We start from the raw sequence: 57,671 nt of genomic DNA, 5'->3' as shown, positions 1-57,671 counted from the left end.
CGGATGTCGGGGAAAATCGACGTCCACATGGTGACCCACGATCAGGAGCGACGTCGCAACCCGCTCGACATCCGCGAGACCCGCTTCCACCGTCCCCTGAGCTGGGTGCTGGCGGTGGTGGTGCCGTGCGCGGCCGCGGCGGCGCTGTTCGGGCTGGACCGGTGGCTCGGGTTCGCCAGCGAGACCGCCGTGTTCTTCGTCGTGGTGCTCGCCATCTCGATGCTCGGCGGGGTCGGGCCGGCCGCGCTGACGGCCATCGCGTCGGGACTGCTGCTCAACTTCTTCTTCACCGATCCGCGCTACACGTTCACCATCGACAGCGTCGAGAACCTCTCCACGATCGTGGTGATGCTGCTGATCGCCATCGCGGTCGCCGCGCTGGTCGACTCGGCGACGGTGCGTCGCCGCGAGGCCACCCGTGCGGCGGGGGAGGCCGAACTGCTGGCCACCTTCGCGGGCGCGGTGCTCAGCGGGCAGAGCCTGGACTCGCTGCTCGAGCTGGTGCGGACCACCTTCGACCAACAGGCGGTGTCGGTGATCCGGATCGACGACGGCACCTCGGTGCCCGTGGTGGAGAACGCGGTGGGGATCGACCCGCCGACGACCCCCGGTGCGGCCGACACGGTCTGCTCCGTCCCGTCCGGGCCGTTCGTGCTCCTGCTGCGGGGTCCGTCCGTCGGCGGCCGGGACCGCCGGGTCCTCTCAGCGGTGGCCGCGCAGGCGGCGGGCGTCGTCGAACGCAGGCGGCTGGCCGAGGAGGCCTCGAACGCCAAGGCACTCGCCGAGACCGACCGGCTGCGCCGCGCGCTGCTGTCGGCGGTGAGTCACGACCTACGGACCCCGCTCGCCGCGGTCAAGGCGGCCGCCTCGAGCCTGCGCAGCACCGATGTGTCGTTCTCCACCGAGGACACCGCGGAACTGCTGGCCACGATCGAGGAGTCGACCGATCACCTCACGGCGCTGGTGGGCAACCTGCTGGACTCCTCGCGGCTGGCCGCCGGGGTGGTGCGGCCGCAGATGCGGACGGTCTACCTCGCCGAGGTCGTCGGTCGCGTGCTGGTCGGGATGTCGACCTACGACATCCGCCAGGTCAACCGCGTCGAGATCGGTGTCCGGGACGTCGCCGTGCACGCCGATTCCGTTCTGCTCGAACGCGTTCTGGCCAACCTCATCGACAACGGCCTACGCCACGGCGGCGACGGTCCGGTGCAGGTGACCGCCGAGATCACCGCCGCCGACCCCCGACGGGTCCTGATCGGTGTCGTCGACCACGGCGAGGGGATCCGACCGCACGACCGTGACCAGATCTTCGCGGCGTTCCACCGGCTCGGCGACCAGAACGCGAGTTCCGGTGTCGGTCTGGGACTGTCGGTGGCCCAGGGGTTCACCGAGGCCATGGGGGGAGCGCTGGACGCGCACGACACCCCCGGCGGCGGACTGACCCTCGTGGTCGACCTGCCCGCCGATCCCGATCCCATCGAAGGAGCCGACGGTGTCGCAACCACAGACCGATGAGCACGTGCGGGTCCTCGTCGTCGACGACGAACCGCAGATCCTGCGCGCACTGCGGATCAACCTCAAGGCCCGCGGTTTCGAGGTCACCACCGCCTCGACCGGGGCGGGTGCGTTGCGGGCGGCCGCGCAGACCAACCCCCAGGTCGTCGTCCTCGATCTCGGGTTGCCCGACATCGACGGGTTCGAGGTGCTCTCCGGTCTGCGCGGGTGGACCACCGTGCCGGTGATCGTGCTCTCGGCCCGGACCGACGCGGCCGACAAGGTGCAGGCCCTCGACGCCGGCGCCGACGACTACGTCACCAAACCCTTTGGCATGGAGGAACTCCTGGCGCGGCTGCGGGCGGCGGTCCGCCGGGCGAGCGCACCGACGCCGGGCCTCGAGGAACCGGTCGTCGACGCGGGGACGTTCGTCGTCGACCTGCGGGCGAAGCTCGTGCGGCGTGACGGCACCGACGTCCACCTCACCCCGACGGAGTGGGGCGTGTTGGAGATGCTGGTCCGCAACGAGGGCAAGCTCGTCGGCCAACGTGAGCTGCTGCACGAGGTGTGGGGACCGTCGTACGACTCGCAGACCCACTATCTGCGTGTCTATCTCGCCGGACTGCGCCGCAAGCTGGAGTCCGACCCCGCCCATCCGACGCACCTGCTCACCGAGGCGGGCATGGGGTACCGCTTCGTCCGCTGACCCGGAGGCCGGAATGCGGTCACCGGACGCGGTGTTCAATCGTCGTATGACGACGAGCGCAGACAGCACCGACAACACCGCTCCCGGTACGTCCGGTACGACACGACTGTGGGTCGAGCGCACCGGGACCCGCCGCTACACCGGCCGGAGCTCCCGCGGCGCCGAGGTGCTCGTGGGTTCGGAGGACGTCGAGGGGGTCTTCACCCCGGGGGAGCTGCTCAAGATCGCGCTCGGCGCGTGCACGGGCATGAGTTCGGACGCCCCGCTGTCGCGACGCCTCGGCGACGACTACGACGCGACCGTGCGGGTGAGCGGTGCGGCGGACCGCGACAACGAGGTGTACCCCCGTCTCGACGAGGTCCTCGAACTCGATCTCTCCGCTCTCGACGTGGACACCGCGAAGCGACTGCTCGTCGTCGTCGAACGCGCGGTCGACGCGGCCTGCACGGTGGGCCGCACCCTGAAGGCGGGCACCGAGGTCGGCCTCACGATCGAGGCGGGCCCAGCTTCGCCCCGGAGGGTCGCCGAGTGAGAATCGAGCGGAGCGAGGATCGGAGCGAGAGCGGGCCCTCCGGCGAAGACACAGTCCGGCTCACCGCTTGGGTACACGGACATGTGCAGGGCGTCGGGTTCCGCTGGTGGACGCGATCAAGGGCACTCGAACTCGGCCTCGTCGGTTACGCCGCGAATCAGTCCGACGGACGGGTCCTGGTCATCGCCGAGGGGACCGAGACGAACCTGCACCGCCTGCTCGAACTGCTGCGCGGCGACACCACACCGGGCTCGGTCGACCTCGTCGTCGAGGAGTTCGGCGCACCCGCGGGCGACCTGACGGGCTTCAGCGAGAGATGAGCGACTTCGTCGCGGAACGCTGAGCGACACCGCGGTGAACAGCGCCGGAACAGCCGAGCCGACACGAGTGGTGATGGCCGTCGCACCGGATGGGTAATCTCTACCGTCGTGCACCTCAAGAGCCTGACGCTGAAGGGATTCAAGTCCTTCGCGTCGGCCACCACCCTGAAGTTCGAACCGGGGATCACCTGTGTCGTCGGACCGAACGGCTCCGGCAAGTCCAACGTGGTGGACGCACTGAGCTGGGTGATGGGCGAGCAGGGCGCCAAGGCACTGCGCGGCGGGAAGATGGACGACGTCATCTTCGCCGGTACCTCCGGTCGGCCCCCGCTGGGTCGGGCCGAGGTCACGCTGACCATCGACAACGCCGACGGCGCACTGCCCATCGACTACTCCGAGGTGTCGGTCACCCGCCGGATGTTCCGCGACGGCGCCGGCGAATACGAGATCAACGGCAGCTCGTGCCGTCTGATGGACGTCCAGGAACTGCTCAGCGACTCCGGCATCGGCCGCGAGATGCACGTCATCGTCGGTCAGGGACGCCTCTCGGCCATCCTCGAGTCCCGCCCGGAGGACCGGCGCGCGTTCATCGAGGAGGCCGCGGGCGTCCTCAAGCACCGCAAGCGCAAGGAAAAAGCGGTCCGCAAGCTCGAGTCGATGCAGGCCAACCTCGCCCGACTCGGTGACCTCACCGACGAACTCCGCCGCCAGCTCAAGCCGCTCGGACGCCAGGCCGAGGTCGCCCGCCGCGCGCAGACCGTCCAGGCCGATCTCCGCGACGCCCGCCTGCGCCTCGCCGCCGACGACCTCGTCACCCTGCGGGGCGCCATGGCCGATCAGAGCGCCGTCGAGACCGCGATCCGCGAACAGTCCGACCTCGTGGCCGCCGAACTCGACACCGCGACCGCCGAGATGAACCGACACGAGGCCGACGTCGCCGCGATCGTGCCCGCCGCCCAGTCGGCCGCGGCGTCGTGGTTCCGGCTCTCGGCGCTGGCCGAGCGGGTCGACGCCACCCGCCGGGTCGCCGCCGAACGCACCCGCCATCTGTCCCAGCCGGTCGTCGCCGAGAGCGGCCGCGATCCCGACGAGATCGAGATGCAGGCCGAGGCGGCCGCCGAACAGGAGGCCATGCTCGACGAGGCCGTGGTCACCGCCGACGCGGCCCTCGAGGCCACCCGCGGCGCGCTGTCGGGAGCCGAATCCGCCGCTGCGACAGCGGAGAAGGCGCACATGGACGCCGTGCGCGCGGTGGCCGACCGGCGTGAGGGGCTCGTCCGCCTCGAGGGCCAGGTCACCAACCTGACGACACGCGCGGAGTCGACCGACGCCGAGGCTGCGCGTCTGTCGGCCGCGATCGCCGACGCCACCCTGCGGGCCGAGGAGGCCCAGGCGGAGTTCGACGCCGTCTCCGCGACCGTCGCCGACCTCGACGCCAGCGAACTCGGCCTCGACGAACACCACGAACGCAGCGTCATCGCGCTCAACCACGCCAACGAACGGGTGGCCGAACTACAGGCCGCCGAACGCACCGGCGAGCAGCGCGTCGCGTCGCTCACCGCCCGGATCGAGGCTCTCACGACAGGTCTGCACCGCAAGGACGGCGGCGCGTGGCTGCTGTCGAACGGGGTCGACGGACTGTTGGGTTCGTTGGTCGATCTGCTCCGCGTCGACACCGGCTTCGAGGCCGCCATCGCCGCCGCGCTGGGGCCGGCGGTCGACGCGGTCGCCGCCGCGGATGTGACCGCCGCTCGAACGGCGTTGTCGGCGTTGAAATCCGCCGACGGCGGTCGCGCCGCGCTGATGATCGGCGGACTCACCGCACCCGCCCCGAACGAACGGGGTGCACTGCCGCCCGGTGCGCGGTGGGCGTCGCAGGTTCTCTCCGCCCCCGACGACCTGCGCGGCGCGGTGTCGCTGCTGCTCGCCCAGACCGTCATCGCCGACGACGAGACGATCGCCGAGTCCGTCGCTCGCGATGCCCGCGAGCGGGGTCGTCGCCTCGACGTCGTCACCCTCGACGGCGACGTCCTGGGCCCGGGGTGGATCAGCGGCGGTTCCGATCGCAGACCGTCGACCCTCGAGGTCCAGGCCGACATCGACTCGGCGAAGGCCGATCTGGTCATCGAGCAGCACAAACGTGAACAGGTCAGCGCGGCGCTGTCGGGGGCGCTCGCCGAGCAGGAGAGCCGACGCCAGTCCGCCGACGACGCCCTTGCGGCCCTGCACGAGTCCGACGCCGCCGTCGGCGCGGTCTACGAACAGCTCGCCCGTCTGGGGCAGACCGCCCGTGCCGCCCACGACGAGGCGTCCCGCCTCACCGGGCAACGCGCCGGTGTCGAGTCAGGACGTGCGGCGACCCTCGCCGAGCTGCAGGAGATGGAGGACCGGTTGCGCGCGGCACGCGCCCGGCCCGACGAGTCCGACGACGGCGACGAGGGCGCCGACACCGAGCGCGTCGCCGCGGCGGCCGCGGTGTCGATGGCCCGCGCGGCCGAGACCGATGCACGTCTGACCCTGCGCACCGCGGAGGAGCGTCTCGCCTCGGTGCGCGGCCGCGCCGACTCGCTGCGTCGCGCCGCGGCGTCGGAACGGGAGTCCCGGGCCCGCGCCGAACGACAGAACCGGGCCCGCGCCCACGCCGCGGAGGTCGCCCACGCGGTGGTCGCCGCGGCCGACGAGATCTCCGAGCGGCTCGTCGACGCCGTCGCCCAGGCCCAGAGCGCCCGCGACGAACTGGAGACCGCTCGCACCGAACGATCCGCTCAGCTCGACGCCGTCCGTCGACGGGTCGCCGAGCTGACCACGACGATGGCCCGCCTGCGCGACGAACTCCACCGCGACGAGGTGGCGGGCGCGCAGGCCGCCCTCCGGGTCGAGCAGCTCGAGGAACAGATCTCGTCGACCTACGCGATCGGGCTCGAGGACCTCGTGACCGAGTACGGTCCGGACGTCGAGATGCCGCCCAGCGAACTGGAGATGGCCGAGTACCAGCAGGCGGTCGAGCGCGGGGAGATCGTCGTCGCCCCCACGCCGCTGCGCTACAACCGCACCACCCAGGAAGCCCGCGCCAAACGCGCGCAACGGGACCTGAACACACTCGGCAAGGTCAATCCGTTGGCCCTCGAGGAGTTCGCCGCCCTCGAGGAGCGCTACACCTTCCTGTCCACCCAGCTCGAGGACGTGCGCAGCGCCCGTCGGGATCTGCTCGAGGTCGTCGAGGACGTCGACGCGAAGATCCTGGAGGTGTTCAGCGAGGCCTACGCCGACGTCGAACGCGAGTTCGCCGAGGTCTTCACGACCCTGTTCCCCGGGGGTGAGGGGCGGCTGTTCCTGACCGATCCGGCCAACATGCTCACCACCGGCATCGAGGTGGAGGCCAGGCCGCCGGGCAAGAAGGTCAAACGACTCTCCCTGCTCTCCGGCGGCGAGAAGTCGCTGACCGCGGTGGCCATGCTGGTGGCGATCTTCCGCGCCCGACCGTCACCGTTCTATGTGATGGACGAGGTCGAGGCCGCGCTGGACGACACCAACCTGCGTCGCCTGATCCGGTTGTTCGAACAGCTGCGGGAACGGTCGCAGCTCATCGTCATCACCCACCAGAAGCCCACCATGGAGATCGCCGATGCGCTGTACGGCGTGAGCATGCAGGGCGACGGCATCACCACGGTCATCTCGCAGCGGCTGCGCGGCGTCGACGTCACCTCCTGACAGACTGTGGGGGTGAACACCGAAATCATCATCGGCATCGTCGTGGCCGTCGTCGTGGTCGCGCTTCTCGTCCTCGTCGTCGGCCTCGTCCGTGCCCGTCGTAGGCGGATCTCGCTGCGTGACACCGCAGGCGATCCCACACAGGCCGGCCCGCGCGAGGTCGACCGCTCCGGCGGCTACACCGCCGGGGGTGGGTTCAACTTCAGCCAGGGCGGCGCTGCGACGCCGACACCGACGGCCCCGGCTCCCGGCGAGAAGCCCGTGGCCCCCGACCGCGGCGAGTGGGCGGATCTGCCCGAGCGCACCGAGACCGACGGCCAACCCGGTGTCGGTGACGACGCCGCGATCCCGCGGGATTCCGCGCAGCGCGGCATGACCGACCTGTCGCTGCCCGACCCCGACCTCTACGACCCGCCCGCGACGCCGCAGGATCCCGACACCGCGGCCGACGAGGCCGGGACCACCGCGCCCGACGACCTCTCCGGACTCACCGAGGCACCGGCGCCGGTCCGGATCGACGAGATCGCGCCCGTCGACGGCCGCCTGCATCGACTACGCGGACGTCTCGCCCGCTCGCAGGGCGTGTTCGGCAAGGGCGTGCTCGGCCTGCTCGGTGGCGGCGACCTCGACGAGGACTCGTGGGAGGAGGTCGAGGACACCCTGCTCTCCGCCGACCTCGGCAGCGCCACCACGACCGCCGTCGTCGACCGCCTGCGTGCCGAACTGGCCACCGCCAGCGTTCGCAGCGCCGCGGAGGTCCGCGAACTGCTGCGTTCGGTGCTCGTGGCCGCCCTGCTGCCCGACCTCGACCGGTCGGTGCGCGCCCTGCCGCACGCCGACACCCCCGCGGTGTTGCTCGTGGTCGGTGTCAACGGCACCGGCAAGACCACCACGGTCGGCAAGCTCGCCCGTGTGTTGGTCGCCGATGGGCGCCGCGTCGTCCTCGGGGCGGCGGACACGTTCCGTGCCGCCGCGGCCGATCAGCTGCAGACATGGGGCGAACGCGTCGGTGCGACCGTCGTCCGCGGCCGTGAGGGTGCCGACCCGGCCTCGGTGGCGTTCGACGCCGTGGCCGCGGGTGTCGCCGACGGCGTCGACGTGGTCGTCATCGACACCGCGGGCCGCCTGCACACCAAAACCGGCCTGATGGACGAACTCGGCAAGGTCAAGCGCGTCATCGAGAAGAAGACGAAGGTCGACGAGGTGTTGCTGGTCCTCGACGCCACCACCGGTCAGAACGGCATGGCGCAGGCGAAGGTGTTCGCCGACGTCGTCGACATCACCGGCGTGGTGCTCACCAAGCTCGACGGCACGGCCAAGGGCGGCATCGTCTTCCACGTCCAGCACGAGCTCGGCGTACCGGTGAAGCTGGTCGGACTGGGGGAGGGCGCCGACGACCTCGCACCGTTCGAACCCGGCGCCTTCGTCGACGCACTGCTCGGCTGAACACCACTGTCCGATTCGTCCGACTGGTGGTGATTTGCCTTGCGTACGGGTTTTCTGACCTGGGGCGATACGTGGACGAAATATAGGATGCCGATCCGTTCACGCTCGCGAAACATGTAATCGCCATCGCTGAAACATCCGGATAGGAACCTTCTCGCAGATCGAAGCCGCGGCGCCTCGTCGCGGTGCACAGACGAGGAGGATTTAGGGTGGCTTACCCCGTAATGGGTGTCCCGGATACCGGTGACACCGCCTGGATGCTCGCGAGCGCTGCGCTCGTGTTGCTGATGACCCCGGGACTGGCGTTCTTCTACGGCGGCATGGTCCGCGCGAAGAACGTCCTCAACATGATCATGATGAGCGTCATCGCGATGGGCATCGTGACGGTGCTGTGGGCGCTGTACGGCTTCTCGTTCGCCTTCGGCGACGACAAGGGCGGCGTGATCGGTGATCCCGGTCAGTACCTCGGGCTCAAGGGCGTGATCGGCGCCAACGGTGCGGCTGCGGTTGCCGCCGATCCGGCCAGTGGGACCGCGGCATCCGACGCGGTGAACATCCCCCTCTTCGGCTCCCTCCCGCTGTCGGTCTTCGTGGTCTTCCAGCTGATGTTCGCGATCATCACCGTGGCCCTCGTGTCCGGTGCGGTCGCCGACCGCATGAAGTTCAGCGCCTGGGCGGCGTTCACCGTCCTGTGGTCGACCATCGTGTACTTCCCGGTGGCGCACTGGGTCTTCGCCTTCGACGGCTACACCGGTGAGCACGGCGGCTGGATCGCCAACAAGCTCAAAGCCATCGACTTCGCGGGCGGCACCGCCGTCCACATCAACGCCGGTGTCGCCGGTCTGGTCCTCGCGATCATCCTCGGCAAGCGTCGTGGCTGGCCCAAGACCGCGATGCGTCCGCACAACCTGCCGTTCGTGATGCTCGGCGCCGGTCTCCTCTGGTTCGGCTGGTACGGGTTCAACGCCGGATCGGCCACGTCGTCCAACGGCACCGCAGGCACCACCTTCCTCACCACCACGGTCGCCACCGCGGCCGCGATGCTCGCCTGGCTGGTCGTCGAGGTCATCCGCGACGGACACGCCACCTCGCTCGGCGGTGCCTCCGGTGTCGTCGCCGGACTGGTCGCCATCACCCCGTCGTGTTCCTCGGTGAACGTGCTCGGCGCCCTGATCATCGGCGTCGTCGCCGGCGCGATCTGCGCCCTGGCGGTCGGACTCAAGTTCAAGCTCGGTTTCGACGACTCGCTCGACGTCGTCGGCGTCCACCTCGTCGGTGGTCTGCTGGGCACGTTGATGGTCGGACTCGTTGCCACACACCAGGCTCCGGCAGCGGTCGACGGCCTGTTCTACGGTGGCGGATTCGATCAGCTGTGGCGCCAGGCGGTCGGTGCGTTCGCCGTGCTCGGCTACTCCGCGGTCGCTACTGCCATAATTGCCTTGATCATCAAGTACACCATCGGTCTCCGTATCGACCCCGAGGGTGAGGCCGAAGGTGCAGACGAGTCGCAACACGCCGAATCCGCTTACGACTTCGCTGCTCTGGGTGGAAGTTCCGGAAGTAGCGCATTGAGCCAGAGCACCGTTGCTGTTGGCAAGGAGGGATGAGCAAGTGAAGCTGATCACAGCAATCGTCAAGCCGTTCACGCTGGAGGACGTCAAGGCCGGTCTCGAGCAGGCCGGAGTCCTCGGTATGACGGTCAGCGAGGTCCAGGGCTACGGCCGTCAGAAGGGCCACACCGAGGTCTACCGCGGTGCGGAGTACTCCGTGGACTTCGTGCCCAAGGTCCGTGTCGAGGTCGTCGTCGACGACGGCGCCGTGGACAAGGTCGTCGACGTGATCGTCGAGGCCGCACGCACCGGCAAGATCGGTGACGGCAAGGTCTGGGTGTCGCCGGTGGACTCGGTCGTTCGCGTCCGTACCGGCGAGCGCGGCTCGGACGCGCTGTAGAGACGAAAGCACCTGTGCCTTTCGTCACCAGCGGGAACGATTCATCCGGTGAATCTCGCAGGGGAGGCCCCGCGTCCGACGACACGTCGAGCGCGGGGCCTCCGCCGTCCCGAACAACTCCCACGGCCGCAACCGATCTCGTCGCGGCACGCAAACAACTCCTGCGCCGCACCGACGGCGCCAAGCGCACCGACGCACCGGCCCTGCGTCAGGTCATGGTCGATCTGCACGACTTCTGGCTGACCACGAAGGGCGCCGAGCTCGGCGTGCGCCCCGACAGCGGCTTCGCGATCGTCGCGGTCGGCGGACTGGGCAGGCAGGAGTTGCTCCCGCATTCCGACCTCGACCTGATCCTGCTGCACGACGACATGGATCCCGCGGTCGTCTCCGAGGTCGCCGACGGTCTCTGGTACCCGCTGTGGGACGCGCACATCAAGCTCGACCACAGCGTCCGCACCGTCCCGCAGGCCCTGCAGGTCGCGGCCTCCGACATGAGTGCGGCCCTCGGCCTGCTCGAGGCGCGCCACATCGCGGGCGACGAGTCGCTCACCGAGCTGCTCATCACCGGTGTCCGCCGCCAGTGGCGGGCCGACATCCGCAACCGGTTCGTCGAGCTGGTCGACCAGGCGGGGGACCGGTGGCGCCGCAGCGGCGACATCGCGCACCGGGCCGAGCCCGACCTGAAGAACGGCCGCGGCGGACTCCGCGACGTGCAGATGCTCGGTGCGCTGGCCATCGCCCAGCTCACCGACGGCATGGCCAACCTGCGGCCGGACTCACCCGGCGCCGGTCTGCAGGTCGCGTACACCCGTCTGCTCGACATCCGCACCGAGCTGCACCGGATCGCCGGCCGACCGCGAGAGCAGTTGCGGGCGCAGGACGCCGACGAGATCGGCGCCGCGCTGCGCATCGGCGACCGTTTCGACCTCGCGCGGGTGATCAGCGACAGCGCGCGGACCATCAGCTACTCCGTCGACGTCGGCCTGCGGACCGCGGGCAACGCGCTGCCGCGGCGGGGGCTGGCCATGCTGCGTCGTCCGCCCGTGCGGCGTCCCCTCGACGAGGGGGTCGTCGAACACTCCGGTGAGGTCGTGTTGGCGCGCAACGCGATCCCGAGCAAGGACCCCGGGTTGATCCTGCGGGTGGCCTCGGCCTCGGCGAGGACCGGACTGCCGATCAGTGCATCGACGCTCAGTCGTCTCGCCGACTACGCCCCCGAACTGCGGGAGCCGTGGCCGTCGGAGGCGTTGAGCGATCTGCTGGTGCTGCTGGGCACCGGCCGACACATGGTCGCCCCGATCGAGGCCCTCGACCGCACCGGTCTGTGGGGTCGGCTGCTGCCCGAGTGGGGAGCCGTCCGCGACCTCCCGCCGCGCGACGCGATCCACACCTGGACCGTCGACCGCCACCTCGTCGAGACCGCGGCCAACGCCTCCCGCATGACCACGCGGGTGTCGCGGCCGGACCTGCTCGTGCTCGGTGCCCTGGTCCACGACCTGGGCAAGGGGCGCGGGGCCGACCACAGTGTCGTCGGGGCGGAGCTGGCCACGCAGATCGGCAACCGCTTCGGTCTCTGGCCCGACGATGTCGCGACCCTGTCGGCGATGGTCCGCCACCATCTGCTGCTGCCCGCGACCGCGACCCGCCGCGATCTCGACGACCCGGCCACCACCCGTGACGTCGTCGACGCCCTGGGCGGCGACCGGCTGCTGCTGGAGTTGCTGGCCGCGTTGGCCGAGGCCGACTCCCTGGCCACCGGTCCGGGCGTGTGGGGCGACTGGAAGGCGTCGTTGATCGGCGAACTGGTCCGCCGCTGCCTGCGGGTCATGGACGGCGAGGAGCTGCCCACCCCCGAGCCGCTCACCGACGACCAGCGAGCGCGGGCCGAGGCAGGCGGGGTGTTCGTCGACATCGCGGCCACCGAGAACGCGCACACCCACCTGGTCACCATGATCGCCCCCGACACCGACGGCGCCCTGTCGAAGATGGCGGGCGTGTTGGCGCTCAACGGGTTGCGCTGCCACAGCGCGACCGCGCAGTCGCACGCGGGCAGTGTCGTCGACACGTTCATGGTCATCCCCGCGTTCGGTGATCCACCCGACGCAGGCCTGCTGCGTCAGCAGTTGCTGCAGGCCACCGCGGGCACGATCGACGTCCTCGCGCGGATCGACGCCCGGGAGCGGGAGTCGCCCATCCCCACCGCGCCGCCGCCGGTCACCGACCCCGACGGCGCACCGGTGGCGGTACCCGCACTGTTCGCCCTCGCCCCGCCACGCGTGCTGTGGATCGACCGGGAGTCGGCGGCGGGCACCGACGGTTCACCGCGCACCGTCCTGGAACTGCGTGCGGCGGACCGCTCGGGCCTGCTCAGCAGGGTCTCGGCGGTCATCGAGACGCACGGTGCCGCCATCGAGTGGGCCACGGTCGCGACCATGGGCGGGACGGTGATCGACACCTTCGGTCTGCGTTTGACCGAGGACTCCGCCGATCTGCGGTCACGACTGGCCGACGCCGTCATCGCGGTGGTGCCTCCGCCGGAGCCGCCGCGGGAGACCGACGACGAGCAGGGAACCTCCGGCGTGCCGATAGGGTAGGTCCATGTTCGATTCGCTGTCCGACCGGTTGACCGGGGCACTCAAAGACCTACGCGGCAAGGGCAAGCTGTCCGACGCCGACATCGACCGCACCTGCCGGGAGATCCGGCTCGCGCTGCTCGACGCCGACGTGTCGCTGCCGGTGGTCCGTGGCTTCATCGCCCGGATCAAGGAGCGCGCCAAGGGTTCGGAGGTGTCGGGGGCGCTCAACCCGGCACAGCAGATCGTCAAGATCGTCAACGAGGAGCTCGTCGGCATCCTCGGTGGCGAGACGCGCCGCATCAACTTCGCGAAGACCCCACCCACGGTCATCATGCTCGCCGGTCTGCAGGGTGCCGGTAAGACGACGCTCGCGGGCAAGCTGTCGGCGTGGTTGAAGAAGCAGGGACACACCCCGCTGTTGGTCGCATGTGACCTGCAGCGGCCCGGAGCGGTCAGCCAGCTGCAGATCGTCGGTGAGCGCGCGAACACCCCGGTGTTCGCGCCGCACCCGGGGACGTCCATCGGTGGCGAGGGCGAGCTCGGGGTCAGTGCGGCCGATCCCGTCGAGGTGGCCCGCGCCGGTATCGCCGAGGCCCGCTCGAAGCAGCACGACATCGTCATCGTCGACACCGCCGGTCGTCTCGGCATCGACACCGAGCTGATGGCCCAGGCCGCGGGCATCCGCGACGCCGTCCAGCCCGACGAGATCCTGTTCGTCGTCGACGCGATGATCGGCCAGGACGCCGTCACCACCGCCGAGGCCTTCGCCGAGGGCGTCGGTTTCACCGGCGTCGTGCTGACCAAGCTCGACGGTGACGCGCGCGGTGGCGCGGCGCTGTCGGTTCGCGAGGTCACCGGCCGACCCATCATGTTCGCGTCGTCGGGCGAGAAGCTCGAGGAATTCGACACCTTCCATCCCGACCGCATGGCCAGCCGCATCCTCGGCATGGGCGATGTGCTCTCGCTGATCGAGCAGGCCGAGGAACACTGGGACGTCGCGCAGGCCGAGGCGACCGCGGCCAAGATCACCCAGGGCGAGCTGACCCTCGAGGACTTCCTCGAGCAGATGCTGATGATCCGCAAGATGGGGCCGATCGGGAACCTGCTCGGCATGCTGCCCGGCGCCGGTCAGATGAAGGACGCCCTGAGCCAGGTCGACGACAAGCAACTCGACCGGGTCCAGGCGATCATCCGCGGCATGACCCCCGCCGAGCGCGACAACCCCAAGATCATCAACGCCTCCCGCCGCCTGCGCATCGCGACCGGTTCCGGTGTCGCGGTCAGCGAGGTCAACCAGCTCGTCGACCGCTTCTACGACGCCCGCAAGATGATGTCGCAGATGTCGGGCCGCATGGGCATGCCCGGCGGCAACCGGAACAACCGCAAGAAGGGCAAGAAGGGGAAGAAGGGTGGCCGCGGACCCACGCCGCCCAAGAACCGCACCGGCATGCCGGGCATGCCCGCGGGATTCCCGGACCTGTCGAACATGCCCGCCGGACTCGACCAGATCCCGCCCGGTCTCGAGGGCATCGACATCTCGCAGTTCCAGCCCCCGAAGAAGCGCGGCTGAGTACTGATGTGGCACCGATGACCTCGGGCGCGCTGCACGTCCGGGGACGCGTCCCCGGGATCGACGGGGTCTCCGACGACCGCGAGGTCGACCTGTGGACCGTCGACGGGCGCATCGTCGACGGACCTGTCGCGGATGCGCAGACCGTCGCGACCACGGGCTGGATCGTCCCGGGGCTCGTCGACGCCCACAACCATGTCGGCATCGCTCCCGGCCTCGGTGTCACCATCGAGCGGGCGCGCGGGTTCGCCCGCGCCGATGCGAAGGCGGGTGCGCTGCTGATCCGCGAGGTCGGCTCACCGCTGGACACCCATCCGCTCGACGGCGATCCGCGCAGCCCGCAGTTCATCCGGGCAGGCAGGCACATCGCCCGCCCCAAGCGCTACCTGCGCGGGTACGGGGTCGACCTCCACGACCCCGACCACCTGCCCGACGAAGTGCGCAGACAGGCCCGTGACGGTGACGGCTGGGTCAAGATCGTGGGGGACTGGATCGACCGCGAGGTGGGCGACCTCGCCCCGCTGTGGACCGACCGCCAACTCGCCGCCGCGGTGGACGCCGCGCACGACGAGGGGGCCAGGGTGACCGCGCACGTCTTCGGCACCGACGCCCTGCCGGGGCTGCTCGACGCCGGGGTCGACTGCATCGAACACGGCACCGGTCTCACCGACGACCTGATCGCGACCATGGCCGAGCGTCGGATCGGTCTCGTGCCGACGTTGATCCAGGTGGACAATTTCCCGGGCATCGCCGACGGCGCCGACCGGTTCCCGACCTATCAGTCGCACATGCGTGCTCTGTACGACGGCGCGCGCGACGTCTTCTCCGCCGCCCGCGAGGCGGGTGTGCCGATCTTCGCCGGAACCGACGCCGGCGGGTTCGTCGAACACGGCCGCATCGTCGACGAGGTGGTCGCGCTGCAGGGGATCGGTCTCGACGCCGCCGGGGCGCTGGCCGCGGCCACGGACCTGCCTCGGGCCTGGCTCGGCGCGGGCACGGTGGCCGTGGGTGATCGCGCCGACTTCCTGGTGTTGCGCTCCGATCCGCGGACCGACCTGGAGACCCTCCGCGATCCGGTCGCCGTCGTCTGTGGCGGCATCGTCCTGTAGACGGATTTCGTCGGGCGTTCACCGTCTGGCAGAATGACCTGCTGGTTCGTCGGATCCGGTCACGCACCGCCCGACGGTCACACCTTCGACATCGCAAAACCGGGCCCACCACACCGGGTGGGTCGCTGAATTGCATCGTGACCACTGGAAAGAGAAGACATGTCTGTCAAGATCAAGCTCACCCGCCTCGGCAAGATCCGCAACCCGCAGTACCGCATCGTCGTCGCCGATGCCCGCACCCGTCGCAACGGTCGTGCGATCGAGACCATCGGCAAGTACCACCCCAAGGAAGAGCCCAGCCTCATCGAGGTCGACTCCGAGCGTGCGCAGTACTGGCTGGGTGTCGGCGCGCAGCCGACCGAGCCGGTCGAGGCCATCCTGAAGATCACCGGCGACTGGCAGAAGCACAAGGGCCTGCCGGGCACCGAGGGCACCCTGAAGGTCAAGGAGCCCAAGACCAGCAAGCTCGACCTGTTCAACGCGGCCCTGGCCGCCGCCGACAGCGAGCCGGCCGCCGAGGCCGTCACCCCCAAGAAGAAGGCCGCCAAGAAGGCCGACACCGCTGACGACGCGGCCGCCACCGAGGCGCCCGCAGCCGAGGCCACTGACGCTCCCGCCGCCGACGCCGGAGACGCCGCCAAGGCGGACGCGTGAGCGCTGTCGTCGCCGACGCCATCGAGCATCTGGTCCGCGGCATCGTCGCGAACCCGGACGAGGTCCGCGTGGACATGATCACCGGCCGCCGGGGCCGTCTCGTCGAGGTGCACGTGCACCCCGAGGACCTCGGCAAGGTCATCGGCCGCGGTGGACGCACCGCCACGGCGCTGCGCACCCTGGTCACCGGCATCGGTGGGCGCGGTCTGCGCCTGGACATCGTCGACACCGATCGCTGATCGCATCGCCTCGATGGATCTCGTCGTCGGCCGGGTCGTCAAGGCCCATGGTGTTCGCGGCGAACTGGTCGTCGACGTCCGTACGGACGATCCCGACGACCGGTTCGCCGACGGTGCCACGCTCCGTGGTCGTCTGCCCAAGGGCCGTGGCGACCGCGACTTCACCGTCACCGGGGCTCGCGAGCACTCCGGCCGTCTGCTGCTGACCCTCGACGGGGTCGACGACCGGTCCACCGCCGACGACCTGCGCGGTGTACTTTTCCTGATCGACAGCGCCACAGTCGATTCCGGATCCGACCCCGACGAGTTCTACGACCACGAACTCGAAGGGGTCGGCGTCCGGACCGTGACCGGCGACGACGTCGGGATCCTCTCGGAGATCCTGCACCTGCCGGGTGGCGACACCCTGGTGGTGCGCACCCAGGGCGGTCGCGAGATCCTCGTGCCGTTCGTGACCGACATCGTCCCGACCGTCTCGCCCGACGGCATCGAGATCGATCCGCCCGACGGTCTGCTCGACCTGCAGTGACCGATCCCGCTCGGCCGTCCGACAGCGCGCCGACGCTGCGCATCGACGTCGTCTCGATCTTCCCCGAATACCTGACGCCGCTACGCGCGGCGCTGCTCGGGCGTGCCATCGACCGGGGCATCATCTCCGTCGACGTCCACGACCTGCGCGACTGGACCCATGACGTCCATCGCGGCGTGGACGACTCGCCCTACGGCGGCGGGCCCGGCATGGTGATGAAGCCCGAGGTGTGGGGCCCGTGTCTCGACGACGTCTGTCCCGACGACGCGTTGCTGGTGGTTCCGACCCCCGCAGGCGTCCCGTTCACCCAATCCATGGCCGAGGACCTCAGCCGCGAGCGCCATCTGGTCTTCGCGTGCGGACGCTACGAGGGCATCGACCAGCGGGTCGTCGACGACGCCGCCACCCGGACACGCGTCCTCGAGGTGTCCATCGGCGACTTCGTGCTGATCGGCGGTGAGGTCGCGACGATCGCGATGGTGGAGGCCACGGTCCGGCTCATCGACGGTGTGCTCGGCAACGCCGCGTCGCACCAACAGGATTCGTTCTCCGACGGTCTCCTCGAGGGGCCGAGCTACACCCGACCCGAGGTGTGGCGCGGGTTGGCCGTGCCCGCCGTTCTCCGCAGCGGCGACCACGCGAAGATCGAGAAGTGGCGACACGAGGAGTCGCTGCAGCGCACCCGGAGTCGTCGGCCCGATCTGTTGCCCGCCGACGAGCCGGGCCAACCGGACTAACCTGACACGGTGCATCACTGGTTCACGCACGACATCGTCGACGGTGGCCGACTCCCGCTGTTTCTGTTCTTCATCGGATTCATCGTCGGGTTCGTCTGTACCCGCATCAGCGTGCGCCTCATCCGCGCACAGGTCCGGTGGTGGTTCGGCAACATGAGCACGGGGGAGACCCATGTCCACCACATGGTGTTCGGTGTGGTGCTCGTGCTCGTCTCCGGCGTGGCCCTGATCGCGGTGTCGCTCACCGGGTCGCAGACGACCGCGTCGGTGTTGGCGTGTTTCTTCGGGGTGGGGGCCGCACTCGTCCTCGACGAATTCGCGCTGATCTTCTACCTGCGCGACGTCTACTGGGCCGAGGAGGGGCGGGCCTCGGTGGACGCGGTCTGGGCGGTTCTCGGTGCGACCGGCATGGTGCTGCTCGGGTTCCGCCCGCTGGAGCTGTTCCAGACCTCGATCTTCGCCGACGACGCGAGCGTGGCCGAGATCGTCATCGAACTGACCGTTGCCGCGGCGAGTCTGGGGCTGGCGGTGGTCGTCCTGCTCAAGGGAAAGATCTGGACCGGGCTGGTCGGGATCTTCGCCTGGCCGTTGCTGCTGGTCGGGGCCGTCCGTCTCGCGCGTCCGGGATCGCCGTGGGCGCGCTGGCGCTACACCCGCAGGCCGAAGCGGATGGACCGGGCGATGAGCCGGGAGCGCCGACTCCGCCGCCCGCCGATCCGGGCGAAGATCTACCTGCAGGACCTGATGGCCGGTCGCCCGGACGTCCCCCGCGCGTTCTCCGAGGCCGAGTCGGTGCTCGACGAGGTGGTCCACGCCGCCCCGGCGCCGGACCCGGCCACATCGATTTCGTCCCGGCGGGGTCGCTCTGGCACAATGGTCGGGTTGCCGTTCGAGGGTCGCTCGACCATGTCGAGCCCCCGTTCCGGCGATCCACACGACTAGAGCACGAACCGGTCGAACCGTTCACACGGCCGCCAGGTTCCTCTGTTCCCAGTGAACGCCCATGATTGGACCACCTGATGAACACCTTGGACTTCCTCGACAAGCGGTCGATGCGCGACGACATCCCCGACTTCCGGCCCGGCGACACCCTTGACGTCCACGTCAAGGTCATCGAGGGCTCCAAAGAGCGCGTCCAGGTCTTCAAGGGTGTCGTCATCCGTCGCCAGGGCGGTGGCCTGCAGGAGACGTTCACCGTCCGCAAGGTCTCGTTCGGCGTCGGCGTGGAGCGCACCTTCCCGGTGCACAGCCCCACCCTGGCCAAGGTCGACGTCGTGACCCGCGGTGACGTCCGTCGCGCCAAGCTGTACTACCTCCGCGATCTGCGTGGCAAGGCCGCCAAGATCAAGGAAAAGCGCTGACGTCAGCGCTCGGCGGGCCGGTCACCGACCGGACCCGCCGTTGGCGTCGCCGCGGTCCACTAGGCTGAGCGGCGTGCCCGATACCCCCCGCCACGGCAGCCCGACAAACGACGAGCTCGGTGCCGATCGCCCGGATCGCAACGACTTTCGTGAGTCCGATGCCGAGGACACGTCTTCTCGCCCGTGGCGGTCCCGCGGTGACGCGAAGCCGACCAAGAAGCGCTCGGTGTTACGCGAGACGGTCATCATCGTCATCAGCGTGCTCGTCCTGACCTGGATCCTGCAGACCTTCATCGGTCGCCAGTACGTGATCCCGTCGGAGTCGATGGAGAACACGCTGCACGGGTGCGCCGGCTGCACCAACGACCGCATCGTGATCGACAAACTGTCCTACCGCTTCGGCGACCCCGAACCCGGCGATGTCGTGGTCTTCAAGGGACCCACCTCGTCATGGGACGAGGGATGGACGTCCCCCCGGTCGTCGAACACGGTCCTCCGCGGACTCCAGGATGGACTGTCCTGGTTCGGATTCGCCCCGCCGGACGAGAACGACCTGGTCAAACGCGTCGTCGCCGTAGGCGGTCAGACCGTGCAGTGTCGCAACGCCGACAAGGTCGGTGTGACCGTCAACGGCAAGGCGCTGACCGAACCGTACGTGGATCGCGCTCTGCAACAACAGGACACGACCATCAACCCCGGTCTGGTCGACGAGCAGGACGGCTCGACGCTCAACAGTTGCCTCGGCGCGGACTTCGGCCCCATCACGATCCCCAAGGGGAACGTCTGGGTGATGGGCGACAACCGCGGCAACTCCGCGGACTCTCGCTTCCACATCACCGACGAGCTCCGGGGCACGGTGCCGGTCTCCGACATCCGCGGCAAGGTCCGGTTCATCATCTATCCGTTCTCGCGCATAGGTGGTGTCGGCTCCGACAACCCGCAGAAGTAGCGGGGCGTGCGTCGATGAGTCGTTGGCCACCCCGTTCGCCGATCCGGCGGGCGGCCAGTCTGCGCACCTACGAGTTCGCGTTGCACAACAGCGGTCTCGGCCCGGTCGCCGGTGTCGACGAGGCCGGTCGAGGTGCCTGCGCAGGCCCACTCGTGGTCGCGGCGTGCGTCCTCAAACCGACGCAGTTGGTGTCGTTGGCCGATCTCGACGACTCGAAGAAGCTCAGCCCGGCCATCCGGGAGAAGCTCTACCGCTCGGTCGTCAAACACGCACTGAGCTGCAGCGTGGTCATCATCGACGCGGCGGAGGTCGACCGCATCGGCATCCACGTCGCGAACATCGAGGGGATGCGCCGCGCGGTCGCCACCCTGACCGTCCCGCCCGGCTACGTGCTGTCGGACGGGTTCGTCGTCCCCGGCCTGACCGTGCCGTCGCTGCCGGTCATCGGTGGGGACGGCGCCGCCGCCTGCATCGCGGCCGCCAGCATCCTGGCCAAGGTCACGCGTGACCGGATCATGGTCGAGATGGAACGCGACCTGCCCGGCTACTCCTTCGACATCCACAAGGGCTACAGCACCGAGCTGCACATGTCGGCGCTCGATCGACTCGGCCCGTCGCCACAACATCGGATGTCCTATCGCAACGTCCGCCAACGGGTGCGGCCGGTCGGTGAGACCGCCGCACTCGACGCATCCGCTGCGAACGCGGCGGCGCGAAACCACTAGGCTGGACCCATGAGTGCTGAGGATCTCGAGAAGTACGAGACCGAGATGGAACTCTCCCTGTACCGCGAGTACAAGGACGTGGTCGGCCAGTTCACCTACGTCGTGGAGACCGAACGGCGCTTCTACCTCGCGAACTCGGTCGAGATGGTGCCGCGCAACGCCGACGGCGAGGTCTACTTCGAGCTCCGGATGTCCGACGCGTGGGTGTGGGACATGTATCGGCCTGCACGGTTCGTCAAACAGGTCCGGGTCATCACGTTCAAGGACGTCAACATCGAGGAACTCGAGAAGTCCGAGCTGCGGCTGCCCGAAGACGGCGCGCTGCCCGACTGACGTCCCCTGCCGACGTGGTCAGGCTCGCAGCCGATGCCGACCCGTCGAGGTCATGGACGGATCGTGGTCGCCGACGACCGGGATCTCCTCTGATGTCGCGGCCATCTCCGGTGGGCGCTTACGCAAACCGAGGCTCAGCAGCGCCAGCCCGAGCGCGGTACCGGCGATCGTCCACATGATGACGACGAACGCCCCCAGGAACGAGTGTGCGGCGACATCACGACCCGCCTCGCGGATCGCCGGCGCGGCCTGACGGGCGATCGTCGACCGCATGTCGGTCCCGTTCGACGGAGCCGAGGCGGTGCCCGCGCATCCCGGCGGCACCACCTCGGGTCGTGCCGAGGCCAGCTGCTCGCGGGCGCACCGGGCGAACTCGTCGATGACGAACTGCTGCACCGACCCCGGCACCTCGGTGGTCGTCAACCGTTGCGTCAGGACCTGACTGCCGTCCCGCACCGCGGGAACCGACTGGTCGGCGACCTGGTTGAAGAAGAAGATCCCGATCACGGCCAGTCCGATCGACGCGCCGACCTGTTGGACGGTGGGGATGGAACCCGATGCTGAACCGACGGTGGCCGTCGAGGTGCCGGACAGGATCGTCGCTTGCAGTGGCGCCACGAACAGGCCGGTGCCGATGCCGCCGATCGCCAGTGGGACGAGTACCGACGCGACGTCGAGCGTCCGGGCCGACGGATCGATCAGCAGCGCGACCCACGCGACCGACACGGCGAAGAACACCATCCCGACCGCGAGGGTGCGGGCTCCGATGCGGTTGACCAGGAACGGTGAGGTCAGCGACCCGATGGCGGCGCCGACGGCGAACGGCAGGGTGATCAGGCCGGTCCGCAACGCGGAGTAACCCAGCCCGAACTGGGTGGTGATCGACACCGCGAAGAAGAACGCCGCGAACACGCTGAAGAAGAGCAGTGACAGCGTCGCGCCGACCGCGAACGCCCGGTTGCCGAACAGGTCCAGACGGAGCAGCGGGTTGCCGCCGCGTCGGAGCAGCCTGCGCTCGTAGACCACGAAGGCGATCAGCAGGACGATCGACACCGCCAACAGGCCGAGCAGCCAGGTGGGCCAGCCCTCCTCGCGACCGACTGCGAGCGGATAGATCAGGGCGAACAAGCCCGCCGAGGACAGGACCGCGCCGACCACGTCGAGCGGCTCGTGATCGGCCGAACGGATCGACGGCAGATAGCGGAACGCCATCGCGCAGGCCACGACCCCCAGCGGCAGGTTGACCAGGAAGATGGTCCGCCACCCGAGCCCCAGTACGTCACCCGAGATCAGGGCGCCGCCCAACACGGGGCCCAGCATCGCGGCGATACCCGCCGTCGCCCCGTACAGCCCGAACACCGCACCGTGCCGCGACCGCGGGAACATCGCCGAGATGATCGCGATGGTCTGCGCCGACGCGCAGGCGGCGGACACCCCCTGCAGACCGCGCAACACGATCAACTCGGTTGCGCCGGTGGCGGTACCGCAGAGAACCGAGGTGACGGTGAATCCGATCAGGGCGCCCAGGAAAACTCGGCGTCGGCCCCAGAGTTCGCCCAGCCGCGATGCCGTCATCAGGGTGCACGCGAACGCCAGGGTGTAGACGGTCAGCACCAGCAGCTGGTTCGACGAGGTCGCGCCGAGATCGGTGGACAGACTCGGGAGCGCGATGTTGACGATGGTCGTGTCGACCATCTGCATGAACACCGCGATGAGACAGGCGCTCAGCGCCAGCCAGCTGCGTGCCGACGGCTCCGCGATGCCCGGTGGGTCCGCGAAGGACATGCCGTCGAGCGCGCCGAGAGCACGGACAGCCCGGTGGTCGATCGGGCGGGTGTCGCCGTCGGCGAAAGCCGGCAGGTCGATCGGCGAGGTGTCGTCGATCGAGAAGGTCGAATGCCTGCCGGCCATCAGCGGCCCCTACTTCGCGAGCACGGCCACCGAGGGGACGTAGTCACCGGTCGCTGCGATGGTTGAGAAGATCTCGAGCATGCGGTCTACGTAGAGCTTGATCGACGTCTCGGCCTCGTCGGTGCGCGGGTAGAGGAAGCTCATCTTGGTGCCCTCGGGGAAGCGGTTCACCCAGATGAACACCTCCTCGGAGCTGCCGCGGTTGCCGAACACCGAGAAATTGACCTTGTCGAACATGTCGCCGCCGGGGAGTTTGCGTACGTCGAGGTAGCTGACCATCGGAACCGACCAGCCGGCCGGCACGCTGATGGTCGAGTCCTCGGGCACCAGCTCGAGCACGCGGTGCAGCGACACCTCCGACATGGTCTTGCCCTCGTTGAACGACTGCTGCGTGGCCTCGACGATCGAGGTGAAGCTCGAGCCGTCGGTGATGTCGACGCATACGGGGATCAGGTTGGTGAACCACCCGACGGAGGCGAACTCGCTCGCCGTCGAGCGGGTGTTCTTCGGGGTGAAGCCGAAGTACTTGGTGCGGTTGGTGAACTCGTGACTGACCAGTCCTGCGATGGCCAGTACGCCGGCTGCGAACCCCGCGCCGTTCGTGTGGCAGGCGGCGTCGACCCGCTCGGCCTGCTCGGGCGTCATCAGATCGACCGTCGTGAACGCGCTGCGGTTGTAGTCCGCGGTGGACAACCCGAGATCGAGCGGGAAGTGGGGGAGCTCGCCGTCGTTCTCCTCGAGCAGTTCGATCCACTTGCGGACCTGCGGGGTCTCCAGGGTGAGTTCGCGGGAGATGTCGCGTTCGCGGCGGCAGAAGTCGATGTAGCTGCCCACGGGCATGAGATCCGGTGCATCGGTGGAGATCTCACGTTGGTAGGCCGACATCAGGTCGACACACGACAGGGCCTGGGAGATGCCGTCGGAGTTGAGGTGATCGGCCGCGAGGTAGACGACGAACCGCCCGTCGTGCTCGATGGTGCCCAGGGTGAAGCAGTCCCAGTTGAACGGGCCGGGCGTCTGTGCCTCCACGTGCTCGCGGATGTCCTGGCTGCTGGAGATGTAGGTGGAGTCGGTGGGGACGAAGTCGACGATGCTGGGGTCGATGACGTGGCGGGTGACCACGTCGTCGTCCATGGAGAACCAGCTCAGGAAGGTGTCGTGGCGACGGAGGAACACGTTGATCGCGCGGGTCATCGCGTCGACGTCGAGTTCACCCCGGATCTCGAACGCCAGCAGGCACAGACGGCCGAAACGAAAACCCGCATCCTCATGGCGCTGAGCGGCGCGGAGGTAGGCTTCCTGCTGGTAGGAGGGTCCGACGGGGTGTGTCGGGGCATGCCCGGCCGCGGCTACCGAGGTCAGCGACGCGACCCAACTGGTGACCCTGCCCGGAGACGGTTCCCACTCGTCGATCAAACCGAAGTTGATCATGATTATTTCTCCCCTCGCGAACCCCTGGCCGTGCACCACGTCGAGTGATCGTTCCCCCGCACCGCGTCGTGATCAGGCTCACTGGTTGTATCACGAGTCGATGTGCATTCGAAAACATCAGCGATCGTTGATGACGGCCGAATGCGAGAAGCAGTGTCCGCGTTGAATACTCGCACGGTTCCCCTCCCACGCGATAGTCAATGAGAGTACCGTGGGTGGTTCACAGCGGCAACCGATGCGGTTCGTGACGTGTGACATCCGGGCCTCGTCTGTGATGTGTCCCATGACGCGTCGATCGCAACTGTGGTCCGGGCCAGCGCGCTGCGTCGTGGTCGATCGGTGTGACCCACGTCAACTATCGTGGCGTCAGTCAGGCCGCGAGGGCGAGCCGACTTTTCACGGGGAGGATTTCCGGGGTGAGGGGTTTTCTCTCTGCGGGTACGCGACGACGAGGTCGTCGGTGGTTGGGTGTGTCGACTCTGGGCTCGCTGGCGATGGCGGTCGTGGCGACCGCGCCGATGGTGGTGGCTCCCGCGACGGCGACGCCGTTGTCGGTCGGCGGGGCGACGATCACACGGACCGTGGCGCAGGCCGACGGCGTCCGCGACGTCTACGTCCGGTCGACCGCCATGAAGGCCGAGATGCTGGTGAAGGTGCTCCCGTCGCGGGTGAACGCGGCGACGTCGCCCACGCTGTACCTGCTCAACGGCGCGGCCGGCGGATACAACGGCAGCAGCTGGTTCGACCAGACCGACGTCATCAAGTTCTTCGCCGACAAGAACGTCAACCTCGTCGTCCCCGTGGGTGGGGTGGCGAGCTACTTCACCGACTGGCGTCGAGACGATCCCAAGCTCGGTCATCTCAAGTGGTCGACCTACCTCACCAAGGAACTGCCGCCGCTGATGGATGCGGCCTACAAGGGCAGCGGCCGCAACGCCATCGCCGGCATCTCGATGGCGGGCACCTCGGTGTTCCAGCTGTCGCTCGACGCCCCCGACCTCTACCAGGGGATCGGCGCCTACAGCGGATGCGCGATGACCAGTGACCCCATCGGCCAGGCGTTCGTGAAGCTGACGGTCGCCCGAGGTGGCGGCAACACGCTGAACATGTGGGGACCGTCGAACGATCCCGAGTGGGTGCGCAAGGACCCGTACGTCAACGCCGAGAAGCTGCGCGGCAAGGCGATCTACGTGGCCGCGGGCACCGGTGTCCCCGGGCAGTACGACAACATCAACGCCCCCGGCATCAAGGGTGACGTGACCGCCCTCGCCGAGCGGATCGCGGCCGGTGCGGTCATCGAGAGCGCGACCAACTACTGCACCCAGCGGATGCAGACCCGTCTGCGCTCGTTGAACATCCCGGCGACCTTCCGGCTCAACTACCCCGGAACCCACAGCTGGCCCTACTGGCAGGACGACCTGCACAATTCGTGGCCGATGTTCGCGGCGGCACTGAACCGGTGACCCTCGGCGGCGCGATCGGCGACGGGTTCGTCACTGCCGACCGTCTCGCCGCCCGGACATGGGCCCACCCCGAGTGGTCGGTGTCCGACCTGATCGTCGCCAAGGGCGACCGATCGGTGTCGGTCGTGGTGCCCACACGTGACCACGCCGACGTCGTCGCCGATGCGCTGGACGGCATCCTTCCGCTGGTGGGGACACTCGTCGACGAGGTCGTCGTGGTGGACGCCGGGTCCATCGACGCCACCATCGATCGCGCGGAGTCCTGTGGCGTCCGGGTCGAGACATGCACCGCCCGCGACGCCGGCGATCGATCGGGCCGCGGTGAGGCGATCTGGCGGTCGCTCGAGGTCACCGACGGCGACATCGTGGTGTTCGTCGATCCACGACTCGACGCCCCGCTGGCCGCGCTGACCGGGCCACTGCTCACCGACGACCGGGTGTCGCTGGTCAAGGGGTTCCGGCGGCGGCCCGCACCACGTGACGGCCAGGCCGACAACGGTGACGGCCGGCTCACGGAACTGCTGATCCGGCCACTGCTCGCGTCCCTGCGTCCACAGCTGACCGACATCGTGTCGCCACTCGGGCGCGAGTTCGCCGCGTGCCGCGACCTTCTCGCCGCGCTCCCGATCGCGCCGGGCCCGTCGGCCGACATCGGGATCCTCCTCGACGCCCTGCGCACCCGGGGGATCGAATCGATCGCGCAGGTCGGGCTGGGGGAGGCGCAGGAGCACGATCCCGCATTGACCGAGCTCGGACCCATCGGACGACAGATCGTCGCGACCCTGATGGACCGGTCCGGTGTGGTCGACTCCGGTGCGCCCCTGACCTCCTACCGCGCGGTCGAGGGTGGGTTCGAGGCCCACCGGGCCCATCCCACGCTGCGTGACCTGCCGCCGATGGCGACGACGAACCTGACCGTCCGCTGACGTCGTAGCCGGTCTCGGCGCCGGTTCTGCACAGATCGGTTCGCCTCCGCAGATCGGTGTCGCGCGGGTGGTCGTGGCGGGATCGCGGTCGGCGGGTGCGGTCATGGTTGGTCCGTGGCTACAGCGAAGCGGGGGCGCAATCGGCGTCAGGTGATCGGGCAGCGCGGCGAGGATGTCGCGGTCGAGTATCTGTCCGGTGCGGGTTGGTCGGTGCTGGAACGCAATTGGCGGTGTCGGTACGGCGAGATCGACGTGATCGCGGTCGACGGGGCCGATCTGGTGATCGTCGAGGTGAAGACGCGCACGGGGTCGTTGTACGCAGATCCGGCGGAGGCGGTGACGTACGAGAAGTATCGCCGTCTGCGTCGTCTGGCCGGTCTGTGGTTGGCCGAGCAGGAACGCGGGTGGCCGGTCATCCGGTTCGATGTCATTGCCGTGCAGATCGATTCGGCCGGCGTTCCGAGTGTCCGGCATCTGCGTGGGGTGTTCTGATGTCGCTGGGGTGTGTGCGCTCGGTCGCGATCAGCGGTGTCGAGGGCGTGATGGTGGAGATCGAGGCGTTCATCGGCCAGGGGTTGCCGGGTGTGCAGTTGGTGGGTCTGGCCGACGCGTCGCTCAAGGAGTCCAAGGATCGGGTTCGGGCGGCGATCACCAACAGTGGGAAGAAGTGGCCGGACGGTCGGATCACGTTGAGTCTGTCGCCGGCCACGTTGCCCAAGTCGGGGTCGAATTACGATGTGGCGCTGGCGTTGGCGGTGTTGGCGGCGAAGGATCTGGTGCCGACGCATCACCTGGAGAAGACGGTGTTCATCGGGGAGTTGGCGCTCGACGGCCGGATTCGCGGAGTGCGTGGGGTGTTGCCGGCGGTGGTCGCGGCGCGGCGGGCCGGGTTCACCCACGTGGTGGTGCCGTTGGCGAACGTGGCCGAGGCGGCGTTGGTGTCGGGGATCGATGTCGGTGGGGCCGGGCATCTGTCGGATGTGTTGGGCTGGTTGGGCGGTGAGCGGGTTCTCGACACCGTCTCCGACGAGACGAGAGTCGTGGCGTCGGCGCCGGTTCCTGATCTGGCCGATGTGGTGGGGCAGGAGGAGGCGCGCTACGCGCTCGAGATCGCGGCGGCCGGGGCGCATCACCTGTTCATGACCGGCCCGCCGGGGATCGGCAAGACGATGCTGGCGCGGAGGCTGCCGGGGATCCTGCCGCCGCTGACCGAGCTGGAGTCGTTGGAGGTCACCGCGATCCACTCGATCGCCGGGACACTGCCTGCGGGGCGGCCGTTGGTGACCGACCCGCCGTTCATCGCGCCGCACCATTCGGCCTCGTCGACCGCTCTGGTCGGTGGCGGTACCGGGATGGCCCGCCCCGGGGCGGCCTCCCGCGCACATCGAGGGGTGCTGTTCCTCGACGAATGCGCCGAACTCGGCGTCAAGGCGTTGGAGTCTCTGCGCACCCCTCTCGAGGACGGCGAGACCCGCGTCATGCGCCGCGACGGGGTCGCGGTGATGCCGGCCCGGTTCCAGCTGATCCTCTCCGCCAACCCGTGCCCGTGTGCACCCGCCAATGACGTCGACTGTGTGTGTTCGGCGCAGGTCCGCCGCCGCTATCTGGGCAAGCTGTCCGGTCCGCTGATGGACCGCGTCGACATCCGCGTCCGGATGGACCCACCCGGCAACGCCGCGCTGATGAACCCGTCGGGTGAGAGCAGCGCCGATGTCCGGGCACGGGTGTCACTGGCACGACAGGCGGCCCGAGAACGATGGGCGGCCCGCGGCTGGCAGACCAACAGCGAGGTGCCGGGTTCGGCGCTGCGTCAACAGTTCCGGCTCCCGACGGCGGTGACCCGCCCGGTCGAGTTGTTCCTCCGGGACGGCCGGGTCACCGCACGGGGCGCCGACCGCGCCTTGCGACTCGCGTGGACTCTGACCGACCTCCGCGGTGGGCTGTCACCGACCGAGGACGAGGTGGCGCAGGCGCTGCTCTTCCGTGATCGGGGATACGCATGACCGACGCACAGGACGCCCTGGCCTGGGCATATCTCTCCGCGGTGGCCGAGCCACCGTCGACCCCGGTGGCCCGGCTGATCGACGCGGTCGGTGTCCGCGAAGCCGCCCGGGCGGTGTCGACCCGACGGATCCCTGACGGCCATCACGCCGTCCTGCGCGCCACCGCCGCGCGATACGAATACGACGGTGCCCAGGATGATCTCGAGACGGCCGCGCGGCTGGGCGGCCGTCTGATCACCCCTGAGGACGAGGAATGGCCGGGGTGGGCGCTGCATGCGCTCACATTGTCGGACACGGCATCGCGCGGCGGCCCGCCGATGGCGCTGTGGGTACGCGGTCAGGGGCGCCTCGACGCCATCGTCGACCGTGCCGCCGCCATCGTGGGATCCCGGGCGTCGTCGCAGTACGGCGAGCACGTCACGTCGCGACTGGCTTCAGGTCTGGCGGCCGCCGGGCGCGGCGTCGTGTCCGGCGGCGCCTACGGGATCGACGGCAGCGCCCACCGCGCCGCGCTCGCATCCGACGGTGCGACGGCTGCGGTCCTCGCGTGCGGAATCGACATCGACTACCCGAGCGGGCACGGTCGGCTCTTCGACGAGATCGTCCGCACCGGGGTGGTGGTGAGCGAGTACCCACCGGGGACCTCGGCCGCCCGGCACCGGTTCCTGACCCGCAACCGGCTGGTCGCGGCGCTGTCGAAGGCGGTCGTGGTCGTCGAGGCGGGCCGCCGGAGCGGGTCGCTGAGTACCGCGGCGTGGGCGGTCAAGGCCGGGGTCCCGGTCGGGGCCGTGCCGGGTCCGGTGACGTCGGCGACGTCGCTGGGGTGCCACCGGATGATCCGCGACGGGCAGGCTCAGCTGGTCATCGACGCCGATGACGTCGAACGACTGATCTCCCCGGACGGCACCGACACCGCGGCCGGAGCCATCACCCGCCGACCGGACGAGAAGGTGCTCGACGACATCCAGGCCCGCGTGCGCGACGCCATCCCCGGTCGCGGGTCGGCCACCATCGCCGAGATCGCCTTCGCCGCGGGCATCGAGGTCGCGCGGACCCGGCCCGCGCTGGCGATGTTGGAGACCTACGGGTTGGTCACCTCCGACGGATCAGGGTGGCGCCTGCCGGCACGCTGATGACCGGCGTTGCCGATACCGTCGAGTTCGACCTACTGCACGGCGTCGGCGTGTGTGGGGAGGAGGGCGAGACCATGGTGGCAGCCGGAGACGACCCGCTCGAGGGGGCGGCACACGCCGCGTTCGAGGTGTTCTGGTCCGACCTCGATTCCGGGACGCTGAACCGAGACGAGGCGATCGACGGCTTCGCCGCGCTGATGTCCATCGCGGCCTCGCCCTCGGACGAGCCGTCGCTTCCACCGGACTCCGACCTCGAGATCCTGCGCAACACCCCTCGAGATGCCGTGCTGGCGACGCTCCTCCCGATCGGCGGATGGGTCGTGCCCGACGTCGACTCGACGGACGGTTTCGTCGGACGGATCAGCGTCGAACTCAGCGAGCTCGCTGCCATCGCCCGCGATTTCCGACACCACATCGTGGTGGCCGGGCTGGCTGATCCGGGTGAGCTCGTCGGTCACTTCCTCATCGTGCGTACCGCACGCGGAGAGACCGTGGTGCGCGAGTTCGCTACCAGCGTGATGCTCGACGACGCGTACCGGAACACCGCCGCGGTGTGGGCGAGTGGTCGCCGGGGTCCGGTGCTCTAGAACCGACGCCTGCCGGGGGTGCGCTGACTAGGCTGGCCGAATGCGCATCCTGCTGATCGGTGCCGGTGGCGTCGGCGACGCCATCGCGAAAATCGCCGCCCGCCGCGATTTCTTCGAACTCTGCGTGGTGGCGGACTTCGACCCGGCGCGTGCCGAGAGGACGGTCGCGGCGATCGCCGAACGCACCGGTGTCGAGTCGGCGCGTCGTTTCATCGCGGCGCAGATCGACGCCTCGGATGCGGACGCGGTGACGGCGTTGGCTCGCGAACACGGGGCCACCCACGTGATGAACGCGGTCGAACCGTCCTTCGTGCCGACGGTCTTCGCCGGCGCGTTCGCGGCCGGGGCCGACTACCTCGACATGGCGATGAGTCTCAGCGCGCCGCACCCCACCGACCCGTACGCGCAGACCGGCGTGATGCTGGGGGAGCAGCAGTTCGCCGCGCACGACGAGTGGGAGTCGTCGGGTCGGCTCGCGCTCGTCGGTATGGGCGTGGAGCCGGGCCTCTCGGATGTGTTCGCGCGCTACGCGTGTGACGAACTCTTCGACACCGTCGACGAGCTCGGGACACGGGACGGCGCCAACCTCGTCGTGCGCGACGAGTCCGGGAACGAGATCTTCGCACCGTCGTTCAGCATCTGGACCACGATCGAGGAGTGCCTCAACCCGCCGGTCATCTGGGAGTCCGGCCGCGGATGGTTCACCACCCCGCCGTTCTCCGAGCCCGAGGTGTTCGACTTCCCCGACGGCATCGGCGAGGTCGAGTGCGTGAACGTCGAACACGAAGAGGTCCTGCTCATGCCCCGCTGGCTCGACGCGCAGCGGGTGACGTTCAAGTACGGCCTGGGCGCCGAGTTCATCGGGGTGCTCAAGACGCTGCACACGCTGGGGCTCGACTCCACGGCCCCGATCCGCGTCCGATCGGCCGACGGTCCGGTGTCGGTCGCACCGCGTGACGTGGTCGCCGCCGCGCTGCCCGATCCCGCCGGCATCGGACCGATCATGACCGGGAAGACCTGTGCCGGCATGTACGTCACCGGCACCAAGGACGGCGCGCCGCGGGCCGTGTACCTCTACCACGTCAGCGACAACGAATGGACGATGCGCGAGTACGGAACGCAGTGCGTCGTCTGGCAGACCGCGCTCGGACCGGTTGTCGCACTGGAACTCCTGGCCGCAGGGACATGGGCGGGAGCCGGAGTCCTCGGTCCGGAGGCGTTCGCGGCCGGTCCGTTCCTCGACCTGATGGCGCGCCCCGAGGCCGACGGTGGGTTCGGGCAACCGTGGGGACTGCGCGAAGAGACGCCCGCGACAACTTAGGGTGCCCTTTGCTGGCGTGTACGCTCGGTAACGACAGCAAGGAGAAACACCTGTGGCCAGGAAGCTCAACACGATGGTCGTCACCCGCACCGAGTGGATCACCGCGCACATGGTTCGCGTGTACCTCGGCGGACCCGGGTTCACCGAGTTCGACGCCAGCGACGACACCGATTCCTATATCAAGATCATCTTCGGCCGACCGGGGGTCGACTACCCCGAGCCGTTCGACCTCGACCGCATCCGTAGCGAGTTCGCTCCCGCCGACCAACCCGCCGTGCGCACCTACACCGTGCGGTCGGTCGATACCGAACGCGGTGAGATCGCGGTCGATTTCGTCGTCCACGGCACATCCGGCATCGCCGGCCCCTGGGCTGCGTCCGCGGAGCCCGGCGACGTCGTGCGATTCAACGGCCCGGGCAGTGGGTACCGCCCCGATCCCGCCGCGCCCTGGCATCTGATGGCGTCCGACGAGGCCGGCCTGCCCGCGCTCGCGTCGGCTCTGGAGGCATTGCCCGACACCGCGATTGCGAAGGTGTTCATCGAGGTCGCCGGCCCCGAGGACGAGTTGACGCTCGCAGCGCCCTCCGGCGCGGACATCACCTGGATTCATCGTGGCGCCGGATCGGACGAGGCCGACGACGCCGTGGCCGGCGACAACGCTCCGGTCATCGCGGCCGTGCGCGCCGCCGAGTGGCTCGACGGCGAGCCGCAGGTCTTCATCCACGGCGAGGCGCAGGCGGTCATGCACAACCTGCGGCGCTACGTCCGTAAGGAGCGCGGCGTCTCGGCCAGGAACGCGTCGATCTCCGGCTACTGGCGTCGCGGCCGAACCGAGGACGGTTTCCGTCAGTGGAAGGCCGAGTTGCGCAAGGAAGAAGAGAGCGCGGGCAGCGCCCTGTAGGGCCGTCGTCCCGCGCGCTCGGGGCACGCTTTGGTCACGGAGTGCGTGTGCGCTTGCCCCGTCGACACTTTCGACGTGAGGTGACCACGTGACGACTTCCACCCGGCTCGGCGAGTTCGAGGACTTCCTGCGCTACGAGCGCGGGAGCAGCGAACACACCATCCGTGCCTATGTGGGTGACGTCCGCGCGTTGATCTCGTTCGCGGGTGTCCGTAAGCGCGCGATCGCCGACATCGACCTCGCCCTGCTGCGCGCCTGGCTGGGGGAGTCGACGCGCCGCGGCGCCGCGCGCACGACCATCGCCCGGCAGGTGTCGTCGGTCAAGACGTTCTGCGCCTGGGCGACACGCGAGGGGCTGCTGGGCTCGGATGTGTCGATCCGCCTGCAGGCCCCGCGGGCGCACCGCACCCTGCCACCGGTGCTGACCGCGGAGCAGGCCCGGCGGGTTGCCGGCGATCCGACGCGCTCGACCAGCGACGAACCCGTGGCGATCCGCGACCGTGTCATCGTCGAATTGCTGTATGCCACCGGGATTCGTGTCGGCGAGCTGTGCGGGCTCGATGTCGGGGACGTCGACGACGGCCGCCGTGTCCTGCGCGTCATCGGCAAGGGGGACAAGGAACGGACGGTTCCGTTCGGCGTCCCGGCGGCCGAGGCACTGGACCGATGGTTGCGCATCGGGCGCCCCGCGCTCGCGAATCCTCGCTCCGGTGCGGCCCTGCTGGTGGGGGCCAAGGGCGGCCGACTCGATCCGCGGATGGCGCGCAGCGTCGTGCACACCGCGACGCAGTCGGTAGAGGGAGCACCCGATCTGGGTCCCCACGGTCTGCGGCATTCGGCGGCGACCCACCTGCTCGAGGGCGGGGCGGATCTCCGCGTCGTCCAGGAGTTGCTGGGGCATTCCTCGTTGGCGACCACACAGCTCTACACCCACGTCGGTGTCGAACGCCTCCGCGCGGTCCACCGTCAGGCCCACCCCCGCGCCTGATCCGAACCCGCTCGCCCACACGCGGGTTGGGCCGTCGTTTTCCCCCGGTGGGCCCTAGCACTCGCGGAGTGGGCCGTCGTTCGTCGTCGGTTGGGCTCCGTGGCCGCCGCCGCGGTCGCCTGGGCTCGACGCGCTCCGACAACGGCCCAACACGGAGAAACGAGGGCCCAACACGGAGAAACGAGGGCCCAACACGAAGAAACGACGGCCCAACGCGGAGGAACGGCCCACCACGGTCAGGCGTCGCCGGGCTGGAGGGGTTTGAGTCGCACGCGACTCACTCCGAGCAGCGCCAGGGGATCGAGGTACCGGGCTCCGGACCCCGCGCCCCGGCGCGCGCCCCAGTGCAGACAGACACCGACACAGCCTGCGTGACCGACCACGAGCGTTCCCAGCGGATCGCCGCGCGCCACCGGCCGACCCGCCGTCACCAGCGCCTCCACCGGTTCGTAGGTGGTGAGGATGCCGTCGGCATGGCGCACCGACACCACCTGTTTGCCTGCGACCTCCCCGGCGAAGTTCACGACCCCACTGCCCGCCGACCGGACGACTGCACCGGCGGTGGATGCCAGGTCAACCCCGCGATGACCCGACATCCACCGCTGTTCGGGTGGGTCGAAACCGCGCACCACCGACGGTCGCGGCGCCAACGGCCAGGTGTACTCACCGGTGGCCGCCGAACCGCCCGACGCCACGAGCCCTGACGCGACGACACCCGTCCCCACGAGACCCGCCACGACCGACGCCGTGAGCAGACGCGTCGCGAGTTCCCGCAACCGCACGCCGATTCGACTGTCCATCGTGCTCAGACGTGCCCCGTGACCTCGCGGTTCCATCGCGCCGTCACGGATTTCTCGTGCACCCGTCGACGTGCGTAGACTGGCCGATGCGCTTCACCCGGCGGGTGGAGTGACTTCGCACGCCTGCGAAACCGTCTGCACCCCGTCATCGGGGATCGGAGACGGTGCCACCGACCAGGCGGTCCCGAACTCACACGAGTCCGGGTTCTGGTCGGCGTCAGGCGTCAGGGTCGGTCGCACCTGCGACCGACGAGGAAACTGCACACAGGAGAGAACACACACATGGCAGTCGTGACCATGAAGCAGCTGCTCGACAGCGGCGCTCATTTCGGGCATCAGACCCGTCGTTGGAATCCCAAGATGAAGCGATTCATCTTCACCGATCGCAACGGCATCTACATCATCGATCTGCAGCAGACGCTGACCTACATCGACAAGGCCTACGAGTTCGTCAAGGAGACCGTCGCCCACGGCGGCACCGTCCTCTTCGTCGGCACCAAGAAGCAGGCGCAGGAGTCCATCGCATCCGAGGCGCTGCGCGTCGGCATGCCGTATGTGAACCAGCGCTGGCTCGGTGGCATGCTCACCAACTTCTCCACCGTCCACAAGCGTCTCCAGCGCCTCAAGGAGCTCGAGACCATGGAGCAGACCGGTGGCTTCGAGGGTCGGACCAAGAAGGAAATCCTCATGCTCACGCGTGAGATGACCAAGCTCGACCGCACCCTCGGTGGCATCCGGGACATGGCTCGCGTTCCGTCGGCCGTGTGGATCGTCGACACCAACAAGGAGCACATCGCCGTCGGCGAGGCTCGCAAGCTGAACATCCCGGTCATCGCGATCCTGGACACCAACTGCGATCCCGACCTGGTCGACTACCCGATCCCGGGCAACGACGACGCGATCCGCAGCGCTGCGCTGCTGACCCGCGTGGTCGCCTCGGCCGTCGCCGAGGGCGTCCAGGCACGTGCCGGACAGAACACCGCCGGCGACACCAAGCCCGAGTCGGGTGCCGGTGAGCCGCTGGCGGAGTGGGAGCAGGAACTGCTGACGCAGGCCACCGCCCCCGCAGGCGCCGAGGCTGCTGCCCCGGCTGCCGACGCCGCACCCGCGGAGGCCGCACCGGCCACCACGACCGAGGCACCGGCGGCCCCGCAGGCCTGATCACCTGTCGGCGAGCCACCTGCTCGCCGTCATCGACGTGCACGACGTCGCCGAGGTGACCACCTCGGCGACGCGTGCGCCCGGACTCGACTCGCGAGGCGTTCTCCACACCGCCGCCCGCGACATCCGACACGGCGATGCGGCCCGCGTTCACCCGCGTGGTCCATCGCCCACCGAAGATCTAAGGAGGCTCGCCACCGATGGCGAACTACACCGCCGCTGACGTGAAGCGGCTCCGCGAACTGACCGGCTCGGGCATGCTCGACTGCAAGAACGCGCTGGCCGACAACGACGGCGATTTCGACAAGGCCGTCGAACAGCTCCGCATCAAGGGCGCCAAGGACGTCGGCAAGCGTGCCGAGCGGTCCACCGCGGAGGGCCTCGTCGCCACCCGCGACGGCGTGATGATCGAGATCAACTGCGAGACCGACTTCGTCGCCAAGAACGAGGAGTTCCAGAAGCTCGCCGACCGCATCGTCACCGCGGCCGCCGAGCAGAAGACCGGCGACCTCGACGCCCTGGCTGCCGCGAAGCTCGACGACAAGACCGTCGCCGACGCCGTCGCGGAACTCTCGGCCAAGATCGGCGAGAAGCTCGAACTGCGTCGCGTCGTGTCCTACGACGGCCCGGTCGCGAGCTACCTGCACAAGCGGGCGTCGGACCTGCCGCCCGCCGTGGGTGTGCTGGTGTCCTACACCGGTGACGGACCCGAGGCGGCCGAGGCCGCTCGCGGTGCCGCCATGCAGGTCGCCGCACTCAAGGCGAAGTACGCGACGCGCGACGAGGTCCCCGCCGACGTCATCGAGTCCGAGCGTCGCATCGCCGAGCAGACCGCTCGCGAGGAGGGCAAGCCCGAACAGGCCCTCACCAAGATCGTCGAGGGTCGCGTGACCGGCTACTACAAGGACGTCGTCCTCGTGGACCAGTCCTCGGTGCAGGATTCGAAGAAGACGGTGAAGTCCGTGCTCGACGCCGCAGGCGTCACGGTCGTGGCCTTCACCCGCTTCGAGGTCGGCCAGGCCTGATCACACACTGACAACCCCGGTGAGCATGAAGTCGCTCGCCGGGGTTGTTTGTGTCCGGCCCGCGATCGTGAGATCCCGCGCCGAGGGGCACCGGTGAGTGTGATCGCCACCGCCTGCACCGCATAGGATCACCGAGGGCGAACCTCCTCCCTCGCCCCGGCGTGGGGCAGAGGCGAGGACAACGAAAGGTGTCGTAGTGACCGAAGTGGGTGACCCGGGATCGACCGGTGACCGTCCGGGCTTTCGCCGGGTGGTCCTCAAGCTCGGTGGCGAGATGTTCGGTGGCGGCAAGGTCGGACTCGACCCCGACGTCGTCGCCACCGTCGCCGCGCAGATCGCCGAGGTCGTCCGTACCGGCGTCGAGATCGCCGTGGTCATCGGCGGCGGCAACTTCTTCCGCGGCGCCGAACTCCAGCAGCGCGGTCTCGAGCGGTCCCGTTCGGACTACATGGGCATGCTCGGTACCGTGATGAACTGTCTTGCCCTCCAGGACTTCCTGGAGAAGTTGGGCATCGTCACCCGCGTGCAGACCGCCATCACGATGGGGCAGGTCGCCGAGCCGTACATTCCGTTGCGCGCACAACGCCATCTCGAGAAGGGTCGTGTCGTCATCTTCGGTGCCGGCATGGGCATGCCGTACTTCTCCACCGACACCACCGCCGCGCAGCGCGCACTGGAGATCAAGGCCGAGGCGGTGCTGATGGCCAAGGGTGTCGACGGCGTCTACTCGGCCGACCCGCGCATCGACCCGAACGCGACGCTCTACCGCGAGATCAGCCACCGCGAGGTGATCGAGAAGGGGTTGGCCGTCGCCGATTCCACCGCGTTCAGCCTCTGCATGGACAACAAGATGCCGATGCTGGTGTTCAACCTCCTGGTGGAGGGCAACATCGCCCGAGCGGTCGCGGGTGAGAAAATCGGAACCCTGGTGACCACCTGATGGAGGAGAAGTCGTGATCGACGAAGCATTGTTCGACGCCGAGGAAAAAATGGAGAAGGCGGTCAGCGTCGCCAAGGACGACATGGGTGGGATCCGCACCGGTCGTGCCAACCCCTCGATGTTCAACCGCATCGTCATCGACTACTACGGGGCGACGACGCCGATCACCCAGGTGTCGTCCATCAGCACCCCCGAGCCACGCATGGTCATCATCAAGCCGTACGAGGCGGGCACGCTCAACGACATCGAGACGGCAATCCGCAACTCCGACCTCGGCGTGAACCCGACCAACGACGGCAACATCATCCGTGTCTCGATCCCGCAGCTCACCGAGGAACGTCGACGCGAGCTGGTCAAGCAGGTGAAGTCGAAGGGCGAGGACGCGAAGATCTCCATCCGCAACGTCCGACGGAAGGCCGTCGACGAGCTCAAGCGGATCCAGAAGGACGGCGAGGCGGGCGAGGACGAGGTCGGCCGCGCCGAGAAGGATCTGGACAAGACGACCGCGGGCTACGTTCATCAGATCGACGAACTCGTCAAGCACAAGGAAGGCGAGCTCCTCGAGGTGTGAGACCCCGGGCGACTCGAAACGAATGGACAGACAGGATCGACCAGTGACGGACACGGATCCGACGGCGGGACCGCCGTCGTCACCCCCGGTGACGACGGGCGGCGATGCCGCGGCCCCGGAGCCGAAGAAGTCTCGCGCCGGCCGTGACCTGCCTGCCGCGATCGCGGTCGGCGGATCGCTGGGCGTCGGGGTCATTCTCGTCCTGGTGTTCATCCCGAAGGTCTGGATCGGCGTGGTCGCGGTATCGCTCGCGGTCGCCATGTGGGAGGTCATCAAGCGGCTGCGAGCGGGCGGGTACGACGTCGGCGTCGTCCCGCTGCTCGTGGGCGGCCAGGCGATCATGTGGACCAGCTGGCCCTACGGCACCGACGGAGCACTGGTGTCGTTCGTCGCCACGGTTCTCGTCGCGATGATCTGGAAGTTGTTGTCGGGGGGCATCACCGACCCGCCGGTGAACTATCTCCGCGATCTCGCGGTGACCGTTCTCGTGCTCGCGTGGCTCCCGCTGCTGGCGTCGTTCGCGATCATGATGGTGCTGCAGAGCCACGGGTGGGCACGTGTGCTGACCCTGATGATCGTCGTGGTGTGCTCCGACGTGGGCGGTTACGCCGCCGGGGTGCTCTTCGGCCGGCATCCGATGGTGCCCGCCATCAGCCCCAAGAAATCCTGGGAGGGGATGGCCGGTTCGCTGGTCTTCGGCACCGTCGGCGCCGTCCTCGTCATCACCTACCTGGTCGACGCCCACTGGTGGATCGGGTTGGTCCTCGGGCCCGTGTTGGTCGTCTGCGCGACCCTCGGCGACCTCGTCGAATCCCAGGTCAAGCGCGATCTCGGCATCAAGGACATGGGCACCCTGCTGCCCGGCCACGGCGGGATCATGGACCGACTCGACTCGATCCTGCCGTCTGCGTTCGTGGTGTGGGCGATCCTGGGCGCCCTGCTGTAACCGACACCGTCGAATCGGCCGTCGGTCGGACGCTCCGGCCGATGACCAGGGCGGCCGCGCCGAGCACCAGGCCGACGTAGACGCCGACGTCCGGGCGCTGCCCGAGCATTCCCCACCCCATCACCGCGGCGACCGACGGGATCACCGTGAACAGCATCGCGGCCTGAGCCGCGCCCGCCTGGTTGACCGCCCGCATGTACAGGGTCGTGCACAGCGCGGACGAGAACAGCACCATCACCGGGATCACCCACGCCGCCCGCAGCGGGTCGGTGATGGCCTCCGGTGTCATCGCGGCGATGATCGCCACCGGCACCGCCGCGACACCGAGCTGGACGGCATTGGCGCTGCGGACGTCGACGTCGGAGCAGAAGCGTTGTTGGTACAGGCCGCCGAGGGACAGACCGAGGACGGCGACGAGGGTCAGGGCGACACCCGCGTCGAGCGGGCCGGTCGTGGCGACGCGTTGTGCGCAGGCGGCGACGACCGCGGCGACCCCGATCGCCAGACCCAGGATCTGACGCCGCCCGAGGTGGGCGCCGAGGATCGGACGGGCCAGCACCGCCGTCACCACCGGGTTGAGTGCGATCAGCAGGGCCGCGATCACCGACGGGACACCGAGTTCGAGGCCGATGTAGAGGCAGCCGAACTGCACGCCCTGGGTGAGCAGGCCGGCCACCGCGACGTGCGCGAGTTGACGTCCCCGGGGGAACCGGGCGTGCGCGACGGCCGCCGCGCCGCCCATCAGCAGCGCCGACAGCACGAACCGGAACGTGAGCAGGAGCATCGGTGACATCGCCGTGATCCCCAGCGCGCCCAGGGGATAACCGAACGACCACAGCACGATGATCGAGCCGCCGAGTGCAGGTGAGATCCGCATGCTCATGAGCCTGACAAACGACACGTGTCGCTGTCCAACAACGATCGGCGATCGTGATCGATCGCATTCGCTGATCGTTCACGCGCTATCGTGGTGGCCATGAGTGCGACCCTCGACATCGTCCCGTTGCGCAGCCTGGTGGCCGTGGCCCGCTGCGGCGGATTCCACCGCGCAGCACAGGCGCTGCACCTCACCCAGTCCGCGGTCAGTCAGCACGTCCGGCGACTCGAGACCGCGACGGGTGTGGCGCTGGTGGAGCGGCGCGGCCGGACCATGGCGTTCACCCGGGCGGGGGAGGTCCTGCTCGTGCACGCCGACGCGATTCTCGCTGCGCACGACACCGCGCTGCGGGCGGTGTCGGTCCAGGCGAGCGAGACGGTGTCGGTGGCCACCACCGAACACGCGGCCGATCGTCTCATCCCCGCCCTGACCGGTCTGCTGCGCGAACGCCTCCCCGCCAGTCGCGTGCACTTCCGGGTGGACCGCAGCGCACGGGTGCTCGCCGGTCTGGACGACGGGAGCGTCGACATCGCGGTGTTCCTCGACCTCATCGGCGCCGACGACGATGCCCCGGTGATCCCGGTGCGATGGTTCGCCGCTGCTGATCTCGACCTCTCGACCGTCTCCGAGTTGCCCGTGATCCTGTTCGACGACCCGTGCGCGCTGCGCACGCCGTCGGTGGAGACGTTGCGCGCCGCGGGGATCGACTGGCGGGTGGTCGCCGAGAGTCAGGACCTCGCCGGGGTCACCGCCGCGGTCCGGGCCGGGTTGGGAGTAACCCTTCTGCCGGTGATCGACGGTGTCCCCGACGGGATGCGACTCGTGCTCGACCTCCCGGAACCGCCGCCGTTCACCCTGCGTGTGCGGACGGGATCGGCGCTGCCCGAGGCCATCTCGGAGGCCGCACGGTCGGCGGTCGCCGACATCGCCGGCCAGGGCGCCGTGGTCCACGCCTGACCGACGACCCCCGCCCGCCCGAGGAGGTCAGGCCTTGCGGACCGCGCGCCGGATCTGGAACATGCGCGCGCCACCGACCACCGCGGTGATCAACGCGCCCGCGATCGCGGCGATCAGCAGGCTCACACCCTGGGGGAGGTTGACCTCCCAGAAGAACAACTGGATCGTCCGGCTGTCGAGGTTCTGCAGGATGAAGACCAACAGCAGGATCAGGATGACCGCCCCGACGATCACCCCCACCCACGCCGATTTCGTCCGCGTGTGCTGGACGTCGCTGAGCGCCTGCTTGACCGAGTCGCGGTGATCGGCTGCGGGCAGCCCCGCATCGGTGGAGCCGCTGGTCTCGACCGGCTGTGGATCCTTGCCCGCCACGGGTTCTTGGTTCGTCATGGACACATCATCGTCGATTCGCCCGGCGGAGTGGGAACGATTCCGCGCGCGTCGGGACGCAATCGGACAATCGGGGTACCGGCCGACCTGCGGCGGCGCGGCGGGAGTCGATTGGATTTCCGTCCCGAACTGCGAGACCGTTGACCCATGCCTGGTCCCGACCTCCCGTTGGTGTTCGACGCCCCCAAGCGGGGGCGTCCGCCGACCCACCTCGCGGACCTCGATCGCGCGCAGCGTGCCGAGGCCGTGCAGAAGCTCGGGCTGCCCGCGTTCCGCGCCGATCAGCTGGCCCGTCAGTACTACGGTCGGCTCGAGGCCGACCCGGCCGCGATGACCGATCTGCCCGCGGCGGTGCGCGCGACGGTCGGACAGGAACTCTTCCCGACCCTGATGACGCCGATCCGTCACATCGCCTGCGACGACGGGACCACCCGCAAGACGCTGTGGCGCCTGCACGACGGCACCATGCTCGAGTCGGTCCTCATGGGCTACCGCGACCGCACCACGGTCTGCGTCTCGAGTCAGGCCGGCTGCGGTATGGCGTGCCCGTTCTGCGCGACCGGGCAGGGCGGTCTCGACCGGAACCTGTCCACCGCCGAGATCGTCGACCAGGTGCGGGCGGCAGCACGTGCGGTGGCCGACGGTCAGCTCCCGGGAGCCCGTCGACTCTCCAACGTGGTGTTCATGGGGATGGGCGAACCGCTGGCGAACTACAACCGCGTGCGAGATGCCGTGCTGCGCATCACCTCACCCGCGCCCGAGGGCCTCGGGATCTCGCAGCGATCGGTGACCGTGTCGACGGTGGGGCTGGCCCCGGCGATCCGCCGCCTGGCCGACGAGAAGATGCAGGTGCGGCTGGCGGTGTCGCTGCACACCCCCGACGACGAACTGCGCGACACCCTGGTCCCGGTCAACAACCGGTGGTCGGTGGAGGAAGTGCTCTCTGCCGCACGGTATTACGCGGACGTGTCCGGTCGGCGCGTGTCGATCGAATACGCACTCATCCGCGACATCAACGATCAGCCGTGGCGCGCGGACCTGCTCGCGAAACGACTGCGGCAGCACCTCGGACACCTGGCGCACGTGAACGTGATCCCGCTGAACCCGACACCGGGCAGCGAGTGGGACGCCGCCCCCAAGCCGGTGGAACGCGAGTTCGTCCGACGGGTCAACGAGGGTGGGGTGCCGTGCACCGTCCGTGACACGCGCGGTTCGGAGATCGCCGCGGCGTGCGGACAGCTCGCGGCCGAGGGCTGAGGGTCAGTTCTTCCACTTGCGACGACCGAGGTACAGGTCGCGCAGCAGGATGAACCACAGCACCGCGGCGAAGCCGATCAGGTAGAGATCCTCGACCCGGCTCTCGTGGTTGCCGATGAGCATGGCCAGCAACGCGATCCCGCTGACCCATCCGCCGATCCGCATCGCGGTCTTCGATTCCCCGTGCCACCCGAAACGGGCCGACGGCGCATCGGCGGGCTCGTGGGCCCAACCGGTCACGGCGACCTCGGAGTGGGACTTCGAGTGCTCGACCTCGCTGCTTGCCACTGGCGTTCTCCTCATTCTCCGACGTCGCGCCGCTCGCGTGGGCGTCAACGATGGCGCGTAGTAGGCACAGCATATCGCCGTCGTGTCGGGGGCTGCAGTCGAGGATGGCCGGTGTGAGAATGACCGGGTGTCGCTGTCGAGATATCGGTCCGAGAACTATCCCCGCGACATGGTCGGGTACGGCCAGCACCCACCCGACCCGAAGTGGCCCGACGGTGCCGCGATCGCCGTGCAGTTCGTCCTCAACTACGAGGAGGGATCGGAGAACAACGTCCTCGAGGGCGACCGGGGCAGTGAGACGTTTCTCTCGGAGATGTCGGGCGCGGCGTCCTATCCGAACCGGCACCTCAGCATGGAGTCGCTCTACGAGTACGGCTCCCGTGCCGGCGTGTGGCGGCTGCTGCGGGTGTTCGAGCGCCGCGGGATCCCCCTGACGGTGTTCGCCGTCGCCCAGGCGATGGCCCGGAACCCCGAGGTCGTCGCGGCCTTCGCCGAGCGTGGCGACGAGATCGCCGCACACGGTTTCCGCTGGCTGAACTACCAGCTGATCAACCCGACCGTCGAGCGGGCGCACATGACAGAGGCGATCGACCTGCTCACCGAGATCACCGGCCACCGCCCGCTCGGGTGGTACACCGGCCGCGATTCCCCCAACACCCGCCGCCTGGTCGTCGAGCAGGGCGGATTCGTCTACGACTCCGACAGTTACGCCGACGACCTCCCGTACTGGGTGCGGGTCCCCGACGGTGCCGGCACCGACGTCGAGCACCTCGTGGTGCCGTACACCCTCGACACCAACGACATGAAGTTCGCGTCGCCCATCGGCTTCGCGACCGGCGACGATTTCTACACCTACGTCCGGGATGCGTTCGACGTCCTCTACGCCGAGGGCGCTGCGGGTGCACCGAAGATGCTGTCCATCGGGCTGCACTGCCGCCTCGTCGGTCGCCCTGCCCGGATCGCCGCCCTCGAGCGGTTGTGCGATCACATCCAGTCCCACGAGCGGGTGTGGATCACCCGGCGCATCGACATAGCCCGGCATTGGCACGCCCATCATCAGCCGACCACAATGACCCGGTGACCATCCGCGTACTGATCCTCGGTTCCACCGGGTCGATCGGAGTCCAGGCCCTCGAGGTCATCGCCGAACACCCCAACCGGTTCGAGGTGGTCGGTCTCGGCGCGGGTGGATCGAACATCGACGCCCTCGCGCGACAGATCACCGCGTTCGGGATCGTGTCGTCCGCCGTGGCCGTCGCCGACCCGGCCGGTGCCACCGAACTCGAGCGCGTCCTCGACATCACCGGGGTCCTGCGGGGCGACGACGCCATGTGCGACCTCATCGCATCGGTGGAGGCCGACGTCGTGCTCAACGCCGTCGTCGGGTCGCTCGGTCTCCGGCCCACCCTCGCCGCGTTGAACTCCGGGGCCCGACTCGCCCTGGCCAACAAGGAATCCCTGGTCGCCGGCGGCTCGCTCGTGCTCGCCGCGGCGGCACCGGGGCAACTCGTGCCGGTCGACTCCGAGCACTCGGCCATCGCGCAGTGTCTGCGCGGCGGCACCGCCGCCGAGGTCGACCGCCTGGTCTTGACGGCCTCGGGCGGCCCCTTCCGTGGACGGACCGCCGCCGAACTCGTCGACGTCACCCCCGAACAGGCGGGCAAACATCCCACGTGGGCGATGGGCCCGATGATCACGCTGAACTCGGCGACGCTGGTCAACAAGGCGCTCGAGGTCGTCGAGGCGCACCTGCTCTTCGACGTCGCCTACGACCACATCGACGTCACCGTGCACCCGCAGTCGATCGTGCACTCGATGGTCACCTTCGTCGACGGCGCGACCATCGCGAAGGCCTCGCCACCGTCGATGAAGCTGCCCATCGCGCTCGCGCTGGGATGGCCCGACCGGGTCCCGGGCGCGTCGAGCGCCTGTGACTTCTCCACGGCGTCGGCGTGGACGTTCGAACCGGTCGACAACGACGTGTTCCCGGCGATCGACCTCGCCCGCGCGGCCGGAACCCGCGGCGGGTCGCTGACCGCGGTGTTCAACGCGGCCAACGAGGCCGCGGCCGACGGATTCTTCGCAGGTGCGATCACGTTCCCGCGCATCGTGGGCATCATCGGCGACGTCCTCGCGCAGGCGGACGAGTGGTCCGCGACCCCGGGTACCGTGGAGGAGGTTCTCGCCGCCGACGACTGGGCTCGTCGGCGGGCCGCTGAACTCGTCATTCGGTCAGAGAGGTAATTGCTCCGGTGGTCTTCGTTGTCGGTGTGCTGCTGTTCGCGCTGGGATTGTTGCTGTCCATCGCGTGGCATGAGTGCGGTCACATGTGGGCTGCGCAACGCACCGGCATGCTCGTACGGCGGTATTTCATCGGTTTCGGCCCCACCATCTGGTCGTTCCGGCGCGGCGAGACCGAGTACGGCATCAAGGCGCTGCCGTTGGGCGGCTTCTGCGACATCGCCGGTATGACCACCTACGACGAGATCGCGCCGGAACAGGCCCACCGGGCGATGTACCTCCAGAAGGCGTGGAAGCGCTTCGTGGTGATGATCGCCGGGCCGATGCAGAACTTCATCCTCGGCTTCGTGCTCATCGTGATCATGGCGCTGAGCGTGGGCCTGCCCGACCTCAGTCCGCCGCCGACACCGTCGCGGGTCGGTGGCACCGACTGTGTCAGCGCCACCATCGCGTCGGACGGCACCTCGTCGCCGTGCGTCGGGACCGGGCCCGCCGCGGCCGCCGGACTCCGCGCGGGGGACGAGATCGTCGCGGTCGGCGGCCAACCGGTGAGCACGGCCTCCGAGCTGAGTCCGGTCATCCAGAAGAGCACCGGTCCGGTCGTCCTCACCGTGCTGCGCGACGGTGCCCGGTTCGACGTCACCGTCACCCCGCAGCCGGTGACGGTCCCCGACACCGAGGCCGGTGCGGGCGCGACGAAGACGGTCAACCAGATCGGCATCGCCTATCCGCGAACGGCGGGCTACACCCAGTACTCGGTGATCGGCGCCATACCCGGTGCGGTGGTGTTCACCGGCCAGCTCGCCAACGCCACGTGGGACTCGCTGCTGTCGCTGCCGTCGAAGGTGGGTGCACTGTGGACCTCGGTCACCGGTGGTGAGCGCGCCGCCGACACCCCGGTCAGCGTGTACGGGGCCAGCGTCATCGGTGGCGACCTCGCCGAGCGGGGTCAGTGGGCCGCGGTCCTGCTGCTGCTGATCAGCATCAATTTCTTCCTCGGTCTGTTCAACCTGGTCCCGTTGCTGCCGCTCGACGGCGGGCACATCGCGATCATCGGATACGAGAAGGCCCGCAACACGATCCGCGCCCGCCTGGGCAAGGTGGCCAAGGGGCCGGTCGACTACATCAAGCTGATGCCGGCGACGTACGTGGTGCTCGCGATCATGGGCAGCTACATGGTCCTCACCCTCACCGCCGACATCATCAACCCGATCAAACTCTTCTAGGAAGCGACAGCCATGAGCAGCGACTCCACATCCGGCCCGATGTCGATCGGCCTCGGCATGCCCGCGGCACCGCCGCCGGTGCTCGCACCCCGACGCAAGACCCGCCAGATCCAGGTCGGGACCGTCGGTGTCGGCAGCGACCACCCGATCTCGGTGCAGTCGATGACCACCACCAAGACCCACGACATCAACGCCACGCTGCAGCAGATCGCCGAGCTGACCGCCTCGGGTTGCGACATCGTGCGGGTGGCCTGCCCCCGGCAGGAGGACGCCGACGCGCTCGCGATCATCGCGAAGAAGAGTCAGATCCCGGTCATCGCCGACATCCACTTCCAGCCGCGCTACATCTTCGCCGCCATCGACGCCGGCTGCGCCGCCGTGCGCGTCAATCCCGGCAACATCAAGGAGTTCGACGGTCGCGTCAAGGACGTCGCGCTGGCCGCCAAGGACGCGAACATCCCGATCCGTATCGGCGTCAACGCCGGATCGCTCGATCCGCGACTGCTCGCCAAGTACGGCAAGGCCACCCCGGAGGCGCTCGTCGAGTCGGCGCTGTGGGAGGCCGGCCTGTTCGAGGAGCACGGCTTCGGCGACATCAAGATCTCGGTCAAGCACAACGACCCGGTGATCATGGTGGAGGCCTACCGTCAGCTCGCCGCGCAGTCGGACTACCCGCTGCACCTCGGTGTCACCGAGGCCGGCCCGGCGTTCCAGGGCACCATCAAGTCCGCCGTCGCCTTCGGTGCGCTGCTGTCGGAGGGCATCGGCGACACCATCCGTGTCTCGTTGTCGGCGCCGCCCGCCGAGGAGATCAAGGTCGGCGACCAGATCCTCCAGTCACTCAACCTGCGACCCCGCAAGCTCGAGATCGTGTCGTGCCCGTCGTGTGGTCGCGCGCAGGTCGACGTCTACAAGCTCGCCGACGCGGTGAGCGCGGGGCTCGAGGGCATGGAGGTGCCGCTGCGTGTCGCGGTGATGGGATGCGTCGTCAACGGACCCGGCGAGGCACGTGAGGCCGACCTCGGTGTCGCGTCGGGCAACGGCCGCGGACAGATCTTCGTCAAGGGCGAGGTCATCAAGACGGTGCCCGAGGCCGAGATCGTCGAGACCTTGATCGAAGAAGCACTACGCATTGCGGCCGAATCGGGGGAGACTGGACCCGAGGCGACCACCGGATCGCCGGTCGTCAGCGTCGGGTGACCGTCCGCTGCACCGGATGAGACGTACCCGATCGTCCACGCGGCTCGTCGCCCGACGGGTTGCGCCACACCCTCCGAGCCGGGAGCAACCGTGCTGAAGCTGCTGGGCGACAAGCCCCTCGGCGCGCGAGACGCCGAGGCGGTCGCACACGCGCTCGAACTCGACCCGGTCGGCATGTGCATGGTGGCGGCGCGCGTCGAGGAACAGGGGATCAGTCCCCGGATGCTCGGCGGCGAGCTGTGGAGCAATGGCGACCCCGCGTCGGCCCTGTGTTTCTCCGGCGCGAACCTGATCCCGATGCTCGGCGACGACGAGGACATCGCGGCGTTCGCCGCCCGAGCGGTACGCAATCCGCGTCTGTGCTCGTCGGTGGTCGGCCGCGCACAGCACGTGATCCCGTTCTGGGAACGTGCCACCGTGCACTGGGGCCCCGCCCGCGAGATCCGTGACGATCAACCGCTGCTGGCGATGTCGGGGCCGCCTGAGCTGCGTCCCGACCCGGACGTCCGACGGGTCCGACTCGATGAGATCGACGCGTACCTGCCCGCGGCCATCGAGATGTTCGTCGGCGAGGTGGGTGTCGACCCGTGTGCCGGAGACGGCGGACGGTCCTACCGGCGTCGGATCGCCGCACTGATCAGCGCCGGACGCGCCTTCGCCCGCTTCGAGGACGGCGTGGTCGTGTTCAAGGCCGAGGTGGGCTCGATGTCGCGGCGGGTGGGTCAGATCCAGGGGGTCTGGGTCTCGCCCGAACGACGCGGTCACGGCCTCGGTGCCGCGGGAACCGCCTCGGTGGTCGCCGCCATCGCCGCCGAGGGGCGCATGTCGAGCCTCTACGTCAACGGCTTCAATCATCCGGCACGCCAGGCCTACGAGCGGGTCGGTTTCCGCGAGGTCGGTCGGTTCGCCACCGTCCTGGTGGACTGAGTCACCCTCCGCCGGCGCGCCCGGGATTCCTCGGTGAATTCTCAGGAGAACGTGCTGCGTGGCGCGGCGGCGGACGGGGTGCGCCGACCTAGTATCGGACCCGATGAGAGTGGATCGGAAGGCGACGCGACACCTGGTGTCGCTCGCGGTCGTCGGAGTCGTCGTCGTGGCCGGGACGGCGTGTACGAGCGGCGATGACGACGGACCGCGCGCCGCGGCCGGGAACTTCCTCTCCGTCTTCGGCGCGCACCGCACCGACGAGGCCGCACGCCGCACCGATTCCCCGCAGCGCGCCGCCACCGACATCGACGCTGCTTTCTCCGGCCTGCGGGCCACCGGTATGACCGCGACCACCGGCCGGTCCCAGGTGACCGGCGACACCGCCACCGTGGACGTGACCTACCAGTGGGCGCTGCCGCGCAAGCAGACGTGGCGTTACGACGCGAAGCTGGCCATGTCCCGCACCGACTCCGGTTGGCAGGTGCGGTGGGACTCCACCGACATCCATCCCGAACTGGGTGCGACACAGCAGATGTCGCTGCAGGACGTCCCCGCCCCGGTCGGGTCGGTCAACGAGAGCGACGGTTCGACGGTGCTCGAACCGGGCACGGTGATGCGGGTCGGGCTCGACGCGGCCTCCGCGGCGACGACCGGCTCGGTCTCCGACGCCGCCACCCAACTCGCGGCCATCCTCGGACGGTTCACTCCCGGACTCAGTGCGCAGGCCATCGCGGAGGGCGCGACGGCGGTCTCGGGGAACTACGTCGTCGCCACCATCAACCGCGGCCAGTACGACCAGGTCAGCGACCTCCTCGCGGCCGTACCAGGGGCGACGACGTCGGATCAGGCGGACCTGGTGCCCACCGATCCGACGTTCGCGCCGGACCTGGTGGGGCAGGTCAAGAAGCAGGTGGCGACCGATCTCGAGGGCAAGGCCGGGTGGCGGGTGCTCTCCCTCAACCCCAACGGTGCCACCGCCGGCGTGCTGGCCGAGGTCGATCCGGCACCGTCGCCGTCGGTCGACATCAGCCTCTCGCGCAGCGTGCAGGAGGCCGCCCAGCGCGCGGTCAACGCCGCGTCGCGCTTCCAGACCATGATGGTGGTCATCCAACCCTCGACCGGCCGCCTGCTGGCCGTCGCTCAGAATGCGTTGGCCGACAAGGTCGGTCCGCTGGCCACGATGGGTCTCTACCCGCCCGGGTCGACGTTCAAGATGGTCACCTCGGCCGCGGCGATCGCGACGGGGTTGTCGAAGCCGCAGACCGTCGTCGGATGCCCCGGCGAGGTGACCATCGGCGAGCGCACCATCCCGAACTACGACAACTTCTCCCTCGGCGACGTCACGATGCAGAAGGCGTTCGCCCGGTCGTGCAACACGACCTTCGCCAAGCTCGCCAGCGAGATGGGCCCGTCCGACCTGGCCAACGCCGCCGCCCGCATGGGCATCGGAACCAAGTTCGACGTCCCGGGGATCCCGGTCGACTCGGGCTCGGTGCCGATCGAGCCGGCGCTGATCGCCCGCACCGAGGACGGTTTCGGGCAGGGCAAGGTCCTCACCAGTCCGTTCGGGCTCGCCATGGTCGCGGCCACCGTCGCCCACGGATCGACACCGGTGCCGCAGCTGATCCTCGACCGGGCCACCACGGTGTCCGGCCCGCACCCCGACATCGACCCGGCCGTCGTCCGGCAACTGCGGCCGATGATGCGCGAGGTGATCGTCGACGGCACCGCCGACCGGATCAAGGATCAGGGCGAGGTGTTCGGCAAGACCGGTGAGGCCGAGGTCCCGGGCGGATCGCACGCCTGGTTCGCCGGCTACCGCGGCGACCTCGCCTTCGCAACCCTCGTCGTGCTCGGCGCGAGTTCGGACAACGCCGTCGGCGTGACCCGCGACTTCTTCACCGCCCTCCCGCCGGACTTCCTGGACTGATCCTCGCCCGCTCGCGGGGCGACGAGCGCATCCCCGCGAACGGATATGGTGGATGGATGTCTGTACGTACAGCTCTGGAGCCGGGTGTCGTCTCGCCGACGTTGGCCGTCCCGTCGTCGATACCGCGCCCGGAATACGTCTGGAAGCCGAGCGCGAACGAGGGGCACGAGCCCTGGGTGCAGACGCCGGAGACCATCGAGAAGATGCGCGTCGCCGGCCGGATCGCGGCCGACGCCCTCGCCGAGGCGGGCAAGGCGGTCCGACCCGGTGTCACCACCGACGCGCTCGACCGGATCGCGCACGAGTACATGATCGATCACGGCGCCTACCCCTCGACGCTCGGCTACCGCGGGTTCCCCAAGTCGTGCTGCACCTCGCTGAACGAGGTGATCTGCCACGGGATCCCGGACTCGACCGTCATCCAGGACGGGGACATCGTCAACATCGACGTCACCGCCTACATCGACGGCGTGCACGGCGACACCAACGCCACCTATCTCGCGGGCGACGTCGCGCAGGAGGTGGCCGACCTGGTCGAGCGCACCCACACCGCGACCATGCGAGCGATCAAGGCGTGCCGGGCCGGACGCGAGCTCAACGTCGTCGGCCGGGTCATCGAGTCGTACGCACATCGGTTCGGCTACAACGTGGTCCGCGACTTCACCGGACACGGCATCGGCGAGACCTTCCACAACGGCCTCGTCGTTCTGCACTACGACCAGCCCAACGTCGACACCGTGCTCGAGCCGGGCATGGTCTTCACCATCGAACCCATGATCAACCTGGGGTCGCTGGCCTGGGACACCTGGGATGACGGCTGGACCGTGGTGACACGGGACCGCAGGTGGACAGCACAGTTCGAGCACACGCTGGTCGTCACCGATGACGGCGTCGAGGTCCTCACCCTTCCTCCCACCTCTGCCACGGCCCAGTAGACCGGCGTGCGAGGCGCGCTGCTAATCGGCGGCACGAGTTCCGACGCGGGCAAGAGCCTGCTGGTCGCCGGACTGTGCCGCGCACTGCACCGCCGCGGGGTCCGGGTGGCGCCCTTCAAGGCACAGAACATGTCCAACAACTCGGTGGTCACCGTCGACGGCGGCGAGATCGGCCGGGCGCAGGGCATGCAGGCGTTGGCGTGTGGACTCGAACCGTCCACGCGTTTCAACCCGGTTTTGCTCAAACCCGGTAGCGACCGCCGCTCGCAGGTCGTGGTGTGCGGCCGGCCCGACGGATGGATCTCCGCGACCGACTACCACAGCCGTCGGGTGGCCCTCGCGGAGATCGTCGACGCCGAACTGGCATCGCTGCGTGCGGATTTCGACGTCGTGATCTGCGAGGGTGCCGGGTCGATCGCCGAGATCAACCTCCGGGAATCCGACATCGCGAACATGGGGCTGGCCCAGGCGGCCGACATCCCCGTCGTCGTGGTCGGCGACATCGACCGCGGGGGAGTGCTGGCGCATCTGCTCGGGACCGTCGCGGCGCTCGGTGCGCAGGACCAGTCCCGGGTGGCGGGGTTCGTGGTCAACAAGTTCCGTGGGGCGCAGTCGATCCTCGACCCCGGACTCGACCAGCTCCGAGCCCTCTCCGGCCGGCCCACCCTGGGTGTGGTGCCCTACGAGCCCGACCTGTGGCTCGACGCCGAGGACTCGCTGTCGTCGCCGATCGGACGCACCCTCGGGCTGTCGACGCCCGGGATCGGGGCGGACCGGTTGTCCGTCGCCGCCATCCGACTCCCACGCCTGTCGAACTCGACCGACCTCGAGGCGTTGGCCTGCGAACCGGGCGTCGACGTGCGCTGGGTCGCCGACATCGCCAGTGTCGCCGGCGCCGACCTCGTCATCCTGCCGGGCACCCGCGCGACCGTCTCCGACCTCGCCTGGCTGCGGGAGCGGGGACTCGATCGCGCGCTGACCGAGCGGGCCGGACGCGGCCAGGCGATCATCGGCGTCTGCGGGGGCTACCAGATGCTCGGGACGACGATCCTCGACGAGGTCGAGTCGACGTCGGCGGGGTCCGGTGACGTCGACGGGCTGGGGATCCTGGACCTGCGTGTCGAGTTCGCGTCGGAGAAGACGGTGCGCCCGGTGAGCGGCAGCTGTGGGGGACACCGCGCGCAGGGGTATGAGATCCACCACGGCCAGGTGACCGCCACGACCGAGGCCCCATGGGTCCTCGACGACGAGCACGGTCCCGAGGGCACGATCGCGGGTACGATCCGTGGAACCCACTGGCACGGACTGCTCGCCAACGACGGTGTCCGTCGGGATGTGCTGCGCGACGCGGCGCACGCGGCAGGCAAGACCGGTTTCGTCGTCGCACCCGACACCGACTTCACCGCGATCCGCATGGCGCAGATCGACCGGATGGCCGACCTCGTCGACGATCACCTCGACATGCCCGCGATCATCGCGCTCATCGAGTCGGGCGCTCCGGATGACCTGCCCACGGTCGGCATCACCCTCGAAGCCGGTGGCCGGGGCGAGCAGCGCACGTAAGCTGATGTGGATGAATGTCGACACCACGACCGTCGCCGTCGGCGACCTCGAGTTCACCGTCCGGGTCGGTGGCCCCGCGAACGGTCCCGTAGTCCTGCTGCTGCACGGGTTCCCCAGCAGCGGAACCTGCTTCGACCAGATCGTCCCCCGGCTGCACGAGTCCGGCCTGCGCACCGTGGTCCCCGATCAGCGCGGGTACTCGCCGGGTGCGCGGCCGCCGAACGTCGAGGACTACCGCATCGAGCACCTGGTGTCCGATGCGGTGGGCATCCTCGACGGGCTCGGCATCAACTACGCGTTGGTCGTGGGCCACGACTGGGGTGCGATCGTCGCCTGGCACCTGGCCGGTCGACACCCCGGCCGCCTCACCGGGCTCGTCGCCGTCAGCGTGGGGCACCCGTCCGCCATCGCCGGGGCGCTCTCGCAGAGCACCGACCAACGCGAGCGTTCCTCCTACATCCCGATGCTGATCGATCCCGCCTCGGAGGACCGACTGCTCGCCGACGACGCCGCGTTCCTGCGCGGCCTGCTGCCCGACGACTCCTGCGCGCCACTGCTCGAGCGGGCCGGGCTGACCGGCGCGACCAACTGGTACCGGGCCAACTTCAGCGGCGACATCGCCGCGAACATGGCCTGCGCGCCCGTGGAGGTCCCCACCACGATGGTGTGGAGCGACGGGGACACCGCGCTGGGTCGTGAGCAGGCCGAGGCCAGCTCTCGATTCGTCTACGCCGACTACCGTTTCTGTGAGCTGCCCGGCGTCGACCACTGGATCCCGCAGAACGCCGCGCCCGCACTCGCCAGTGAGATCGCGTTGCGATCCGCGGTGTTCTGATCCGCGGCGTCACCGAACCGAACGACGAGAGGAGGTCGCGATGCCGTTCGTGGCCGTGATCTATGTCCTCATCATCGTGGTCGTGCTGGTCGACATCGTGTTCACCGACGGCCGCACGGTGCGCGGCGTCCCGAAACCGGTGTGGGCGTTGCTGTCGATGGCGCTGCCGCTGGTCGGGCCCATCGCGTGGATCGCCCTCGGACGTCCCCAGAAGGACGAGGCGCACAAGGACGAGGCGCAGGAAGGCGGGACCGAGAAGCCCCGTGCGACAACGGGTTCGGCCCCGGCGATGGACGTCGACACGCAGGCCGCCCTGTTCTCGGCCCAGGCGCGTGAACGCGCCGAGCAGCAGCGCCGCATCGCCCGCGAGCAACGCGACCGCTAGACCGGACGCTGCGCCGCAGAGGCGTTCAGGCGCGCGACCAGATCATCCACTCGGGCAGCTATGTCGTCGCGGATCAGGCGCATCCGCTCCGCACCCTCGATCCCGCGATCCGACGGCTCGTCGGTGTCCCAGGTCTCGACGATCGGGCCGGGGCCGGGGTCGAAGCGCGCCTCGCGACCGAGGACGATCACGTGGGTCATCCGCCCGGCGAGGTCGGGGTCCGTCGGCTTCGGATGTTCCCCGCCGACATCGACGCCGACCTCACGCAGAGCGGCCACCGACATCGCGTTGAGTGCCTTTCCCGGCCGCGTCCCCGCCGAGTGGATCTCGACGGTGTCGCCGACGGCCGCGCGCATGAGTCCCGCGGCCATCTGCGACTTGCCCGCGTTCTTCGCGCAGACGAACAGGATCGACCGGGTCGGAACCGCATGCTCGGTCATCGTCGGTCCACGGTGTCGGCGAAGCGCCGACGCAGCGCGAGCGACACATAGACCAGGCCCACGAGCACCGGGACCTCGATGAGCGGGCCGACGACGCCGGCCAGTGCCTGTCCGGACGTCGCCCCGTACGTCGCGATGGCGACGGCGATGGCCAGCTCGAAGTTGTTGCCCGCCGCCGTGAACGCCAGGGTCGTCGTCCGCTCGTAGCCGAGTCCCATGGCGGCGCCGAACGCATAGCCGCCGCCCCACATGACGGCGAAGTAGACGAGCAGGGGGAGCGCGATGCGGACGACGTCGAGCGGACGGGAAGTGATCTGGTCACCCTGCAGCGCGAACAGGACGACGATCGTGAACAGCAGCCCGTAGAGCGCCCACGGGCCGATGCGGGGGACGAACGTCGTCTCGTACCAGTCCCGGCCCCTGGCTCTCTCGCCGAGGAATCGCGACGCGAACCCGGCGACGAGCGGGATACCGAGGAAGATCAGGACCGACTTCGCGATCTGCCATGGTGAGGTCGAGATCTCGGTCTGCGCCAAGCCCAACCAGCCCGGCAGGACCGACAGATAGAACCAGCCCAGCACCGCGAACATCACGACCTGGAACACCGAGTTGATCGCGACCAGGACCGCGGCCGCCTCACGGTCCCCGCAGGCCAGGTCGTTCCAGATGATCACCATCGCGATGCAGCGGGCGAGGCCGACGATGATCAGTCCGGTGCGGTACTCCGGCAGGTCGGGCAAGAACAGCCAGGCCAACGCGAACATCAGCGCCGGGCCGAGGACCCAGTTCAGCGCCAGCGAGCCGAGCAGGAGCTTCCGGTCGCCGGTGACCGCGTCGAGGCGGTCGTAGCGGACCTTGGCCAACACCGGGTACATCATGATCAGCAACCCGATCGCGATCGGCAGGGAGACGCCGTCGACCGAGATCGTCGACAGCGCGTCGTCGAGCCCCGGTACGGCCCGGCCGAGCAGCAACCCGACGACCATCGCGACGCCGATCCACACCGGCAGGAACCGGTCCAGGGTCGAGAGCCTGCCCACCACCGCCGATCCGTCGCGGGAGTCGGTCGTAGCGCTCACGCGAACGCGGCCGCAACGCTCGTGGTCGGTGCGGCGACCTGCAGCACGTACGCGAGTTGCGCCACCGCGGCCGGCGCCACGCGGTGGTAGACCCAGGTGCCGCGTCGCTCGGACTCGAGCAGTCCCGCCTCGCGCAACACCTTGAGGTGGTGGGAGATGGTCGGTTGCGACAGGTCGAACGATCCGGAGATGTCACAGACGCACGCCTCGCCGCCCTCGTGCCCGGACACCAGGCTCAGCAGCCGGAGGCGCACGGGGTCGCCGAGTGCCTTGAACATCCGCGCGAGACCGGCGGCGGCGTCAGCGGAGACGGCCTCGGTGATCACCGGGGTGGGGCAACACCCGTCCTCGGACGACGATGATTGATTCGACATCCGTCTATATTGATGTCTGTCGAATCAACCGTCAAACCCGGCCGGGGCGGTCAGATGTCGAGGCCCAGCAGCGCGTTCTCCAGGACCTCGGGCATTCCCGGGTGAATCCAGTACTGGCCCGTGGCCATCGACGTCGCGTCGAGCCCGAAGTGCAGAGCCTGGATGACGGGCTGGATGACCGTCGGCGCCTGCGGCCCGATGATGTGGGCGCCGAGGAGTCGGCCGGTACCGCGCTCGGCGATGACCTTGCACAGACCGGTCTTGTCCTCCATGGCCCAGCCGTAGGCGACGTCGCCGTAGTCCTGCACCTTGACCGTGATGTCGATGCCCTGCTCACGTGCCTCCGACTCGGTGAGACCCACCGACGCGATCTGCGGGTGGGTGAAGACCGCGGCCGGGACGAAGCGGTGGTCGAACGCGTCGAGTTCGTCGGAGTCCCAGGAGCGCAGCAGGTTTGCCTGGACCTTGCGGGCCTCGTGGTTGGCGACGTGCTTGAGCTGGTACGGCGAGCTGACGTCGCCGAGGGTCCAGACGTTCTCGGCGGCCGTGCGGCCGAACTCGTCGCACTCGACGCGGCCCTGTTCGTCGAGCGACACCCCGATGGTGTCGAGATCGAGCCCATCGCCGTTGGGTTGGCGACCGGTGGCGACCAGCAGTGCATCGCCGACGAGCGTCGTGGAGTCGGACAGCTCGAGTTCGACGGTGCCGTCGGTGCCCGTACGAGCCCCGGCCACCGTGGCGTTCAGACGCACGTCCCAGGTGTTCTGCGCGATCTCGGTGAAGCGAGCGGAGATGTCGCCGTCGAGGTGGCGCAGCAGGTGATCGCCGCGGGCCACGATCGTGACCTCACTGCCGAGAGAGCCGAAGACGTGGGCGAACTCGGCCGCGATGTAGCCGCCGCCGACGATCAGCAGTCGGCGCGGCAGCTCGGCGAGTCGCATCACGTCGTCGTTGGTGTGGAACGGCACGCCGCCCTCGGAGATGGCCTCGGGGATCACCGGTCGCGAGCCCGCCGCGATGACGACCTTGCCCGCGGTGACCTCGTCACCGTCGTCGGTCCGGAGTCGGTAGCGGCCGTCCTCGGTGCGTCCGGTGAAACGGACGTGTGAGTGATAGACGGTGATGTTGTCGCACTTGTCCTCCCGGTAGGACAGCCCGCCCGCCGAGATGGGGTCGATCCGACCGAAGACACGGCCGACGACATCTCGCCAGCGCACGTCGTCGATGTGGCTGTCGACGCCGTATCGCTCGGACTCCGTGATCGTCTTCGCCACCTCGGCGGCGTAGACGAACATCTTGGTCGGGATGCATCCGACGTTGAGGCAGGTGCCGCCGTAGACGCCCTTCTCGAACATCGCGATGCTCATGTCGTCGAAACGATCATCGGGGATCGAGTTCCCGCTGCCGGATCCGATGATGGCCAGGTCTACGTCGGTCATGTGCGCGCTCCTCGTGCCGGGACGGTGCCCGGCTTCGGTGGGTGGATCTCACGGCGGGTGGACAGTGTGGGGGTGTTCTCCGACAACCACCGGGACAGCTCGGCGTAGGCGGCGGCGCGGGGTTGTGCGCGGGACAGGAACACGTCATGGCGTGCGCCCTCGATCGGGACCGCGGTCACCCGGTTGCCGAGGCATCCGCTCCAGCGGGCGATCTGGGCGGTGTCGAGGACGTTGTCGGCGGTGTCGACGGCCGGTCGGTAGGGGCCGCCGAGAGCACTGC

57 protein-coding genes (2 of these 57 only partly in view) are annotated in these 57,671 nt (G+C 69.2%); 46 read left to right on the top strand and 11 right to left on the bottom strand.

The genetic code is table 11. The annotated features are described in order from the left end of the window. The 20 genes from LX13_RS22410 to LX13_RS22315 form a co-directional block, all read left to right on the top strand. Positions 1-1,515 carry the 3' portion of a DUF4118 domain-containing protein gene (locus tag LX13_RS22410; protein WP_253663665.1) on the top strand. 1,086 nt of this gene lie to the left of the window's left edge, so 1,515 of the gene's 2,601 nt are visible here — the last part of the coding sequence; its start codon lies off the left edge, out of view; its stop codon occupies positions 1,513-1,515. A 4-nt stretch (positions 1,516-1,519) separates the two neighbouring features. Beyond that, positions 1,520-2,200 (top strand): response regulator, encoded by a 681-nt coding sequence (locus LX13_RS22405; protein WP_253663664.1) that lies wholly within the window; start codon positions 1,520-1,522, stop codon positions 2,198-2,200. A 46-nt stretch (positions 2,201-2,246) separates the two neighbouring features. Continuing rightward, the gene (locus LX13_RS22400) at positions 2,247-2,732 is read left to right on the top strand and encodes an OsmC family protein (RefSeq protein ID WP_253663488.1); all 486 of its coding nucleotides are present in this window, start codon (positions 2,247-2,249) and stop codon (positions 2,730-2,732) included. A gap of 2 nt (positions 2,733-2,734) precedes the next feature. Continuing rightward, on the top strand, positions 2,735-3,052 hold the full coding sequence (locus tag LX13_RS22395; RefSeq protein WP_372500026.1) for an acylphosphatase: 318 nt from the start codon (positions 2,735-2,737) through the stop codon (positions 3,050-3,052). Between the two features lie 108 nt (positions 3,053-3,160). Continuing rightward, a complete protein-coding gene (gene smc, locus LX13_RS22390) occupies positions 3,161-6,763 on the top strand; it encodes a chromosome segregation protein SMC (protein ID WP_253663486.1) in 3,603 nt (1,200 codons plus the stop codon). Between the two features lie 12 nt (positions 6,764-6,775). Beyond that, complete coding sequence (gene ftsY / locus LX13_RS22385; RefSeq protein ID WP_253663485.1) at positions 6,776-8,209, top strand: signal recognition particle-docking protein FtsY; 1,434 nt, start codon at positions 6,776-6,778, stop codon at positions 8,207-8,209. A gap of 224 nt (positions 8,210-8,433) precedes the next feature. Next, positions 8,434-9,816: an ammonium transporter gene (locus LX13_RS22380; protein ID WP_253663663.1), complete on the top strand. Its 1,383-nt coding sequence runs from the start codon at positions 8,434-8,436 to the stop codon at positions 9,814-9,816. 4 nt (positions 9,817-9,820) lie between these two features. Beyond that, entirely contained in the window at positions 9,821-10,159 is a 339-nt protein-coding gene (locus LX13_RS22375) for a P-II family nitrogen regulator (protein WP_188492116.1), read from the top strand. Positions 10,160-10,173: 14 nt separating this feature from the next. After that, positions 10,174-12,753, top strand: a complete 2,580-nt coding sequence (locus tag LX13_RS22370) for a [protein-PII] uridylyltransferase (protein WP_253663484.1) — start codon at positions 10,174-10,176, stop codon at positions 12,751-12,753. A gap of 4 nt (positions 12,754-12,757) precedes the next feature. Beyond that, the gene (ffh, locus tag LX13_RS22365) at positions 12,758-14,305 is read left to right on the top strand and encodes a signal recognition particle protein (RefSeq protein ID WP_253663483.1); all 1,548 of its coding nucleotides are present in this window, start codon (positions 12,758-12,760) and stop codon (positions 14,303-14,305) included. Between the two features lie 17 nt (positions 14,306-14,322). Further along, positions 14,323-15,414 (top strand): amidohydrolase family protein, encoded by a 1,092-nt coding sequence (locus LX13_RS22360; RefSeq protein ID WP_253663482.1) that lies wholly within the window; start codon positions 14,323-14,325, stop codon positions 15,412-15,414. Between the two features lie 159 nt (positions 15,415-15,573). After that, positions 15,574-16,068, top strand: coding sequence for a 30S ribosomal protein S16 (gene rpsP, locus LX13_RS22355; RefSeq protein WP_253663481.1), 495 nt, complete (start codon positions 15,574-15,576; stop codon positions 16,066-16,068). Beyond that, positions 16,065-16,307, top strand: coding sequence for an RNA-binding protein (locus LX13_RS22350; protein WP_188492127.1), 243 nt, complete (start codon positions 16,065-16,067; stop codon positions 16,305-16,307). The genes rpsP and LX13_RS22350 overlap by 4 nt, the downstream gene beginning before the upstream one ends. 13 nt (positions 16,308-16,320) lie before the next feature. Beyond that, on the top strand, positions 16,321-16,836 hold the full coding sequence (rimM, locus tag LX13_RS22345) for a ribosome maturation factor RimM (protein ID WP_253663480.1): 516 nt from the start codon (positions 16,321-16,323) through the stop codon (positions 16,834-16,836). A 35-nt stretch (positions 16,837-16,871) separates the two neighbouring features. Beyond that, positions 16,872-17,573, top strand: coding sequence for a tRNA (guanosine(37)-N1)-methyltransferase TrmD (gene trmD / locus LX13_RS22340; protein ID WP_253663662.1), 702 nt, complete (start codon positions 16,872-16,874; stop codon positions 17,571-17,573). A 9-nt stretch (positions 17,574-17,582) separates the two neighbouring features. Further along, on the top strand, positions 17,583-18,515 hold the full coding sequence (locus LX13_RS22335; RefSeq protein ID WP_253663479.1) for a hypothetical protein: 933 nt from the start codon (positions 17,583-17,585) through the stop codon (positions 18,513-18,515). Positions 18,516-18,592: 77 nt separating this feature from the next. After that, the gene (rplS, locus tag LX13_RS22330; RefSeq protein WP_188492134.1) at positions 18,593-18,934 is read left to right on the top strand and encodes a 50S ribosomal protein L19; all 342 of its coding nucleotides are present in this window, start codon (positions 18,593-18,595) and stop codon (positions 18,932-18,934) included. 73 nt (positions 18,935-19,007) lie between these two features. Beyond that, on the top strand, positions 19,008-19,883 hold the full coding sequence (lepB, locus tag LX13_RS22325; RefSeq protein ID WP_253663478.1) for a signal peptidase I: 876 nt from the start codon (positions 19,008-19,010) through the stop codon (positions 19,881-19,883). 14 nt (positions 19,884-19,897) lie between these two features. Next, entirely contained in the window at positions 19,898-20,608 is a 711-nt protein-coding gene (locus tag LX13_RS22320; RefSeq protein ID WP_253663477.1) for a ribonuclease HII, read from the top strand. 9 nt (positions 20,609-20,617) lie between these two features. Next, on the top strand, positions 20,618-20,941 hold the full coding sequence (locus tag LX13_RS22315) for a DUF2469 domain-containing protein (RefSeq protein WP_188492140.1): 324 nt from the start codon (positions 20,618-20,620) through the stop codon (positions 20,939-20,941). 18 nt (positions 20,942-20,959) lie between these two features. On the opposite strand, the gene LX13_RS22310 is transcribed toward LX13_RS22315, so the two are convergent. Together LX13_RS22310 and LX13_RS22305 are read right to left on the bottom strand one after the other, a co-directional pair. Beyond that, positions 20,960-22,852, bottom strand: coding sequence for a DHA2 family efflux MFS transporter permease subunit (locus tag LX13_RS22310; RefSeq protein ID WP_253663476.1), 1,893 nt, complete (start codon positions 22,850-22,852; stop codon positions 20,960-20,962). Between the two features lie 9 nt (positions 22,853-22,861). Then, the gene (locus tag LX13_RS22305; protein ID WP_253663475.1) at positions 22,862-24,283 is read right to left on the bottom strand and encodes a condensation domain-containing protein; all 1,422 of its coding nucleotides are present in this window, start codon (positions 24,281-24,283) and stop codon (positions 22,862-22,864) included. A 494-nt stretch (positions 24,284-24,777) separates the two neighbouring features. Here LX13_RS22305 and LX13_RS22300 point away from each other — a divergent pair, with 494 nt between their 5' ends. The 9 genes from LX13_RS22300 (at position 24,778) to LX13_RS22260 (ending at position 33,605) form a co-directional block, all read left to right on the top strand. Next, positions 24,778-25,746, top strand: a complete 969-nt coding sequence (locus tag LX13_RS22300; protein ID WP_372500025.1) for an alpha/beta hydrolase — start codon at positions 24,778-24,780, stop codon at positions 25,744-25,746. Then, complete coding sequence (locus LX13_RS22295) at positions 25,713-26,672, top strand: glucosyl-3-phosphoglycerate synthase (RefSeq protein ID WP_253663474.1); 960 nt, start codon at positions 25,713-25,715, stop codon at positions 26,670-26,672. Before LX13_RS22300 ends, LX13_RS22295 begins: the two co-directional genes overlap by 34 nt. A gap of 114 nt (positions 26,673-26,786) precedes the next feature. Continuing rightward, the gene (locus LX13_RS22290) at positions 26,787-27,164 is read left to right on the top strand and encodes a YraN family protein (protein ID WP_253663473.1); all 378 of its coding nucleotides are present in this window, start codon (positions 26,787-26,789) and stop codon (positions 27,162-27,164) included. Then, the gene (locus LX13_RS22285) at positions 27,164-28,675 is read left to right on the top strand and encodes a YifB family Mg chelatase-like AAA ATPase (protein WP_253663472.1); all 1,512 of its coding nucleotides are present in this window, start codon (positions 27,164-27,166) and stop codon (positions 28,673-28,675) included. Before LX13_RS22290 ends, LX13_RS22285 begins: the two co-directional genes overlap by 1 nt. Continuing rightward, positions 28,672-29,808, top strand: a complete 1,137-nt coding sequence (gene dprA / locus LX13_RS22280) for a DNA-processing protein DprA (protein ID WP_253663471.1) — start codon at positions 28,672-28,674, stop codon at positions 29,806-29,808. The genes LX13_RS22285 and dprA overlap by 4 nt, the downstream gene beginning before the upstream one ends. After that, on the top strand, positions 29,787-30,395 hold the full coding sequence (locus LX13_RS22275; RefSeq protein ID WP_253663470.1) for a hypothetical protein: 609 nt from the start codon (positions 29,787-29,789) through the stop codon (positions 30,393-30,395). Before dprA ends, LX13_RS22275 begins: the two co-directional genes overlap by 22 nt. 40 nt (positions 30,396-30,435) lie before the next feature. After that, positions 30,436-31,716, top strand: a complete 1,281-nt coding sequence (locus LX13_RS22270) for a saccharopine dehydrogenase family protein (protein ID WP_253663469.1) — start codon at positions 30,436-30,438, stop codon at positions 31,714-31,716. Positions 31,717-31,768: 52 nt separating this feature from the next. Next, complete coding sequence (locus LX13_RS22265) at positions 31,769-32,617, top strand: siderophore-interacting protein (RefSeq protein WP_253663468.1); 849 nt, start codon at positions 31,769-31,771, stop codon at positions 32,615-32,617. An 88-nt stretch (positions 32,618-32,705) separates the two neighbouring features. Beyond that, entirely contained in the window at positions 32,706-33,605 is a 900-nt protein-coding gene (locus tag LX13_RS22260; protein WP_253663467.1) for a tyrosine recombinase XerC, read from the top strand. Positions 33,606-33,841: 236 nt separating this feature from the next. Here LX13_RS22260 and LX13_RS22255 read toward each other — a convergent pair whose 3' ends face one another. Continuing rightward, a complete protein-coding gene (locus LX13_RS22255) occupies positions 33,842-34,405 on the bottom strand; it encodes a murein hydrolase activator EnvC family protein (RefSeq protein ID WP_253663466.1) in 564 nt (187 codons plus the stop codon). A gap of 282 nt (positions 34,406-34,687) precedes the next feature. Here LX13_RS22255 and rpsB point away from each other — a divergent pair, with 282 nt between their 5' ends. The 5 genes from rpsB (at position 34,688) to LX13_RS22230 (ending at position 39,048) form a co-directional block, all read left to right on the top strand. Then, positions 34,688-35,566 carry a 30S ribosomal protein S2 gene (gene rpsB, locus LX13_RS22250; protein ID WP_253663465.1) on the top strand — a complete coding sequence of 293 codons (879 nt, stop codon included), beginning with the start codon at positions 34,688-34,690 and terminating at the stop codon, positions 35,564-35,566. A 200-nt stretch (positions 35,567-35,766) separates the two neighbouring features. Beyond that, positions 35,767-36,591, top strand: a complete 825-nt coding sequence (tsf, locus tag LX13_RS22245) for a translation elongation factor Ts (protein WP_253663464.1) — start codon at positions 35,767-35,769, stop codon at positions 36,589-36,591. Between the two features lie 205 nt (positions 36,592-36,796). Continuing rightward, positions 36,797-37,531, top strand: a complete 735-nt coding sequence (gene pyrH, locus LX13_RS22240) for a UMP kinase (RefSeq protein ID WP_253663660.1) — start codon at positions 36,797-36,799, stop codon at positions 37,529-37,531. A 13-nt stretch (positions 37,532-37,544) separates the two neighbouring features. After that, a complete protein-coding gene (gene frr, locus LX13_RS22235) occupies positions 37,545-38,102 on the top strand; it encodes a ribosome recycling factor (RefSeq protein ID WP_253663463.1) in 558 nt (185 codons plus the stop codon). A gap of 22 nt (positions 38,103-38,124) precedes the next feature. Then, positions 38,125-39,048 (top strand): phosphatidate cytidylyltransferase, encoded by a 924-nt coding sequence (locus LX13_RS22230; protein WP_372499997.1) that lies wholly within the window; start codon positions 38,125-38,127, stop codon positions 39,046-39,048. On the opposite strand, the gene LX13_RS22225 is transcribed toward LX13_RS22230, so the two are convergent. Further along, on the bottom strand, positions 38,978-39,925 hold the full coding sequence (locus LX13_RS22225; protein ID WP_253663462.1) for a DMT family transporter: 948 nt from the start codon (positions 39,923-39,925) through the stop codon (positions 38,978-38,980). The two genes, LX13_RS22230 and LX13_RS22225, sit on opposite strands and share 71 nt — an antisense overlap. 99 nt (positions 39,926-40,024) lie before the next feature. Here LX13_RS22225 and LX13_RS22215 point away from each other — a divergent pair, with 99 nt between their 5' ends. Next, positions 40,025-40,882, top strand: coding sequence for a LysR family transcriptional regulator (locus LX13_RS22215; protein ID WP_301301546.1), 858 nt, complete (start codon positions 40,025-40,027; stop codon positions 40,880-40,882). Between the two features lie 27 nt (positions 40,883-40,909). Here LX13_RS22215 and LX13_RS22210 read toward each other — a convergent pair whose 3' ends face one another. Next, positions 40,910-41,272: a LapA family protein gene (locus LX13_RS22210; protein WP_253663461.1), complete on the bottom strand. Its 363-nt coding sequence runs from the start codon at positions 41,270-41,272 to the stop codon at positions 40,910-40,912. A gap of 147 nt (positions 41,273-41,419) precedes the next feature. Here LX13_RS22210 and rlmN point away from each other — a divergent pair, with 147 nt between their 5' ends. After that, positions 41,420-42,529, top strand: a complete 1,110-nt coding sequence (rlmN, locus tag LX13_RS22205) for a dual-specificity RNA methyltransferase RlmN (RefSeq protein ID WP_253663460.1) — start codon at positions 41,420-41,422, stop codon at positions 42,527-42,529. 3 nt (positions 42,530-42,532) lie between these two features. On the opposite strand, the gene LX13_RS22200 is transcribed toward rlmN, so the two are convergent. Continuing rightward, positions 42,533-42,817 carry a DUF2631 domain-containing protein gene (locus tag LX13_RS22200; protein WP_253663459.1) on the bottom strand — a complete coding sequence of 95 codons (285 nt, stop codon included), beginning with the start codon at positions 42,815-42,817 and terminating at the stop codon, positions 42,533-42,535. Between the two features lie 169 nt (positions 42,818-42,986). On the opposite strand from LX13_RS22200, the gene puuE reads away from it, so the two are divergent. From puuE to LX13_RS22150, 10 genes are all read left to right on the top strand, one after another. Then, entirely contained in the window at positions 42,987-43,898 is a 912-nt protein-coding gene (gene puuE / locus LX13_RS22195) for an allantoinase PuuE (RefSeq protein ID WP_253663657.1), read from the top strand. Then, the gene (gene dxr / locus LX13_RS22190) at positions 43,895-45,061 is read left to right on the top strand and encodes a 1-deoxy-D-xylulose-5-phosphate reductoisomerase (RefSeq protein WP_253663458.1); all 1,167 of its coding nucleotides are present in this window, start codon (positions 43,895-43,897) and stop codon (positions 45,059-45,061) included. The genes puuE and dxr overlap by 4 nt, the downstream gene beginning before the upstream one ends. Positions 45,062-45,069: 8 nt before the next feature. Further along, a complete protein-coding gene (locus LX13_RS22185; RefSeq protein WP_253663457.1) occupies positions 45,070-46,284 on the top strand; it encodes a M50 family metallopeptidase in 1,215 nt (404 codons plus the stop codon). Between the two features lie 12 nt (positions 46,285-46,296). Then, entirely contained in the window at positions 46,297-47,484 is a 1,188-nt protein-coding gene (gene ispG, locus LX13_RS22180; RefSeq protein WP_253663456.1) for a flavodoxin-dependent (E)-4-hydroxy-3-methylbut-2-enyl-diphosphate synthase, read from the top strand. A gap of 90 nt (positions 47,485-47,574) precedes the next feature. After that, positions 47,575-48,411, top strand: a complete 837-nt coding sequence (locus LX13_RS22175) for a GNAT family N-acetyltransferase (RefSeq protein ID WP_253663455.1) — start codon at positions 47,575-47,577, stop codon at positions 48,409-48,411. Between the two features lie 103 nt (positions 48,412-48,514). After that, complete coding sequence (locus LX13_RS22170) at positions 48,515-50,341, top strand: penicillin-binding transpeptidase domain-containing protein (protein WP_253663454.1); 1,827 nt, start codon at positions 48,515-48,517, stop codon at positions 50,339-50,341. Positions 50,342-50,397: 56 nt separating this feature from the next. Continuing rightward, on the top strand, positions 50,398-51,276 hold the full coding sequence (gene map, locus LX13_RS22165; RefSeq protein ID WP_253663453.1) for a type I methionyl aminopeptidase: 879 nt from the start codon (positions 50,398-50,400) through the stop codon (positions 51,274-51,276). 6 nt (positions 51,277-51,282) lie between these two features. After that, a complete protein-coding gene (locus tag LX13_RS22160; protein WP_253663452.1) occupies positions 51,283-52,839 on the top strand; it encodes a cobyric acid synthase in 1,557 nt (518 codons plus the stop codon). 10 nt (positions 52,840-52,849) lie between these two features. Further along, the gene (locus LX13_RS22155; protein WP_253663451.1) at positions 52,850-53,674 is read left to right on the top strand and encodes an alpha/beta fold hydrolase; all 825 of its coding nucleotides are present in this window, start codon (positions 52,850-52,852) and stop codon (positions 53,672-53,674) included. A 40-nt stretch (positions 53,675-53,714) separates the two neighbouring features. Beyond that, positions 53,715-54,059, top strand: coding sequence for a PLD nuclease N-terminal domain-containing protein (locus tag LX13_RS22150; RefSeq protein WP_253663450.1), 345 nt, complete (start codon positions 53,715-53,717; stop codon positions 54,057-54,059). Here the strand turns inward: LX13_RS22150 and LX13_RS22145 are convergent. The 5 genes in view from LX13_RS22145 to LX13_RS22125 are tightly spaced (at most 50 nt apart) and all read right to left on the bottom strand, a layout consistent with a single transcriptional unit that may run on beyond the window. Next, a complete protein-coding gene (locus tag LX13_RS22145; RefSeq protein ID WP_253663449.1) occupies positions 54,056-54,499 on the bottom strand; it encodes an arsenate-mycothiol transferase ArsC in 444 nt (147 codons plus the stop codon). The genes LX13_RS22150 and LX13_RS22145 overlap by 4 nt on opposite strands. Next, positions 54,496-55,578, bottom strand: coding sequence for an ACR3 family arsenite efflux transporter (arsB, locus tag LX13_RS22140; protein ID WP_308214782.1), 1,083 nt, complete (start codon positions 55,576-55,578; stop codon positions 54,496-54,498). Before arsB ends, LX13_RS22145 begins: the two co-directional genes overlap by 4 nt. Continuing rightward, entirely contained in the window at positions 55,575-55,952 is a 378-nt protein-coding gene (locus LX13_RS22135; RefSeq protein WP_253663448.1) for an ArsR/SmtB family transcription factor, read from the bottom strand. The genes arsB and LX13_RS22135 overlap by 4 nt, the downstream gene beginning before the upstream one ends. Before the next feature lie 50 nt (positions 55,953-56,002). Continuing rightward, complete coding sequence (gene mtr / locus LX13_RS22130; protein ID WP_253663447.1) at positions 56,003-57,391, bottom strand: mycothione reductase; 1,389 nt, start codon at positions 57,389-57,391, stop codon at positions 56,003-56,005. Then, a protein-coding gene (locus LX13_RS22125; protein ID WP_372499995.1) for an alpha/beta hydrolase crosses the window boundary here: on the bottom strand, positions 57,388-57,671 show its 3' portion. Its footprint extends 838 nt past the window's final position; the window shows 284 of its 1,122 coding nt (coding positions 839-1,122); its start codon lies off the right edge, out of view — the gene reads right to left on this strand; the stop codon is at positions 57,388-57,390. The genes mtr and LX13_RS22125 overlap by 4 nt, the downstream gene beginning before the upstream one ends.

Source organism: Williamsia maris (assembly GCF_024171815.1).
Lineage (GTDB): Bacteria > Actinomycetota > Actinomycetes > Mycobacteriales > Mycobacteriaceae > Williamsia_A > Williamsia_A maris.
This window is presented reverse-complemented; position numbering and strand designations above follow the sequence as displayed.

Bases quoted from the DNA above. Each gene is read 5' to 3' on its own strand.
- LX13_RS22215 (WP_301301546.1), top strand. From the start codon at position 40,025: ATGAGTGCGACCCTCGACATCGTCCCGTTGCGCAGCCTGGTGGCCGTG.
- ffh (WP_253663483.1), top strand. From the start codon at position 12,758: ATGTTCGATTCGCTGTCCGACCGGTTGACCGGGGCACTCAAAGACCTA.
- map (WP_253663453.1), top strand. From the start codon at position 50,398: ATGTCTGTACGTACAGCTCTGGAGCCGGGTGTCGTCTCGCCGACGTTG.
- rplS (WP_188492134.1), top strand. From the start codon at position 18,593: ATGAACACCTTGGACTTCCTCGACAAGCGGTCGATGCGCGACGACATC.
- rpsB (WP_253663465.1), top strand. From the start codon at position 34,688: ATGGCAGTCGTGACCATGAAGCAGCTGCTCGACAGCGGCGCTCATTTC.
- LX13_RS22135 (WP_253663448.1), bottom strand. From the start codon at position 55,952: ATGTCGAATCAATCATCGTCGTCCGAGGACGGGTGTTGCCCCACCCCG.
- LX13_RS22360 (WP_253663482.1), top strand. From the start codon at position 14,323: ATGACCTCGGGCGCGCTGCACGTCCGGGGACGCGTCCCCGGGATCGAC.
- LX13_RS22150 (WP_253663450.1), top strand. From the start codon at position 53,715: ATGCCGTTCGTGGCCGTGATCTATGTCCTCATCATCGTGGTCGTGCTG.
- LX13_RS22400 (WP_253663488.1), top strand. From the start codon at position 2,247: ATGACGACGAGCGCAGACAGCACCGACAACACCGCTCCCGGTACGTCC.
- LX13_RS22310 (WP_253663476.1), bottom strand. From the start codon at position 22,852: ATGGCCGGCAGGCATTCGACCTTCTCGATCGACGACACCTCGCCGATC.
- LX13_RS22230 (WP_372499997.1), top strand. From the start codon at position 38,125: ATGGACAGACAGGATCGACCAGTGACGGACACGGATCCGACGGCGGGA.
- rlmN (WP_253663460.1), top strand. From the start codon at position 41,420: ATGCCTGGTCCCGACCTCCCGTTGGTGTTCGACGCCCCCAAGCGGGGG.
- LX13_RS22155 (WP_253663451.1), top strand. From the start codon at position 52,850: ATGAATGTCGACACCACGACCGTCGCCGTCGGCGACCTCGAGTTCACC.
- LX13_RS22270 (WP_253663469.1), top strand. From the start codon at position 30,436: ATGCGCATCCTGCTGATCGGTGCCGGTGGCGTCGGCGACGCCATCGCG.
- puuE (WP_253663657.1), top strand. From the start codon at position 42,987: ATGGTCGGGTACGGCCAGCACCCACCCGACCCGAAGTGGCCCGACGGT.
- LX13_RS22285 (WP_253663472.1), top strand. From the start codon at position 27,164: ATGTCGCTGGGGTGTGTGCGCTCGGTCGCGATCAGCGGTGTCGAGGGC.
- mtr (WP_253663447.1), bottom strand. From the start codon at position 57,391: ATGACCGACGTAGACCTGGCCATCATCGGATCCGGCAGCGGGAACTCG.
- LX13_RS22320 (WP_253663477.1), top strand. From the start codon at position 19,898: ATGAGTCGTTGGCCACCCCGTTCGCCGATCCGGCGGGCGGCCAGTCTG.
- LX13_RS22305 (WP_253663475.1), bottom strand. From the start codon at position 24,283: ATGATCAACTTCGGTTTGATCGACGAGTGGGAACCGTCTCCGGGCAGG.
- ispG (WP_253663456.1), top strand. From the start codon at position 46,297: ATGAGCAGCGACTCCACATCCGGCCCGATGTCGATCGGCCTCGGCATG.
- tsf (WP_253663464.1), top strand. From the start codon at position 35,767: ATGGCGAACTACACCGCCGCTGACGTGAAGCGGCTCCGCGAACTGACC.
- dprA (WP_253663471.1), top strand. From the start codon at position 28,672: ATGACCGACGCACAGGACGCCCTGGCCTGGGCATATCTCTCCGCGGTG.
- LX13_RS22300 (WP_372500025.1), top strand. From the start codon at position 24,778: ATGGCGGTCGTGGCGACCGCGCCGATGGTGGTGGCTCCCGCGACGGCG.
- LX13_RS22255 (WP_253663466.1), bottom strand. From the start codon at position 34,405: ATGGACAGTCGAATCGGCGTGCGGTTGCGGGAACTCGCGACGCGTCTG.
- LX13_RS22170 (WP_253663454.1), top strand. From the start codon at position 48,515: ATGAGAGTGGATCGGAAGGCGACGCGACACCTGGTGTCGCTCGCGGTC.
- LX13_RS22145 (WP_253663449.1), bottom strand. From the start codon at position 54,499: ATGACCGAGCATGCGGTTCCGACCCGGTCGATCCTGTTCGTCTGCGCG.
- rimM (WP_253663480.1), top strand. From the start codon at position 16,321: ATGGATCTCGTCGTCGGCCGGGTCGTCAAGGCCCATGGTGTTCGCGGC.
- rpsP (WP_253663481.1), top strand. From the start codon at position 15,574: ATGTCTGTCAAGATCAAGCTCACCCGCCTCGGCAAGATCCGCAACCCG.
- LX13_RS22210 (WP_253663461.1), bottom strand. From the start codon at position 41,272: ATGACGAACCAAGAACCCGTGGCGGGCAAGGATCCACAGCCGGTCGAG.
- LX13_RS22225 (WP_253663462.1), bottom strand. From the start codon at position 39,925: ATGCGGATCTCACCTGCACTCGGCGGCTCGATCATCGTGCTGTGGTCG.
- LX13_RS22315 (WP_188492140.1), top strand. From the start codon at position 20,618: ATGAGTGCTGAGGATCTCGAGAAGTACGAGACCGAGATGGAACTCTCC.
- LX13_RS22380 (WP_253663663.1), top strand. From the start codon at position 8,434: ATGGGTGTCCCGGATACCGGTGACACCGCCTGGATGCTCGCGAGCGCT.